Annotated in this window: 55 protein-coding genes and 1 pseudogene (1 of these 56 running past the window's edge); 34 read left to right on the forward strand and 22 right to left on the reverse strand. The window is 35.2% G+C overall.

Annotated features, from left to right (window positions below; genetic code table 11):
* Window positions 1–183: 183 nt before the first annotated feature.
* From FC97_RS08810 to FC97_RS08825, 4 genes are all read left to right on the forward strand, one after another.
* Window positions 184–693 (forward strand): DoxX family protein, encoded by a 510-nt coding sequence (locus FC97_RS08810; protein WP_054643529.1) that lies wholly within the window; start codon window positions 184–186, stop codon window positions 691–693.
* Window positions 694–795: 102 nt separating this feature from the next.
* Complete coding sequence (locus FC97_RS08815; RefSeq protein WP_054643528.1) at window positions 796–1,338, forward strand: GNAT family N-acetyltransferase; 543 nt, start codon at window positions 796–798, stop codon at window positions 1,336–1,338.
* A gap of 64 nt (window positions 1,339–1,402) precedes the next feature.
* The gene (locus tag FC97_RS08820; RefSeq protein WP_054643527.1) at window positions 1,403–2,248 is read left to right on the forward strand and encodes an aldo/keto reductase; all 846 of its coding nucleotides are present in this window, start codon (window positions 1,403–1,405) and stop codon (window positions 2,246–2,248) included.
* Window positions 2,249–2,404: 156 nt separating this feature from the next.
* A complete protein-coding gene (locus FC97_RS08825) occupies window positions 2,405–3,466 on the forward strand; it encodes a baeRF8 domain-containing protein (RefSeq protein WP_054643526.1) in 1,062 nt (353 codons plus the stop codon).
* A gap of 46 nt (window positions 3,467–3,512) precedes the next feature.
* Here the strand turns inward: FC97_RS08825 and FC97_RS08830 are convergent, their stop codons facing one another.
* Complete coding sequence (locus FC97_RS08830; RefSeq protein ID WP_056968106.1) at window positions 3,513–4,082, reverse strand: sugar O-acetyltransferase; 570 nt, start codon at window positions 4,080–4,082, stop codon at window positions 3,513–3,515.
* 192 nt (window positions 4,083–4,274) lie between these two features.
* Between FC97_RS08830 and FC97_RS08835 the strand changes: the two genes are divergently transcribed.
* From FC97_RS08835 to FC97_RS08845, 3 genes are all read left to right on the forward strand, one after another.
* Entirely contained in the window at window positions 4,275–4,892 is a 618-nt protein-coding gene (locus FC97_RS08835) for an NAD(P)H-binding protein (protein WP_054643525.1), read from the forward strand.
* 267 nt (window positions 4,893–5,159) lie between these two features.
* On the forward strand, window positions 5,160–5,606 hold the full coding sequence (locus FC97_RS08840; protein ID WP_054643524.1) for a flavodoxin: 447 nt from the start codon (window positions 5,160–5,162) through the stop codon (window positions 5,604–5,606).
* Between the two features lie 20 nt (window positions 5,607–5,626).
* Entirely contained in the window at window positions 5,627–6,223 is a 597-nt protein-coding gene (locus FC97_RS08845; protein WP_054643523.1) for an NAD(P)H-binding protein, read from the forward strand.
* Between the two features lie 125 nt (window positions 6,224–6,348).
* On the opposite strand, the gene FC97_RS08850 is transcribed toward FC97_RS08845, so the two are convergent.
* From FC97_RS08850 to FC97_RS08870, 5 genes are all read right to left on the reverse strand, one after another.
* On the reverse strand, window positions 6,349–8,163 hold the full coding sequence (locus FC97_RS08850; protein WP_054643522.1) for an oligopeptide ABC transporter substrate-binding protein: 1,815 nt from the start codon (window positions 8,161–8,163) through the stop codon (window positions 6,349–6,351).
* 139 nt (window positions 8,164–8,302) lie between these two features.
* The gene (locus tag FC97_RS08855; RefSeq protein WP_054643521.1) at window positions 8,303–9,253 is read right to left on the reverse strand and encodes an ABC transporter permease; all 951 of its coding nucleotides are present in this window, start codon (window positions 9,251–9,253) and stop codon (window positions 8,303–8,305) included.
* Between the two features lie 15 nt (window positions 9,254–9,268).
* Window positions 9,269–10,228: an ABC transporter permease gene (locus FC97_RS08860; protein ID WP_054643520.1), complete on the reverse strand. Its 960-nt coding sequence runs from the start codon at window positions 10,226–10,228 to the stop codon at window positions 9,269–9,271.
* Entirely contained in the window at window positions 10,228–11,202 is a 975-nt protein-coding gene (locus tag FC97_RS08865; protein ID WP_054643519.1) for an ABC transporter ATP-binding protein, read from the reverse strand. The genes FC97_RS08860 and FC97_RS08865 overlap by 1 nt, the downstream gene beginning before the upstream one ends.
* Window positions 11,199–12,215, reverse strand: a complete 1,017-nt coding sequence (locus tag FC97_RS08870) for an ABC transporter ATP-binding protein (protein ID WP_054643518.1) — start codon at window positions 12,213–12,215, stop codon at window positions 11,199–11,201. Before FC97_RS08870 ends, FC97_RS08865 begins: the two co-directional genes overlap by 4 nt.
* 562 nt (window positions 12,216–12,777) lie before the next feature.
* On the opposite strand from FC97_RS08870, the gene FC97_RS08875 reads away from it, so the two are divergent.
* Window positions 12,778–13,302: a hypothetical protein gene (locus FC97_RS08875; protein ID WP_054643517.1), complete on the forward strand. Its 525-nt coding sequence runs from the start codon at window positions 12,778–12,780 to the stop codon at window positions 13,300–13,302.
* Between the two features lie 90 nt (window positions 13,303–13,392).
* On the opposite strand, the gene FC97_RS08880 is transcribed toward FC97_RS08875, so the two are convergent.
* Complete coding sequence (locus tag FC97_RS08880; protein WP_054643516.1) at window positions 13,393–13,629, reverse strand: helix-turn-helix domain-containing protein; 237 nt, start codon at window positions 13,627–13,629, stop codon at window positions 13,393–13,395.
* A gap of 697 nt (window positions 13,630–14,326) precedes the next feature.
* On the opposite strand from FC97_RS08880, the gene FC97_RS08890 reads away from it, so the two are divergent.
* From FC97_RS08890 to bglX, 11 genes are all read left to right on the forward strand, one after another.
* Window positions 14,327–14,896, forward strand: coding sequence for a hypothetical protein (locus FC97_RS08890; protein ID WP_054643514.1), 570 nt, complete (start codon window positions 14,327–14,329; stop codon window positions 14,894–14,896).
* Window positions 14,897–14,932: 36 nt separating this feature from the next.
* Window positions 14,933–16,663: a glycosyl hydrolase family 65 domain-containing protein gene (locus FC97_RS08895; protein ID WP_143442711.1), complete on the forward strand. Its 1,731-nt coding sequence runs from the start codon at window positions 14,933–14,935 to the stop codon at window positions 16,661–16,663.
* A 131-nt stretch (window positions 16,664–16,794) separates the two neighbouring features.
* On the forward strand, window positions 16,795–17,613 hold the full coding sequence (locus tag FC97_RS08900) for an SDR family NAD(P)-dependent oxidoreductase (RefSeq protein WP_056968108.1): 819 nt from the start codon (window positions 16,795–16,797) through the stop codon (window positions 17,611–17,613).
* Between the two features lies 1 nt (window position 17,614).
* Window positions 17,615–18,358 (forward strand): MurR/RpiR family transcriptional regulator, encoded by a 744-nt coding sequence (locus FC97_RS08905; protein ID WP_054643512.1) that lies wholly within the window; start codon window positions 17,615–17,617, stop codon window positions 18,356–18,358.
* 140 nt (window positions 18,359–18,498) lie between these two features.
* Window positions 18,499–19,884 (forward strand): PTS sugar transporter subunit IIC, encoded by a 1,386-nt coding sequence (locus FC97_RS08910; protein WP_054643532.1) that lies wholly within the window; start codon window positions 18,499–18,501, stop codon window positions 19,882–19,884.
* A 47-nt stretch (window positions 19,885–19,931) separates the two neighbouring features.
* Complete coding sequence (locus FC97_RS08915) at window positions 19,932–21,368, forward strand: 6-phospho-beta-glucosidase (RefSeq protein WP_054643511.1); 1,437 nt, start codon at window positions 19,932–19,934, stop codon at window positions 21,366–21,368.
* Between the two features lies 1 nt (window position 21,369).
* Window positions 21,370–22,269, forward strand: a complete 900-nt coding sequence (locus FC97_RS08920) for an ROK family protein (protein WP_054643510.1) — start codon at window positions 21,370–21,372, stop codon at window positions 22,267–22,269.
* Between the two features lie 206 nt (window positions 22,270–22,475).
* Entirely contained in the window at window positions 22,476–23,810 is a 1,335-nt protein-coding gene (locus FC97_RS08925; RefSeq protein ID WP_054643509.1) for a PTS sugar transporter subunit IIC, read from the forward strand.
* Between the two features lie 140 nt (window positions 23,811–23,950).
* Window positions 23,951–24,802 (forward strand): helix-turn-helix domain-containing protein, encoded by an 852-nt coding sequence (locus FC97_RS08930; protein ID WP_054643508.1) that lies wholly within the window; start codon window positions 23,951–23,953, stop codon window positions 24,800–24,802.
* A 101-nt stretch (window positions 24,803–24,903) separates the two neighbouring features.
* On the forward strand, window positions 24,904–26,169 hold the full coding sequence (locus tag FC97_RS08935; protein ID WP_054643507.1) for a PTS sugar transporter subunit IIC: 1,266 nt from the start codon (window positions 24,904–24,906) through the stop codon (window positions 26,167–26,169).
* A 21-nt stretch (window positions 26,170–26,190) separates the two neighbouring features.
* Window positions 26,191–28,416 carry a beta-glucosidase BglX gene (gene bglX, locus FC97_RS08940; RefSeq protein WP_054643506.1) on the forward strand — a complete coding sequence of 742 codons (2,226 nt, stop codon included), beginning with the start codon at window positions 26,191–26,193 and terminating at the stop codon, window positions 28,414–28,416.
* A gap of 44 nt (window positions 28,417–28,460) precedes the next feature.
* Here the strand turns inward: bglX and FC97_RS08945 are convergent, their stop codons facing one another.
* Window positions 28,461–29,639, reverse strand: coding sequence for a helix-turn-helix domain-containing protein (locus FC97_RS08945; RefSeq protein ID WP_186811606.1), 1,179 nt, complete (start codon window positions 29,637–29,639; stop codon window positions 28,461–28,463).
* Window positions 29,640–29,812: 173 nt separating this feature from the next.
* Between FC97_RS08945 and FC97_RS08950 the strand changes: the two genes are divergently transcribed.
* Both FC97_RS08950 and uidA read left to right on the forward strand, forming a co-directional pair.
* Window positions 29,813–31,246 carry a PTS transporter subunit EIIC gene (locus FC97_RS08950; RefSeq protein ID WP_082397584.1) on the forward strand — a complete coding sequence of 478 codons (1,434 nt, stop codon included), beginning with the start codon at window positions 29,813–29,815 and terminating at the stop codon, window positions 31,244–31,246.
* A gap of 21 nt (window positions 31,247–31,267) precedes the next feature.
* Window positions 31,268–33,061 carry a beta-glucuronidase gene (gene uidA, locus FC97_RS08955; RefSeq protein ID WP_054643504.1) on the forward strand — a complete coding sequence of 598 codons (1,794 nt, stop codon included), beginning with the start codon at window positions 31,268–31,270 and terminating at the stop codon, window positions 33,059–33,061.
* Between the two features lie 103 nt (window positions 33,062–33,164).
* Here uidA and FC97_RS08960 read toward each other — a convergent pair whose 3' ends face one another.
* Together FC97_RS08960 and FC97_RS08965 are read right to left on the reverse strand one after the other, a co-directional pair.
* The gene (locus FC97_RS08960) at window positions 33,165–34,484 is read right to left on the reverse strand and encodes a PTS sugar transporter subunit IIC (RefSeq protein ID WP_056968112.1); all 1,320 of its coding nucleotides are present in this window, start codon (window positions 34,482–34,484) and stop codon (window positions 33,165–33,167) included.
* 15 nt (window positions 34,485–34,499) lie between these two features.
* Window positions 34,500–35,870, reverse strand: coding sequence for a glycoside hydrolase family 1 protein (locus FC97_RS08965; RefSeq protein WP_082397583.1), 1,371 nt, complete (start codon window positions 35,868–35,870; stop codon window positions 34,500–34,502).
* 144 nt (window positions 35,871–36,014) lie between these two features.
* Here FC97_RS08965 and FC97_RS08970 point away from each other — a divergent pair, with 144 nt between their 5' ends.
* The 7 genes from FC97_RS08970 (at window position 36,015) to FC97_RS09000 (ending at window position 42,668) form a co-directional block, all read left to right on the forward strand.
* The gene (locus tag FC97_RS08970; RefSeq protein WP_054643503.1) at window positions 36,015–36,740 is read left to right on the forward strand and encodes a GntR family transcriptional regulator; all 726 of its coding nucleotides are present in this window, start codon (window positions 36,015–36,017) and stop codon (window positions 36,738–36,740) included.
* Between the two features lie 274 nt (window positions 36,741–37,014).
* A complete protein-coding gene (locus tag FC97_RS08975) occupies window positions 37,015–38,214 on the forward strand; it encodes an acyltransferase (RefSeq protein WP_054643502.1) in 1,200 nt (399 codons plus the stop codon).
* The gene (locus FC97_RS08980; RefSeq protein ID WP_054643501.1) at window positions 38,171–39,688 is read left to right on the forward strand and encodes an AMP-binding protein; all 1,518 of its coding nucleotides are present in this window, start codon (window positions 38,171–38,173) and stop codon (window positions 39,686–39,688) included. Before FC97_RS08975 ends, FC97_RS08980 begins: the two co-directional genes overlap by 44 nt.
* Window positions 39,685–40,662 carry an aliphatic sulfonate ABC transporter substrate-binding protein gene (locus FC97_RS08985; RefSeq protein ID WP_054643500.1) on the forward strand — a complete coding sequence of 326 codons (978 nt, stop codon included), beginning with the start codon at window positions 39,685–39,687 and terminating at the stop codon, window positions 40,660–40,662. The genes FC97_RS08980 and FC97_RS08985 overlap by 4 nt, the downstream gene beginning before the upstream one ends.
* A 187-nt stretch (window positions 40,663–40,849) precedes the next feature.
* Window positions 40,850–41,383 carry a helix-turn-helix domain-containing protein gene (locus FC97_RS08990; protein ID WP_054643499.1) on the forward strand — a complete coding sequence of 178 codons (534 nt, stop codon included), beginning with the start codon at window positions 40,850–40,852 and terminating at the stop codon, window positions 41,381–41,383.
* Between the two features lie 153 nt (window positions 41,384–41,536).
* Window positions 41,537–42,085 (forward strand): helix-turn-helix domain-containing protein, encoded by a 549-nt coding sequence (locus tag FC97_RS08995; RefSeq protein WP_054643498.1) that lies wholly within the window; start codon window positions 41,537–41,539, stop codon window positions 42,083–42,085.
* 49 nt (window positions 42,086–42,134) lie between these two features.
* The gene (locus FC97_RS09000) at window positions 42,135–42,668 is read left to right on the forward strand and encodes a helix-turn-helix domain-containing protein (protein ID WP_054643497.1); all 534 of its coding nucleotides are present in this window, start codon (window positions 42,135–42,137) and stop codon (window positions 42,666–42,668) included.
* Between the two features lie 47 nt (window positions 42,669–42,715).
* Here the strand turns inward: FC97_RS09000 and FC97_RS09005 are convergent, their stop codons facing one another.
* The 6 genes and pseudogenes from FC97_RS09005 to FC97_RS09030 form a co-directional block, all read right to left on the reverse strand.
* A complete protein-coding gene (locus tag FC97_RS09005; RefSeq protein WP_054643496.1) occupies window positions 42,716–43,126 on the reverse strand; it encodes a protein-export chaperone SecB in 411 nt (136 codons plus the stop codon).
* A gap of 103 nt (window positions 43,127–43,229) precedes the next feature.
* Window positions 43,230–43,862, reverse strand: a pseudogene (locus FC97_RS09010) (ABC transporter ATP-binding protein); the annotation flags it as partial.
* Between the two features lie 93 nt (window positions 43,863–43,955).
* Entirely contained in the window at window positions 43,956–44,765 is an 810-nt protein-coding gene (locus tag FC97_RS09015) for an ABC transporter permease subunit (RefSeq protein WP_054643494.1), read from the reverse strand.
* A 3-nt stretch (window positions 44,766–44,768) separates the two neighbouring features.
* Window positions 44,769–46,271 carry an AMP-binding protein gene (locus FC97_RS09020; RefSeq protein ID WP_054643493.1) on the reverse strand — a complete coding sequence of 501 codons (1,503 nt, stop codon included), beginning with the start codon at window positions 46,269–46,271 and terminating at the stop codon, window positions 44,769–44,771.
* A 213-nt stretch (window positions 46,272–46,484) separates the two neighbouring features.
* On the reverse strand, window positions 46,485–47,864 hold the full coding sequence (locus FC97_RS09025; protein ID WP_054643492.1) for a sensor histidine kinase: 1,380 nt from the start codon (window positions 47,862–47,864) through the stop codon (window positions 46,485–46,487).
* Window positions 47,861–48,553 carry a response regulator transcription factor gene (locus FC97_RS09030; protein WP_056968114.1) on the reverse strand — a complete coding sequence of 231 codons (693 nt, stop codon included), beginning with the start codon at window positions 48,551–48,553 and terminating at the stop codon, window positions 47,861–47,863. Before FC97_RS09030 ends, FC97_RS09025 begins: the two co-directional genes overlap by 4 nt.
* Window positions 48,554–48,772: 219 nt before the next feature.
* Here FC97_RS09030 and FC97_RS09035 point away from each other — a divergent pair, with 219 nt between their 5' ends.
* The gene (locus tag FC97_RS09035; protein WP_371125774.1) at window positions 48,773–50,191 is read left to right on the forward strand and encodes an MFS transporter; all 1,419 of its coding nucleotides are present in this window, start codon (window positions 48,773–48,775) and stop codon (window positions 50,189–50,191) included.
* A 60-nt stretch (window positions 50,192–50,251) separates the two neighbouring features.
* Window positions 50,252–50,683, forward strand: a complete 432-nt coding sequence (locus FC97_RS09040) for a Fur family transcriptional regulator (RefSeq protein WP_025084547.1) — start codon at window positions 50,252–50,254, stop codon at window positions 50,681–50,683.
* 136 nt (window positions 50,684–50,819) lie between these two features.
* Here the strand turns inward: FC97_RS09040 and FC97_RS09045 are convergent, their stop codons facing one another.
* The 5 genes from FC97_RS09045 to FC97_RS09065 form a co-directional block, all read right to left on the reverse strand.
* Window positions 50,820–51,617, reverse strand: a complete 798-nt coding sequence (locus FC97_RS09045) for a metal ABC transporter permease (RefSeq protein WP_054643491.1) — start codon at window positions 51,615–51,617, stop codon at window positions 50,820–50,822.
* Between the two features lie 4 nt (window positions 51,618–51,621).
* Window positions 51,622–52,287 carry a metal ABC transporter ATP-binding protein gene (locus FC97_RS09050; protein WP_054643490.1) on the reverse strand — a complete coding sequence of 222 codons (666 nt, stop codon included), beginning with the start codon at window positions 52,285–52,287 and terminating at the stop codon, window positions 51,622–51,624.
* A 2-nt stretch (window positions 52,288–52,289) separates the two neighbouring features.
* Window positions 52,290–53,195, reverse strand: coding sequence for a metal ABC transporter solute-binding protein (locus FC97_RS09055; protein WP_056968118.1), 906 nt, complete (start codon window positions 53,193–53,195; stop codon window positions 52,290–52,292).
* Between the two features lie 196 nt (window positions 53,196–53,391).
* A complete protein-coding gene (arsC, locus tag FC97_RS09060; protein WP_054643489.1) occupies window positions 53,392–53,814 on the reverse strand; it encodes an arsenate reductase (thioredoxin) in 423 nt (140 codons plus the stop codon).
* On the reverse strand, window positions 53,807–54,271 hold the full coding sequence (locus tag FC97_RS09065; RefSeq protein ID WP_056953150.1) for a Fur family transcriptional regulator: 465 nt from the start codon (window positions 54,269–54,271) through the stop codon (window positions 53,807–53,809). Before FC97_RS09065 ends, arsC begins: the two co-directional genes overlap by 8 nt.
* Before the next feature lie 200 nt (window positions 54,272–54,471).
* On the opposite strand from FC97_RS09065, the gene FC97_RS09070 reads away from it, so the two are divergent.
* Entirely contained in the window at window positions 54,472–55,161 is a 690-nt protein-coding gene (locus FC97_RS09070) for a VIT1/CCC1 transporter family protein (RefSeq protein ID WP_054643487.1), read from the forward strand.
* Window positions 55,162–55,176: 15 nt separating this feature from the next.
* Window positions 55,177–55,878, forward strand: coding sequence for a VIT1/CCC1 transporter family protein (locus FC97_RS09075; protein ID WP_054643486.1), 702 nt, complete (start codon window positions 55,177–55,179; stop codon window positions 55,876–55,878).
* Window positions 55,879–56,087: 209 nt separating this feature from the next.
* On the opposite strand, the gene FC97_RS09080 is transcribed toward FC97_RS09075, so the two are convergent.
* Window positions 56,088–56,357, reverse strand: coding sequence for a metal-sensing transcriptional repressor (locus tag FC97_RS09080; protein ID WP_025084539.1), 270 nt, complete (start codon window positions 56,355–56,357; stop codon window positions 56,088–56,090).
* Window positions 56,358–56,519: 162 nt separating this feature from the next.
* Here FC97_RS09080 and FC97_RS09085 point away from each other — a divergent pair, with 162 nt between their 5' ends.
* Window positions 56,520–56,846 (forward strand): thioredoxin family protein, encoded by a 327-nt coding sequence (locus tag FC97_RS09085; protein ID WP_054643485.1) that lies wholly within the window; start codon window positions 56,520–56,522, stop codon window positions 56,844–56,846.
* Between the two features lie 496 nt (window positions 56,847–57,342).
* Window positions 57,343–57,671 carry the 5' portion of a magnesium transporter gene (locus tag FC97_RS09090; RefSeq protein WP_054643484.1) on the forward strand. Its footprint extends 229 nt past the window's final position, so 329 of the gene's 558 nt are visible here — the first part of the coding sequence; it begins with the start codon at window positions 57,343–57,345; its stop codon lies beyond the right edge, outside the window.

Consider the following 57,671-nt stretch of genomic DNA (forward strand, 5'->3'; position numbering starts at 1 on the left):
CCGCGAGGATAGGTAGCTGCCACGCTAATGGTAAAGGAATCAACTTAGGTTGATTCTTTTTTTTGTGCCCTCTTTTTGTTAATAATTAGTCTACAAGTATAGTCTAAAAAATCCTCATTACGCCAAATTAGACTTATAATATAGAGGTAAGGAATTATTAGTAAAAAGGGGGAAAACATTACTATGGTAAAGTTTTTACGTACTAATAAAATTGCTTCAATTATTTTAGCTATTATTAGAGTGTACCTAGGTGTTCTATGGACAATGGCTGGATGGGAAAAAATCACTGGTGGTGCTGCTGGGGCTGTTAAAGGTTTGCTCGGCAATGCCGTTAAGAATCCTGTTAAAGGACCTACAGGTAAAGTTCTTTACCCTTGGTTCAATAACATGTTAAGTGCTATATTACCTCATTATAAAGGTATGAGCATGATGGTTTCTTGGGGTGAATTCCTCGTTGGTTTAGGTTTGATTTTTGGTTGTTTAACAACTGCAGCCGTATTCTTTGGACTAATGATGAACTTTTCATACATGTTAGCTGGAGCTATTTCAGTTAACCCCGAATATATTTTTCTAGAATACTTCATTATTATTGCTGGTTTTAATGCTGGTAAGATTGGATTAGATTACTGGGTCATTCCTTGGATCAGAACCCACATTTTTAAACAAAAGAAACAATCCAGTATTTGGGATTGAAATAAAACTTGTTGATTACATATATGTAAATCAGCAAGTTTTTTTGTGCCAAAAAGTACTATAATATTAAACTATTAAATCTATTAAAAAGAGGCAGATTGAATGACAAGAATCAGACGCGTTACAGAGGATGATGCCCCAGCGTTATTAAATATTTATGCACCCTATATTACCGATACAACAATAACCTTTGAAGATGTTATTCCATCTGTTGAAAACTTTAAACAACGTATTCGTGATATTTCTGAAAATTTCCCTTATTTGGTCGCTGTGGATGATGATAATAAGATATTAGGATATGCTTATGCTCATCTATACGGGCCTAGAGCTGCCTACGCATGGACTGTGGAAGCTAGTATTTATATCGATAAGAACTATAAAGGTCACGGTTTAGGTACAAGACTTTATCAAAAGCTTGAGGATATTTTGAAAAAACAGGGTGTCGTTAATCTGATGGCTTGTATTACTGAAGAAAACGCTAATAGTATCAAATTCCATGAAAAGAGAGGGTACAAGGAAGTTGGAACTTTTCATAAGGTCGGTTTTAAATTCAATCGCTGGTTAGATGTAACTTGGTTACAAAAGGATTTGAACGATTGTCCCCAAGAAATGTCACCAATTATTCCTTGGAAAAAGTTGGACTAAATATTTGACCTAGAGTTGACTTTAAGGAGTATCATGAGCTTGTTCAAATGGAAGGAGCATTTTTATGACGAAATTAACAGATACATTTAAGATTTATAACGGTGTGGAAATTCCTAAAGTCGCTTTTGGTACATGGCAAATTCCTGCTGAGGATGCTCGACAAGCTGTTCATGATGCTATTGACACTGGCTATAGACATATCGATACAGCTTTGGTTTATCGAAATGAAAAAGAAGTTGGACAAGGTATTAAGGATTCAGGCGTTAAGCGTGAGGATTTGTTCGTAACTTCTAAATTACCGGCCGAAACTAAAAATTATGATGATGCTTTAAATGACTTTGAAACTACAATGAAGAACCTTGATTTAGATTACTTGGATCTTTATTTGATTCATGCTCCATGGCCATGGGGGCAAATTGGCGCTAACTACGACAAGGAGAATCAAGATGTATGGCGTGCAATGGAGAAAATTTATGCTTCAGGTCGTGTTAAAGCAATTGGTGTATCTAACTTTAATGTACACGATTTGGAAAATGTCTTACAAACAGCTAAGGTTAAGCCTATGGTTGATCAAATCCAATATTATGTTGGTTTCACGGAACCTAAGATCACAAAATTTGCTCAAGCACATGATATTTTGGTTGAAGCATATTCACCATTAGCAACTGGTGGCTTGATTCACAATCAAGATGTTCTCAAGATTGCTGAAAAATACAATGTCAGCGTTCCACAATTAGCTATTCAATTTGTTATCCAAAATGGAGTATTGCCTTTACCAAAGGCAGTTCACAAGGCTCATATTGAAGACAATGCTAAGTTAAGCTTTGAAATCAGTGCTGAAGATATGGAAACTTTGAATAACATGTCTGATACAGCACCATCACATTTCCATAATCCTACTCAAGGATAAAGAGCAATAAAAGCAGGTAATCGTAGTATGATTACCTGCTTTTATTTATTTCAAACAATAGCAATGATTTAATAAATAGACAAAAATTCCTACATCATGATAATATAAAAATATACTTATATTATCGATAAGATTCTAAATAGTAGGAGATGGACTATGAAAATAAATAATGATAACTTAATGAGACTTTTAGCTTCAGATGTGGAACCAAAGATCAGTATTATCTTACCAATTCATCCAGAAACTCCTCAAATTGAAGAAAACATTCTTAATTATAAAAACTTATTGAAAGACGTTAAAAAAGATTTGGAATTGAATTATCCAAGACGTCAGTGGGACCAAGCAGTTGAACAGTTGGAAAATTTATTACTCGATCGCCAATTGTTTAGCACTTCTAAGAAGGCACTGATTATTTTTGCTAATAATGAAGCTATGGAAATTTCACGTATGGAACATCAAGTTTTACCTAAGGCACATGTTGGTACAACGTTCTTAGTTCAGGATTTACTTTTACCGGAAGAGAGTGGTGCTGATCCAGAGTATTTGATTAACCTCAGTCGTGATCGGATCAATGTATTTAATATGGATAATCTTAAAGAAGTTGAACTTGAGGGAGTTCACGGTAATTTTGTGGATTACTATCCAGATTTTGATGCTAATGCTAATCTGAATTCTGGCTCATATGGTGGGAAGAATGCCATTTATCACGGTCATCGGACAAAATCAGAAGAGCAACAGAAAGATCAATTGATCTATTACCAATATTTAGATCGTAAATTGGGATCAATGTATCAACGTGAGGGTACGACTTTTCTTTTGACGGGCTTACCAGAAGTGTTAGATGTTTACTTAAATAATTATGGGAATAGCAAATATATCGATGGTGTGATCCACAGTTCAATGCTTAACTTATCACACAGAGAAATGTTGGAAAAAGTTAATGAATACAAGAATTTTGAAACTGTCGCATTGATAGAAAAAATCAAACATGATTTGCATCGAGCAGACAATCAAGAGCGTCTGATCAGTGATTTAGATACAATTAATTTTGCTTTAATGAATCGAGATATTAAATCACTGATTTCATTCAATGACGGTACTTCTTATTCTGTAGAGCACAATAAAATGTTAGTTCAATCTATTTTGAATAAAACCAATTCGCAGGTGGTTTATTCACAAGATGCAGCAGTACCAAGTATGAGTGCTATTGTGTACTAAAAAAAGGAATCTCAAGTTATCCTTGAGGTTCCTTTTTAATGACTAATTAATCTGTAGGCTCATTTTTTCTTAAGATACGAGCAGGATTTCCGACAACAATAACGTTATCAGGGAAGGATTTTGTAACAACTGATCCTGCACCAACGATGACATTGTTTCCTAGAGTTACTCCTGGAAGAATACTTGCGCTGCCTCCGACCCAAACATCGTTTCCGATTGTAATTGGGGCAGTTCTTTCGGCTTCAGTACGACGAACAGCTGGGTCCATGGGATGTTTTGGTGTATATAAACCGACTTTGGGACCAAATTTAACATCATTACCGATAGTGATTTTACCTTCATCACAAAGCATGACATCGTGATTGGCGTAGAAGTGATCACCGATAGTGATATTAACACCATAACTAAAGTAGATTGTTGGTTCAACGAAAAATCTATTACCAACTGATTTCATTAAACTTTTAATTTTAGTATTTCTTTGATCGTTGTCAGCAATCAAATTATATTCCATTAATTTTGTTCGTACATCGTTACGCAAGTTAACCAAAGGTTTTGATTCTAAGTAAAGTTCTCCATTTATCATCTGCTGATACGCAGGGTCTTGTTCAATTTCCATTCTCAAATCTCTCCTCTTTTAAATAAAAGTGTACATTAAGCATAGCATAATTTTTGAAAACACTGAAATATGAATGAAAGTGGATTGATTAATGTAAGAAAATGAAAAGGAACAGTGAAGAATTTAGCTAGATTTCTTTAAAAGAGTTAGGATAGAGCTGGAACAAAATTTGGAAGTCGGGGGTAATTTGGTATGACAAATGTATTGGTAGTTGGTGCAACTGGGATAATTGGTCAAAAGGTTACAAAACAACTTTTGGATAAAACGGATGATTATTTAACATTGTTGGCTCGTAACACTAATATCTTATCAATTGATGAAAAACGTGAACGTGAGGTTCATGGGGATGTCTTGGACGATAAGGTTTTGAACGAAGCTTTAGATGGCAATGATATTGTTCTAATGGCAACGGATAGCAATCTGGGCTTGTCGGTTCAAAGAATTATTGATGGGATGAAGATGAAAAAAATTAAGCGTCTGATCTTCATTACATCAATGGGTCTTTACAATGAGATGCCTGTTACTGATGGTGCTTCAGGTAATTTAGCACAGGATGCTCTTTTACAGCCATATCGCACAGCTGTTAGCTTGATTGAGGATTCTGAATTGAATTATACGATTCTTCGAGCAACTCGTTTAGACGCTGGTAAAGATATTAATTATGATCTAGTTGATAAGGGTGAGGCACCAACTAGTGAGGATGTTTCTTATGATAGTGTTGTTGATTACGCGGTTAGATTAGTTAACAATGGTAAATTGGAATCTCATAAGAATGTAGAGATTAGCCGTAGAGCTGTTGCTGCTAAGTAACGACTGTTTGAATTTAAGTGGAGCTGGATTTTTTCTGGCTTCACTTTTTTTGCTTTAAATAACTATTGTTCTATGTTTAATAGTGGAAACGAGCTCCACAAGGGCAACCCATTCCGGTTTGCTACAGTACTGAAATTGCCCGCCAAGTACGCGTGCAATTTCAGTACTTAGGCAAATCCTCGTGGGCTAAACGCCCTTGTTCCGCTCTCTGATCTCTTGACCTCAACCTGACTTTAGGGTATAGGATACTAAATAAGAGGTGTAATTATGGCAAAATTAATCATTTATTTTTCACTCTCAGGTAACACTAAGAGGGCGGCTCAAAAGATTCAAGCGTTGACTGGCGCTGACATTGTCAATGTAGAGCCTAAAACTCCTTATCCGGAGGGTTATAGTAATTATGTACCGGTGGCTCAAAATGAATTTGAACAACAGATTCACCCAGAGATAAAAACGACGCTTCCGGACTTGAATAAATACGATACAATCTATTTAGGATATCCGACTTGGAGTGGTCGTGTGCCAATGATTTTTTACAGTCTTTTTGATAAATATGATTTCTCAAATAAGACAATAGTTCCTTTTACGACAACTGGTGGTTCAAGTGTTAATGAATCGATGCCTTATATTAAGAAATTAGCCGCTACGAGTAAGGTAACAGACGGTTTTAGATACAATAATAACGATACCCAATTGAAAGAGTTCATTGAATAATTTGATTAGGAGGTAGTCCTATGAATATTTTGATTTTAGGAGCTAATGGTAAAATTGCTCGTTTAGTTGAAGAGCAGTTGTTAAGTGATAAAGCTTTCTCAGATGTTAAATTAACGTTGTTCTTACGCAATGAAATTCGAGTTGATGATTTAATAGTCAATCGATCAATTGCTATTGAAGGGGATGTCAGGGACAACTCAGTTGTGGAAGCTGCGGTGGAGGATCAAGATATTGTTTTTGACTTAACGGGAGCTACGAAATCAATTGTTCCTACACAAAATATTATTAGGGCTATGCAGGCTAATGGTGTTATGAGAGTGGTTTCTATCTGTGGATTAGGAACTCATAGTAAGACAACTAGTCAAATTGGAACGCAGGTTGCACATCTGTATGAGCAATCAGGGTTGGATTACACGATTTTAAGATTGGCTTGGTTGAATAATGTTAATGAGGTACGTTATCAGGTTACACAGCCTAATAAGTCGGTTCAGGGTAATAGTATTTCACGTAAGAGTGTAGCTGAACTTATTTTAAAAATAATCGACGATCCAGCATACTTATCGAAACAAAATGTAGGTGTTAGTGGCGGAATTAAACGTGATGCACCAATTTTTTAGGCAAATCAAAAAGCTTCTCAAAACTATTTCTAGTCTTGAGAAGCTTTTTTTGTCGGGATTCTTCGATTAATTAACTGATTATGTGTGTAATGTGGGAGAAGAGTTAATTAATAGAGTTGCATTGACTACTTCAATTTGGAAGAAGTCAATGTTAGATTACTGTAGAATTCATCGTTAGCAGGACTAATATCGAATCCTTTAACACGTTTGTTAACTGGTTGCCATGCATAGTTGAATTGGTCACCAACGACACCGGCTTGATCGTTCATGTATTCTTGCCATTCTTTGAATGTCTTAGTACGTGTTTCATCATTCCAAGCAGATGAATCATTCATCTTATTGATTAACTCAGTGTTCTTCTTTGTAGCAAAGTGACCCATATTGAATGGAGCAGTTTCACCATAAAGTTGTGTTTGTGTAGGTTCTGATGATAGTGACCATGCACCTAACCAAAGATCAATTGAGTTTTGATTTGGCTTTTGTAGAGTATCGTAGAAGCTATTAACTTCCATTGGTTTACCATTAGCATATTTAACATTTAGGCCAATCTTATGCCATTGTTGTAGATAATTTTGGTAAGTAGCTTCAGTAGTAGCACTACTTGACATAGCACCGAAGTGAATAACTAACTTCTTACCATTTGGATCTGAACGCCATTTGCTACCGTTACGCTTCTTGTAACCAGCGTCATCAAGTAACTTATTGGCTTTCTTGATGTCTAGTGGGTAACCCTTAGCACTCTTATCGTAGTATTTACTAAATACAGGTGGAATTAGAGTATTAGCACGCCATTTAATACCATTACCAAATTTCTTAGAAACTTGATCGACATTGACAGCATACATCATAGCTTGACGTAGGCTCTTATTAGACATTTTCTTACTTGAATCTTCAACGTTCTTACCAGTCTTAGTATCAAAATGACCTAAGTTAAAGGCAAAGTAACTGTATCCTAAAGCAGGTTGACCAACTTTGGCGTAACCCTTTAAATTCTTTAAGTTCTTGTAATCAGTACCACCAAGTGATCCAGCTACTTCTGGAACAACAGAATCGTACTTCTTTGATTGAAGAGCTTTATCAATGTTATTTAGAGAAACAACGTTGATAGTGATGTGTCCAATTTGAGCTTTCTTACCGTAGTAGTACTTGTTTGGTGACCAACTTGTTGATTCACCTTCGACAACTTTATCCAACTTGTAAGGACCAACAAAGATAGGATTCTTACGGATTTGTTCTGAAGAGGCAAGTTTAGCGATAGGAACATCTTTGATATATTCATAAGGCTCGATGGAACCCCAGATGTATGAATTACCAGAGAATTTCATACTTGGAGTCATTTGTTTAAAGTGAATAACAACTTTTTTACCTTTTTCGCCGTTTGGCATTTCAATACCAGAGATAGTGCTTGCAGTTCCTTTATGGTATGCAGCCATACCTTCGATATTTTCAAAGTCAGATGAATATTGACTTGAAGTTGATTCCTTATTACCAAGAACTTCATAAGCGTACTCAACATCTTTAGCAATTACAGGTGAACCATTGGACCATTTAGCATTGCTACGAATAGTGATTGTAGCTGTTTTAGCTTTACGATCAAGTTTTTGGTTAGCAAGGCCACCATCAACGATTTTATAGTTCTTATCAACGTTGAATAGGGAATTTTCACCACCGGGAGCAAAAGCTTCAGCATCAGTAGCATTTGGAGCTAAAACTGGATCGGTAATACCCTGGAATGGTGAGTTACTTGGCATAGCCAATTTCAAAGTACCATTTTTAGTAGCGTTTTTATCAGTCGCAGCTGAGTTCTTATAGGCAGTTGAGAATTTAACAGCGCTATTCGAACTTGATGAACTGCTGTTGTTAGAACAACCAGCAAGTGTTACAGCAGCTAAAAGTGTAACTGCTGCAGAAAGAATAACTTTATTCTTAGTTTTAACCATATGTATTTCCCCCTTGGAAATAAAATAACCCTATATCGTTTTCCGATTTATTATGGTGAATTTATGAGTGAAGCTAATGAATGTGCGCTTAATATTTGGTAGGCACCATCCCCTTAAATTTGGTGAAGGTCTAAAGAAATTAATTTTCAGTTCCTTGACGTTGAGAAGCGTCGGCTGAACGACGAATAACTTGACCAATATAACTAATTGATAAACAAAGAACGATAATCAACAATGCAGCTGGTAACCATGTCCACCAGTATTGAGTGATATTATTAGGATCATTAGCGTTGGCAATTAAAGTACCAAGTGATGGAGTTTGAATTGGAAGACCAAATCCTAAGTAGGAAAGACCTGTTTCAACACCAATATTTTCAGCAAATGATAAAGTTGTATCAACGATAATCAATGATGAAATGTTAGGCATGATTTCTCGGAAAATAATTTTGAAACTGTTAGTACCAGAAGTCTTAGAAGCAGCAACGTAATCTTTTTCAGATTCTGAAAGAGTACGTGATCGAATCAAACGCGATGTACCTTCCCAGTAAAAAATTGAAAAAATCAACGTTAAGGTAACAGCATTATAATTTTTAATAATAGTTACCAAAACAATAATCATCATTGTCATTGGTAGCATCATCATGAAGTCATACACACGTTGCATACCCCAATCAATATAGCCATTGAAGTATCCAGAAATTAGTCCCCAACAAATACCAAATGTTGAAGAAATAATAGTTAAACCAATAGCAATTCCAATTGAGTTTCTAGCTCCAACGATTAGTTGTTGGGCAATAGGACGACCACCGGAATCAGCACCTAAAACAAAACCACTCGTTCCAGGACTAGCATTATAATTCATAATATTGGTTTGCATAATTTGTGAAGTGTTAATGAATAATGAAGCAATCATTACAAATAAAATGAAAGCAATAACAATGAATAAAGCAACCATAGCAGGTTTGTCAGCCCTAAATTCATTCCAAATGATTTTAGCCGAAGATGGTGTGGCTTCGTCATCGGCTTCTTTAGTTAGACGTTTAAGGTCTGCCGCTGAAATGTTTGAATGTTTATTTAAATTTTCTTCCATAATCTAACGGCCCCCTTATTCAATTCTGATTCTAGGATCAACAATGCTTAGGATGATATCTGAAAGCAAAGTTCCTAATAGATTTAAAATTCCGTAGATTAAAACTAAAGCAGTGATTACAGTGTAATCACGGTAACTGATTGAATTGATGAACAGTAATCCCATACCTGGGTAAGAGAAGACAGTTTCAGTAAATAGGGAACCATTCAACAATCCAGTAATTGAATAACCGGCAAATGCGGCGATAGGTAATAATGAATTTCTAAAAATATGATGTTTGTAAATATCTTTTTCGGGAACACCTTTAGAACGAGCAGTTCTGACATAATCGGAACGTTTGGCATCGATAACTTCTGAACGAAGATATTGAACAACGTTAACTGTTCCAAATAATGCTCCTAAAATACCTGGTAATAAGATGTGATAGAATCTTGATCCAATAGAACCTATTCCAGGTGTAGCCGTAGAGGAGATTGAACCAGTTGTTGGGAACCAACCCAGTACGTAACCAAAGATCCAGATACCGATAACCAAGATAACAAAGAAGGGAATACAGTATGTAACGTATGTGTATACTCTGATGATGCTATCAGGAAGTTTACCTTCGTGCTTAGCAGCGTACATACCCATTGGTAAAGCAAAACAATAAGTAAGGATTGTTGTGAATAAAGCTAACCAAAGGGTATTTACAGCACGACTACCAATCAAACGAGTAACTGGTTCTTGATATTGATAACTATTTCCCAAATTACCGTGGAATAAATGTACAACCCAATTCCAATATTGTTGATACCAAGGATCATACAAACCATTTAATTTCATCAAATGATGAAGTTGAGCAGGATCGGCTTTGGGATTAATGGAGCCGGTGAAAGGATCACCAGGCATTGCTTTAGCTAATAAGAAAACTAAAAGAGAAAGAATAATAACTTCAGGAATCATAATCATGATACGACGGAGAATTGTTTTCCACATTATGCCTTCACCTCTCCTTCTTGTTTGATGATCTGTTCTGCGACTTCTTTTGGTAAAGCAACTGAATGAGTTGGACTAATTGGAACTAGTGGGAAAGCTTTACCATCCTTGTCGTAGTACTTGTCTTGTTGTTGACGATAGATTTCTTCAACGGCTAAACGATTGGCACGGTGTTCTTTTCTATCATTGACATTTGTTTCGGGGATGGCAGCTAGTAAACGCTTAGTGTAGATATGAACCGGATGATTATAAATATCATCACGAGTTCCAATTTCAACTAGACGACCACGGTTCATGATGGCGATGTTATTACACATATGTCTGACAACACCCAAGTCATGGGAGATGAATAGGTAAGAAATTCCAAATTCACGTTGAATTTTCTTCATGAAATTTAGAACTTGAGCTTGAACGGAAAGGTCCAAAGCGGAAACCGGTTCATCGGCGATGATCAATTTAGGATTGGTAGCAACAGCACGAGCGACTCCGATACGTTGTCTTTGACCACCAGAGAATTGATGAGGGTACTTGTATAAAGCATCAGGATCCAAACCAACGATATCTAGTAGTTGTAAAACTCTTAATTTCTCTTCATCTTTACTTAAATGCTCGAAATTTCTTAATGGTTCTGCGATAATATCTTCAATTCTTTTTCTAGGATTCAAACTAGAAAGGGAATCTTGAAAAATCATTTGGACGTCATGGTTATAATCGAGTTCTTTACGGTTGTTCTTCTTGGTAATATCTTTACCTTGATACATGATTGAACCGCTTGTGATTTTTTCTAAACCGACGACTGATTTACCAGTGGTTGATTTACCTGAACCAGATTCACCAACCAACCCGTAGGTTTCACCAGCTTCAATATTGAAACTGATACCATCGACAGCCTTTACAGAATCAGTAATTCGATTCCAAAATCCAGAACGGATAGGGTAGTGAACTTTTAAATTTTTAATTTCAACTAAACTCATGCTTTCACACTCCCAACCTGATCTGGAAATGAGAAGCTCTTGTAACAAGTACAACGAACTTCGTGTCCAGGTTCTATTTCATGCATTGTTGGATTTTTTTCGTGTTCTTCAGGCTTGACCCAAGGAATACGTGGAGCAAATCGATCACCAATTTGAGGCATTTTTTGTAATGAAGGGACATTACCTTGAATGACATATAAGTCATCGTTTTGATTATCACGTTGAGGCATTGATCTTAATAGAGAACGTGTATAAGGATGCTTTGGAGTATTGAAGATTTGTTCAACGCTACCTTCTTCAACAATTTGTCCGGCATACATAACTGCTACACGATCGGCAGTTTCAGCAACAACTCCTAAATCATGGGTGATCAGGATAATACCGGCATGATTTTCAGCTTGAATCTTTCTTAGAACATCCAAGATTTGAGCTTGAATTGTTACATCAAGAGCAGTTGTTGGTTCGTCAGCGATGATTAAATCGGGTTTGCAAGCAATGGCAATCGCGATAATAACACGTTGACGCATACCACCGGAAAGCTGATGAGGAAATTGATGAGCTGTTCTTTTAGGATCAACAATTCCTACTTCCTTTAAGAGCTCCAAAACTCTATTATGTTTTTGCTCAGCGGTTAATTTAGTGTGGTAGGTCATCACTTCACTAATTTGATCTTCAATCCTTTTTAGAGGATTTAAAGCAGATAGTGGATCTTGGAAGATCATTCCGATTTTGGCTCCTCGGAATTTGTTGTATCCAGCTTCATCAAGTTTTAAAAGGTCAGTGCCTTCAAAATCAATTTCACCTGAAATTTTTGTTTCGGATGGATCATGCAATCCCATAATGGTTGTGGCTAAAGTACTCTTTCCACATCCAGACTCACCAACAATGGCGAGAATCTCATCATGGTGAACTGTGAGATTAATATGAGAAATGGCATCGTAGTATTTTCCATTAATCTTAAAAGCAGTGTTAACATCTTTAATATTTAGAAAATCTGATGTAGTTTCCAAGATATCCCCTCCTGATTCTAATAATCTTCTTATTTAAACTCTAAGATGCAAAGATACATTCGTACCAGTGCTCCGTTGAACTTTTTTAATAATTGAGTTCGATTATAGTTAATCATTTTCTAATTTACAACCCCTAAAATTAAAATAATATTAAAAAACTTTATTAATTATTCATAATTGGGCTATAAACATTGTTTTATCTTTATGAACAGACTATACAATTAAATTAGAAAGATTAGAAAAAAGTTAACTTATAAATGACGATACGTATATTTTCAGGTTACTGGTCTAATTATTGGTACCAAAGAGATTCCTAGAATATAGGAGAAGATAGAGTAGACTAATTAATTGACGTTATAACGCCAGTGGTTTGAACCAATTATCTTAGAAATAAAAAGGAGTTCCAGAAAAATTAATTTCTGAAACTCCTTTAAAGAATTTTTTTATTATTTTCATGAAAAATTAGTTAGCAAAATAAGTTGAAACGCTGTCATTGACGTGTCAGAATATGAAAATACGTTATTAAAAAAACTGAATTCTGAATGAAAATGGTGGTAATATATCCGTGAAGAAAGGTGATCTTATGCGTCAACAAATGCGTCATCAAAAGAAAACTAAGAAACCATTGGTTTTAACAATCATCATTTCATTACTAGTTTTAATAGTTTTATGCGTTGTCTTCTTTTTTCCATTGAATAATATGTTACGCAGTGCGACAGGTAATGATACCCCTAGCGATAAGGCCGTGAAATCGGAATTAGTTAAAAAGGTTAAGGCACGTAAAACTGGTGATCCTAAGAAAGATGAGAAGATTGACCGAGCAGCTTCCGTTTTAGGTAAGAAGAAAATGTCTGAAATCATGTCGGCTGCGGACAGTCAGGATAAAACAGCGACTCTTATTGAAGATTCATCTGCATTAACAAAGGAACAATCACAAAAAGCTGCTCAAGAAATTTTTTCTAATGATGAGTACTCGGGTTTGAGAACTGCTATTAATAATGGAAATTGGTATCAGGCCTATCAACAATATCAGAAACTTTCTAATAATGGAGAATTGAATCAATTGCAGCAAGATATAAATCAAAAATGAAGATAACAAAAAAGTGCAAATCAAAATTTGCACTTTTTTTAATGATTTGAAATAGACTATTTAGTGATGGCATATTTCAAATGAATATTTTTAGGAATTCTCTGGAAATGTGGAATTATCCGTATTATCGTTATCTGCATCATAGAAGAATGCTTGAAGAGGGATGTTGTATTTATTATGAATTAGTAATATCTCTTTTTGAGTGAACCCTAAGTCATCATTCTTTCTACGAATGGTAGATGTTGATTTGTCGAGAAGTTTGGCAATATCATTTTGTTTGATGTTCTTTAATGTAAAATATGCTTTTAAATATTGATTGCTATACATAATAAATTCCCTTTTTTTAAGTTTTCCTTAATCAAGGACAAGAACATGGTAAACTAGAAATTCTTTTTTTTCAATAACTTTTTTTGAAAAAACCATATTTTAAGTTAAAATATCATATATGAAAGGTATAGGTTGTATTTGACACATGATAACGATTGGAAAGTATTTGCGTAAAAAAAGACTTTTGAAGAATTTGACACTCCAGCAGGTGGTTGACACTACAAAAACAGAATATGGCTGCACTACATCGACCTCGGTTCTGAGTGCAATTGAAACAGATAAAAATAAGATCATTGATGGTGAACTCTTATTTGTATTATCGGATTTTTATGAGATCGATTTACAAGAATTACAAACATTGATTCTAAAAAATCTGCAAATTAAATAAGTAAAAAAATTATCTTCAAAATTTAATTGTATTAGCAGATACTTCTATATAAATAAATCTATGCTGTTTAATAATTATATTAAATATGGTCAAAAATAAAATAAATAAGCATTTTGTATTCACTCACTTGTAAAGATACTCAAAAAACAAGTGGGATTTTTTATTAGCCAAAAGTTTGAACGATAAATCACAAGTGAAATAGTTCACATCTACAAAAAAATAGGTACAATGAGGGCAGAGGATTCGATTTATGTGAACGACATTACTGATATTGAGGGCAAAATATCTTTAATGAACGGATGATGACTTATGGAATATTGTGTAACCACCAAAAATAATGACAGTTGGTATATTGGTACCAACGATTTCGACCTCTTCAAGGCGGATAAGACCGAAGCAATAATGTTTCAAGGCAACGGTTATCTAGGCATAAGAGCAACTGCTGAAGAAAGAAACTTGAACGAAAGACGTGATATGTTCGTAGCTGGAACGTTTGATGCGTTCAATGATGAAGTCACAGAACTTCCTAATTTACCTGATCTATTAAATATGGAGATCATAATCAATCAACGAGCATTTTCATTAAGTACGGGATTGATAGAGAACTATCATAAGCATCTTAATTTAAGGAATGGTGAATTAATTCGGTCATTTGATTGGCTAATTGATGGTAATAGAATCAGTTTTAAGTTTTCACGTTTTGTTTCAATGAATGATGTTCATTTATTTGTCTCTAAATTGGAAATCACTTCTGATCAGAGTGACCTAAACATTAAACTCAATTCAGGGATTGATGGTCAATATTCCAATAGTGGAACTCAACACTTAGTTGAAGGTGACAAACGCCTGTTTGATGGTAAAATTCTGCAATTGCAGTAAAAGACGCAACAAACGAATATTGGTTTTACTTTTAATGTGACACAGAAAGCTTATGTCGATGAGGTGTTGTTAAAGGTTAAACCCAGTATTAGAATGGATCGCCGCCAGATTTTTGACGAATATAATGTTGATATGACTAAAGGTGAGAGATTCACTTTTGTTAAATATGCTAATGTCTATACGACTATTGATAGCGATGTGGGCAGTGACACTATTTCAGATATATCCATAGATGCAATTAAGCGCTCCAGTCTACTTAATTATGATGAGTTATTGAATAAATCAGCTAATGCTTGGAATATCAATGTTTGGCAACGTAGTTTGATCAGTATTGATTCGGACGATGTCAAACCACAAGTAGCGATTAATTTTGCTCGTTATCAATTGGCGGCTAATACTCCTAAAGATTCAAGAATGAATATTGGAGCTAAAGGTTTGACTGGTGAGGGGTACAAAGGCCATACATTCTGGGATACAGAAATCTATATGTTGCCATACTTTACTTTTACGATGCCGGAGATGGCACGTAATCTTTTGAAATATCGTTATTTAGGACTAGATGGTGCTAGGAAGAAAGCTAAGGCCAATGGCTACTGGGGAGCTCAATTTCCTTGGGAGTCAGCCTGGTCGACTGATGGTGAAATGACACCACCTTGGGGTTCAGTTGATATTGTAACTGGAAAACCGATGCGAATTCTTTCTGGTTCTTTGGAACAACACATTACTAGTGATGTGGTTATTGCTGTAATGCAATATTTGTCGATTACTAAAGATGAGAGATTTGCTGAAGAAATGGGTTATGAAATTATTCTAGACGCTGCCAAATTTTGGGCTAGCCGGCTAGAATGGGACCCTGCACGTAAGAAGTTTGTTATCGATAATGTGATTGGACCGGATGAATACAAGGAACATATTGATAACAGTGCATTTACCAATTACACTGCTTTCTGGTGTATTCAAAAGGCAATTGCAGTGATTGACCTGTTGAGAAACTCTAATCCAGAAATATATAACGGATTGAATTTGAAATTAAAACTTGATGAGGCTTATCAGGATTGGATATCTAAGGTTAATTTAATTTTTCTACCTAAGCCTAATGAATTTGATGTTATTCCAGAAGACGACACATATTTACAAAAGAAAATAATTGAAACAGCTCAGTATCAATCCGATGGAGGTCATGCGAAGATCTTCAAAGATTATAATTTACAACAGATCAATGATTTACAAGTTACTAAGCAGGCTGATGTCTTATTGTTAGTCTTCTTATTTGAAGATTTATTTAGCGACGATATTAAACTTGCCAATTGGAATTACTATGAACCCAAGACTACACACGATTCATCACTATCTTTCTCAACTCATAGTATTTTGGCCAGTGATTTAAATTTGGCTGATACGGCTTATGATTATTTTGAGAGAGCATGTGAGGTCGATTTAGGGACTGGCGTCGGTAAATCAGCTCAAGGGTTACATATGGCCTCAATTGGTGGTATTTGGAATATGATTGTTGAAGGATTCGGTGGTATCAGAGTTCTTGATGGTCAATTGAGAATCGAACCACATCTCCCAAGTAAATGGAATAGTTTGCATTTTGAAATTAATTGGCATGGCAGTCTGTTGAAGATTGATGTGTACAAGGATACCTTCCAAGTATCTGTTTTAGGAGACGCCATTACTTTTATTAACCACAATGAGATTTATCACGTTGCTGCTAATTCAAAAATAGAAATCCCTATATCGATTGAAGTGAACGTAGAGGATTAAAGAAAAGTATTACCAATTTCGTTGAGGAGTTGGTAATACTTTTTTGTTGATAAACTAATTAATTTTATATTTTTGAATAATTAAACCGCTTTCTATAATAGAATTGACGTAATAGTATAGGAGGGTAAATTATGAAAAAGGTAGCAATAATCACGGGTATTTCTTCAGGGATGGGAAAAGCGGCGGCTTTATATTTTAAAGAACAAGGATTTGAAGTTTATGGTGGTGCACGTCGAATTGAGAGATTGGCTGATCTAAAGGAGCAAGGTATTCATACACAGAGCCTAGATGTGACGGATGCAATTTCAGTACGTGCGCTAGTGGATCGTGCCATTAGTGAACAAGGCCAGATTGACGTCTTAGTAAATAATGCTGGTTATGGTGAGTTTGGTCCGATTGAAGAGGTACCGATTGAGAATGCCAAAAAGCAATTTGATGTCAATGTTTTTGGAGCTGCGCAAATAACAAAATATGTTTTGCCACAGATGAGACAGCAAGGTTCAGGCCGTATCGTCAATATTTCTTCAGTTGGTTCTAATATTTATAGTCCTCTTGGTGGTTGGTATTACACAACTAAAGCTAGTTTGAATATGTGGAGCGATGTCTTGGATCAAGAGGTTAAACAATTTGGAATTCGTTCAGTTATCGTGCAGCCAGGGTTGACTAAGTCTGAATGGAGTACGATTGCTTTTGAAAATGCCAAAAAGAATTTAGCTGAGAATTCACCATATGAGAACATGCTTGATAAAACAGAGGAACTTTTCTCGAAGATTACTTTCAGTGAGGCAACAGCTGAAGATTTGGCGAAAGTATTCTACAGAGCAGCGACTGATATTAGGCCAAAACGTCGTTATTATCATTCAGTTGTTGACCATGGGATGGTCCTCGTAGCTAGAACGATGCCTAATACTTATCGAGCAGTTTTATCCAAAATGATGAAGGGGATTTAATATGGCATTTTTTGGATTCAAAGATATTGATAAATTATCAGAAGTTGATATGGCGATTTATCGCTACATTGTTGATCATGATGAGCAAGTACCTTTAATGAGAGTTCGTGATTTATCTCAGGGGGCGCATGTTTCAAATTCTTCAGTCATGCGCTTTATTCATAAGATTGGTTATAGTAGTTTTCCTGAGTTCAAGGTTTCATTTAAAAGTGAAAATCAGGACTTAATGCGTTCCAAAAGTGATGTTTTGAATATTATTGATCGAAATGCTTTTCCCAATGATATTGAAAAGACAATTAAGTTGGTAGCTCATTTGATGTTAGATGCTGATAATATTGTTTTCTTTGGAATGGGAGGATCTGGCGCAATTGCTGAATATGCTTCAAGACAGGCGGCATCACTAGGATTCAATTCATATGCGGTTAAAGATCCTTTTTATCCTTTGATCCAACAATTACACAATACTTCTAATAATGTCATCGTTACGCTGTCAGTTTCAGGGCGGACTAGTGAAATTTTGGAGACTTTAAATAACTTTGTTAATAGTCCAGATACTATTTTAGTTAGTGTGACGGGAAATATTGAAAGTCCTATTGCTAGAATTGGCCGCTATGCACTTAGTTACAATATTCCAGAAACTAGAATTCATAAATACTACGATTTAACAAGTCAGGTACCATGTGTTTATATTGTTGATGGTTTATTAATGGAATTACATAATCAGGACATTAGTCGGAAAATATGATAAGGAACATGTTGTACCACGGATGGAATATTATTCAAAGCTTAGGTACAGCAATTCAAAACGCTTACAAAGTATTCACAATTTGTAAGCGTTTTTCTATACTGGTATTTGTAATCAAATAAAGGGGGATTCATATTATGATGAACAGTTTTAATGCGTTCATGGAAAAACACATTGTTCCGTTTGCTACTAAGTTAAACGAACAACGTCACATCGCTGCTATCCGTGATGCTTTCATGTACACATTTCCAATCACAATGGCTGCTTCAATTGTTATTTTGATTAATAATCTTGTCTTTTCAAAACAAGGTTTTATTGCACAGATTTTATTTTTACCGAAATTTTTCCCACATTTGGAAGATGCTCAAAGGCTTCTAAATTCTGTAACTAACGGAACAATGAATATTCTTTCGATTTTCATTGCTTATCTGGTTGCTAGAAATTTGGCTAAGTATTTTAAAGCTGATGATATGTTAGTTGGATTGACAGGAATTGCTGTCTTTATGATTATGTATACACCTTCAATTATGAAGGGTGGAGTTACATATCTACCAACAACATATCTTGGTGCCCAAGGTTTGTTTGTTGCTATGCTCTGTGGTGGTTTAGTTGGTGAGTTCTTACCTAAACTTACTAGAATTAAGAAACTACAAATTAAGATGCCTGATATGGTTCCGCCAGCTGTTGCTCGTTCGTTTAATGGTTTAATACCAATTGTTTTTGTTATTATGGCTGCTTCAATTTTAAATTTCCTTATTCAATTGGTTGCACCACAAGGTATCAATGATGTGATTTATAAGTCCATTCAAACACCACTTACTCATATTGGTGTAAATATCTACGGTGTTATTATTATTGCCATTGTTCAAAATTTGCTATGGCTTGTAGGTATTCATGGTCCAAATACTTTAAATGCTCTAAGATCAATTATCTTTACTGAGGCTGATATGAGCAATCAAACATATATCAACCTTCATGGTGTTGTAGGTGTTCCACATCGTGTTACATGGGGAATATTAAACGATGTTTTTGCTAACATGGGTGGTTCTGGTATGACTTTAGGTCTTATCATTGCAATTTTCTTAGTATCAAGAAGAAAAGATTACCGTGCTATTGCTAAATTGGCATTTGTTCCAGGACTATTCAATATCAATGAACCTTTGATGTTTGGTCTACCAATTGTTTTGAACCCAATTATGGCTATTCCATTTGTATTAACACCTGTTGTTAATATCTTGGTTGGTTACTTTGTAACAGTTGTCTTTAACTGGATACCATCGCCGGCGATTAGTATGTCTTGGACCACTCCAGGACCATTGATGCCGTTTATAGGAACTGGTGGTAATTTATTAGGACTAGTAATTGGATTTGTATGTTTAGCAATTTCCGTAGCCATGTACTTCCCATTCGTATTGGCAGCTAATAAGATGGCTGTTCCTGACGATACTGAAGAAGATAAGGATACAACTGAAAAGATTGAAAAAGGTGCCAAGGATGAAGATATCAACGGTACTGTAGAAGCTTAATTATAAATATATAACGATGATGTAACGTATTTGAGGAGGACAAATTTATGACTTTAGAAGGAAAATCATTTCCAGACGGATTTTTATGGGGTGGCGCTGTAGCCGCTCATCAATTAGAAGGCGGATTTGATCAAGGTGGCAAAGGTATCAGTACAGCTGATGTAATGACTATCGGAGCCAACGGTGTGCCAAGAAAAATTACTGATGGAATTGATCCTAATGAATTTTATCCTAATCACAATGCAATTGATTTTTATCATCGTTATCCCGAAGATATTAAGTTGTTTGCTGAGATGGGCTTCAAGTGTTTTAGAACATCAATTGCCTGGACAAGAATTTTCCCCAATGGTGACGATGAACAACCTAATGAGGCTGGATTAAAGTTTTATGACGATATGTTTGATGAACTACACAAATACAATATTGAACCTGTAATTACGTTGTCTCATTTTGAAATGCCATATCATTTGGTTAAAAAATATGGTGGGTGGCGCAGTCGTAAGGTAATCGACTTCTTTGTTAAATTTGCCACAGTTGTCTTCAAACGTTATAAGAATAAAGTTAAATATTGGATGACTTTCAATGAGATCAATAATCAAACTGATTATGAATCAACTCACGCTTTGTTCACTGATTCAGGAATTGTTCCTAAACCAGATGAAAATAATGAAAAATTGATGTATCAAGCCGCTCATTACGAGCTAGTTGCTAGTGCTAAAGCTGTCAAAATTGGTCACGAGATCAATCCTGATTTTCAAATTGGTTGCATGATTGCGATGACTCCAATCTATCCACTTACATCTAAACCAGAAGATATCCTATTTGCTCAACGTGCGATGCAAACAAGATTCTGGTTCGCTGATGTTCATGTAAATGGGTTCTATCCACAATGGTTGTTGAATCATTTCCAAGAACGTAATTTTGATTTGGATATGACTGACGATGATTTGCAAGTGTTAAGCCAAGGTAAAGTTGATTATATAGGATTCAGTTATTATATGTCCTTTGCAGTTAAGGATACTGGCAAGCTTGAATACAATGAAAGTCATGACCGTGTTAAGAATCCTTATGTTAAAGCTAGTGAATGGGGCTGGCAAGTTGATCCTGTTGGCTTGAGATATGCTCTAAACTGGTTTAATGATCGTTATCACTTACCATTGTTTATCGTTGAGAACGGACTTGGCGCTATCGATAAAAAGACTAGTGACAACAAGGTTCACGATGATTATCGAATCGATTATATGACTGACCATATTCACGCAATGAAGCAAGCTGTTTTGAAAGATGGTGTTAACTTGATTGGTTACACGCCTTGGGGATGTATTGATTTGGTAGCTGCAAGTACCGGTCAGATGTCTAAACGCTATGGTATGATCTATGTTGATGAAAACGATGACGGAACAGGTAGCTTGAATCGTTACAAGAAAGACTCGTTCTACTGGTTCCAAAATGTCATTAAAACCAATGGTGCGGAGATAAATTAAAATGAAAAATTATGTAGGTTTAGATATTGGGGGAACTTCAGTCAAATATGGTTTAGTTGACGAAAATGGAGTTGTATCTAATAAAGGACATTTTAAGACTAACGTCGATGATCAAGCTGGATTATTGAATGACTTGGTAACAGCCGTTAAAGAAATTCAATCAGTTGATAAGGATGTTTTAGGTATCGGAGTCAGTATGCCTGGCGTGGTCCAAGCGGATGGTTTTCTAACAACTTCTGGAGCTGTGAAATGTTTTACAGGTATCAATTTGGCTCAATTATTAGAGGAAAAGACGGGGCTACCTGCCAAAATCGAAAATGATGCCAACGCTGCAGCGATTGCTGAAAAATGGATTGGTTCAGCTCAAGGAATTCATGACTATATTGGTTTAGTTCTGGGAACTGGTGTTGGTGGTGCGTTGATTATTAATGATCAAATTTATCGTGGAGCCCATGCCCGTTCTGGTGAATTTGGTTGGATGATTGTTGAAGATGATGATATTGATGTTGAGATGGGCAGTCTAAATTTCCGTGGTGCGACTGTCATTGGCTTGATCAGACGATATAATCAGTTCAGTGATCAACCAGTTGAAGACGCTCGCCTAATTTTCAAACGTGCTGACGATGGAGAAGTTTTAGCTCAGAATGTTTTGAAGAGTTACTACCATAGTTTGGCGAAGGGAATTATTAATTTGGAAGTTTCCTTTGATCCAGCAGTAGTAATTATTGGTGGTGGAATTAGCGCCAATACTGAATTCATCGATAATCTGAATAAGACGATTGAGGAAGTTAAGGCTACACATAATAGTATTAAGGATATAGATTTACCACTTGTCAAAGCAGCAAAATTAAAGAATGATGCTGGGATGATTGGTGCAGTTTATCAATTGATTCACGCATAGAAACAGAATGGCTTGCCCCCGTTAGGTTTTTATAAAACGTGAAATAAAATCAGCGACTCTGTATTTTGAAGTCGCTGATTTTTTGTTCAATTCGTATATTTCCCCCTTGTCATAATAACTATCAATAATAAATAAAGATGATAGGATTTGTAGCGAACCAAAAGAATTTTAAATATTAAATATTTTTATCTGACGGGGGTGAGAATATGAATAATTGGTTCAATAAAAGGATTATGCCAGGGATGATGAAATTTGTTAATACCCGTGTCATAACCGCAATCAAAAATGGTATGTTGGTTTCTTTACCATTCATCATGGTAGGATCTGTTTTCCTGCTATTGAGTTCATTCCCAGTTCCAGCCATTGCTAATTGGATGAACAAAGTGGGATTAACGCCATATTGGACACAGGCTTATAATGCTTCATTTGGTGTTATGGCAATCTTTGCTGTTGTTGGTATTGCATATAATTGGGCAAAAGATGCGGGCTTTGAACCACTCCCAGCTGGAATGACAGCTCTAGTCAGTTTTCTATTGATTATGCGTCCAACTACAGCAGTTATGGATGGTACTAAAACAGTTGTAGCTGCAAAACAAGCACCAATAATGCTTGGTGGATTCATTGATAGAACTTGGCTAGGTGGTCAAGGGATGATTGCTGCAATCTTAGTTGGATTGTTGACAGGATGGATCTACTCTTGGTTTTTAAAACATCATATAACAATTAAGTTACCTGATGCCGTACCGCCTGCAGTTGCTGAATCATTCATTGCTTTGATTCCAGCTTTTGTAATCGTGACTGGGTTCTTGCTAGTTTATATTTTCTTTGATTTAGTAGTACACGAAACTGTAACACAATGGATCTATACAACGATTCAAACACCATTACAAGGAATGACTGATACAGCCGGAGGTGTCTTCTTAGTTGGTATTTTGGTACCATTTCTGTGGTTCTTTGGTGTTCATGGTTCCATCATTGTTGGCGGAATTATGGGACCATTACTACAAGCTAATGCACTTCAAAATGCTCAAATTTTTAAAGCTCACGGTGTTGTAACCCAAGCCTTAGGTGGACATATCTTTACACAATCATTGATGGATCAATTTGGTACCGTTACGGGTGCCGGAATGACGTTTGGTTTAGCTGTCTATCTTTTGTTCTTCGCTAAGTCAGTACAATTGAGAAGTATTGGTAAATTGGCATTTATTCCAGCAATATTCAATATCAATGAACCAATTCTCTTTGGTTTACCAGTTGTTTTGAATCCAATCATGTTGTTGCCATTTATGTTCATGCCAACATTCTCCATGCTTTCAACATACTTTTTAATAAAAATCGGTATCTTACCATATCTGAATGGTGTACAGGTACCATGGACAACACCACCAGTGATTTCTGGTTTCTTGATTGGCGGTTGGAAAGTCATGATTTGGCAAGCTATTATCATTATTGCATCATTTTTTGTTTACTATCCATTTGTACATAAACAGGATGCAATTCTTTATAAACAAGAACAAGCTGAAGCTGGTGCTAAAGCTTAACTTATTAGATTAATGAAGACTCGTGAACGTTAGTAAGCTCATGAGTTTTTTTATTTACTGCAATTTATTAGAGTATGTATACATTACTTTTATTAATCGTTATATTGATTAAGTGAAAAATTAAAGGAAAGGATAAAATAATGTCCATAAATCATGAAATTATAACTAATAAAAATAATTTACCCGTTAATATATTCTCTTTTTCTGCTCAAAATTTGGATAGATATATTCCAAAACATTGGCATCAAAATACGGAGTTATTATTTTGTATTGATGGTAGTTTAAGAGTATGGGAGGGGAGTTCGGAGTATTTATTGAAAAGCAATGACGTCATAGTGATTAACCCTAATCAAATACATGCTACGCAAAGTCCAGAAAAAAATTTGATTTTAGTCATTCAATTTCCATTGGATTTTATGAAGATGATTTCTACGGGTGAATATAATCGATTATGGCTTTTTGACGTTAATACACTTAAAAACCCTTTAAAGAACAAATCGATATTTGAATATTTAAATAATCTCGTAGAAGAAGTTAATTATGAGTCATCAAATAATATAAAAAATAACTTGAAAAAAATGGCTAATATTTATAATTTATTAGCACAATTGGTTGCCACTTCAATAATTGAGGTAGACGATGCGACCATTAAAAAGAACGATAAAAATTTGAATCACTTATCTAAAGTTGTTACATACATAAATGAGAATTATAAAAGGGAAATCAACTTAGATGATGTATCGGCAGAATTTAATTATTCTAAAGAATATTTCTCACGTTACTTCAAAAAGTATTTAGGAATTAATTTTACAGATTATGTTAATGCAATTAGATTGGATGATGCTTTTAAGAGACTAATAAATTCAGATCAAAATTTATTAGAGATTTCCTTAGATGTTGGATTTGTTAATTATAGAAATTTTTATAATCTATTTAAAAAAATGTATCAAGTGTCCCCTAGAGAATATCGAAACCTATATCAAAAAAAGTAGATATATTACATGTTTTTGGTAAATATAGAGCAAGATTCAACATATGAAAGCGCTTAATATAAGGAATGTAATAAAGAAATATTATTTAGGGGGACAAAATAATGAAAGATAAAATACAAGCGTTTTTCAATAGGATAACTCCGGCGCTTGATAAGTTTAGTACTAATAAATATTTGCAGACCATAATGGGTGCAATGATGGCAACCCTTGGTCCAGTAATTTTAGGTTCTATAGCGGTATTATTATCTATTTTCACTGGTAAATTAAAGATTGCTCCTTTAGCAAATATTTTGACAGCAATCAATACGTTCACAATTGGGTCTTTGGCTTTATATATTGCCTTTTTAATGGCTAAATTTTTAGTACCACATTTCTTGAAAAATGATGATGGCTCAATGGCCGGAATTATTTCAATAATGTCATTTTTGATTTTGACTCCATTAGGTCAAATAACCCATAAAGGTGGCGATATTGCTGCCATTCCAACAACATGGTTATCAGCACAAGGTGTGTTCTCAGCAATGATTGTTGGTTTAATTGTAGGAAGATTTTACGTTTATATTAAACAACACGGATGGACAATTAAAATGCCATCTAGTGTTCCACCAATGGTTTCAGATGCGTTTAGTGCCCTAATTCCCGCAGTTGTAATAGGTGCTGTCTTTGGTGTCATAAGTTATCTATTTGCTTTAACAAGTTGGGGCAGCGTTCATCAAATGATCTTCTCACTTATTCAACAACCATTACGTAACGTAGGTGGCTCTATCTGGGCGATGATTTTGGTCAGTTTATTGATGCAAATTCTATGGTTCTTTGGAATTCATGGTACAAATGTTATCTTGCCATTAGTTACACCTATTTGGCTTTCAATGGATATGGAGAATTTGAGTGCGGTCGCTAAAGGACAGACACCTCCAAATATTATTGGTTTAGCATTTTTCAATGTTATTACTTGGAGTGGTTTGGCATTTGGTTTGGTTCTATTGATGATGTTTGCCTCTAAGAGTAAACAATACAAAGAATTAGGACGTCTTTCGATAGTTCCAGCACTATTCGGTATTACAGAACCAGTTATCTTCGGAACACCATTAGTATTGAATTTTGATTTAGCAGTGCCATTCATTACGAATAATACAATCGCTTTAGTTATTTCATATCTGCTAACAAAAGTAGGAATTGTTTCTAGATTTATTGGTGCACAAGCTGTCTTTGGATTACCATTAGGCTTCCATGCTGCAGTTGAAGGACATGTTTCAATTATTATCTTACAGGTTCTTTTACAATTAGTTCTTTCACCATTGCTATGGTATCCATGGTTCAAACATCTAGATAATAAAGCATATAAATTGGAACAGGAAAGTAAATAATTAGTAAAGGATTTGTGATTCATGGAAGAAAGAAAATTACGAGAATTACTAAATAGTTTAAGCTTAGATGAAAAGATTGGACAATTAATTCAATTATCAGGTGAATTTTTCAGTGCTAAAGATGTTTCGCTTGGTCCACAGAAGAAGTTAGGTATCACAAAAGAAATGGTTGATTTATGTGGGTCGGTTATGAACGTCGTTGGTGCCAAGGAAACACATAGAATTCAAGATGCTAATTTGAAAAATAAGAAGCATCCAATTCCTTTGATATTTATGTCAGATATTATTTATGGATTAAAGACTGTTTATCCAATTCCATTAGGATTAGGCGCTACATGGGATCCGGATTTGATTCAAAAGGCATATCGCAATACGGCTGAGGAAGCTTATGCGAGTGGCAATCAGGTAACATTTGCTCCAATGATAGATTTGGCACGTGATGCAAGATGGGGAAGAGTTCTAGAGTCTACTGGAGAAGATCCATACTTGAATTCTAGATTTGCAGAATCTATGGTAAAGGGATTTCAAGAGGATTTACCTAAGTATGGGATAGCCTCTTGTATAAAGCACTTTGCAGCATATGGTGCCGTTGAATCAGGTAGAGAATATAATGCCACAGATATGTCTGAAAATAGATTGAGACAATATTATTTGCCATCATATAAGGCTGCTGTCGACGCGGGTGCCAAGATGGTCATGTCATCATTTAATACTCTAAATGGCGTCCCAGTAACAGGAAATAAATGGATTTTAAAAGATATACTCCGCAAAGAATGGAATTTTGATGGAATTATTATCAGTGATTATGCAGCTATTTCCGAATTAGTAGCACATGGTTTTGCGCAAGATAATAAGCAAGCTTCAAAATTAGCAATGAATGCAACTGTTGATATTGATATGAAGTCTCCCTGTTATGCTAACGAATTAAAGCCATTAGTTACTGAAGGAGAATTAGATGAAAAGAAAATTGACGATGCTGTTTGGAGAGTATTAAAGCTCAAGAATGAATTAGGGTTATTTGAGGATCCATATCGTGGCTCATCTGAAGAACTTGAAAAGAAATCTGTTTTAACTCCAGAGAAGAGACAATTGGCTCGAAAAGTTTCTACTGAGGCAATGGTGCTACTTAAAAACAAGAATAACGTCTTGCCATTAAATCCTGAGGATAATAAAAAGATTGCGCTCATTGGTCCATACGAAAATGAACATGAATTACTTGGACTATGGGCGGTACATGGTGATAGAAAAGAAACAGTGACAATTGAGGATGGATTCAAAACATACTTAAATTCAGACAAATTGTTGACTGCTAAAGGAACTGATATTTTACGTGATAAGTCAATGTTTAAAGGTATTGGTTTGAGTGAAGAACAAATTGAAAAAATAGTTTCATCAGATTCAGTTGAAAAAGAAAATAACGATAAAGCAATAGAAGTCGCTAAAGAGGCTGACATTATTGTATTTGCTGGTGGAGAACATACTATTGAAAGTGGTGAAGCTGGTAGCAGGGGGAATTTGACATTACCCGATAATCAATTGCATTTGCTGAATAAATTATTTGAATTGAATAAACCAATCATTTTAGTAAATATTAGTGGTCGTCCTATGATTTTAACCGATATTGAACCTAAGTTAGAGGCAATTATTCAAGCATGGTTCCCAGGAACAGAGGGTGGTAATGCCATTTCCGATATTATTTTTGGTAAGGCCAACCCTTCAGGAAGATTATCGATGAGTTTCCCTTATGCAGTGGGACAATTGCCAGTTTATTATAGTCAATTCAGTACAGGTAGATCAGTAAGAACATCTACTCACAGTAGTAGATTTATGTCTAAATATCTGGATATTCCTAATGATCCATTGTATCCATTTGGTTATGGACTTTCTTATAGCAAAGTTTGTTACGATAACTTAAAATTATCATCCAAAGAAATGAATGGTGAGTCAGATAAAATTGTGGCTACGATAGATTTACAAAATAAAAGTAATGTTGATACTACCGAAATAGTTCAGCTCTATTTACAAGATAAATTTGCTTCGGTAGTTCAACCAATTAAGGAATTGAAGAGTTTCAAGAGAGTTAGTTTAAAGGCAAATGAACAAAAAAATGTTTCATTTGATATAACCTCAGATATGCTTAGATTCTATGGAACTGATAACAAGTTGACAGTTGAGCCTGGAGAATTCAACGTGTTTGTTGGACCGAATAGTGATACTGATCAATATGATTCATTTGAATTGAAATAGAAACTAAAAAAGATTCCCACTATTTGAGGGAATCTTTTTTAGTTTTAATCAGGAAATTTATACATTTGACGGTATTCAGAGGGTGTCATGTTAACAATTTTTTTAAAAACGCGTGTGAAATAATTAGCGTCAATAAATCCGCAGGATTCACCAATTACATTGATAGGATCTGCGGTTTCTGATAGTAATCTTTTAGATAAATTTAATCTCTTATTTAAAACATAATTCTTAGGAGTAGTATGAACATCCGCCTTAAATGATCGAATTAAATAGTTAGTCGAAATATTTAATTCAGCTGCTAAGTATTTTATCTGAAAGCTGTCTGTAAAATGTTTATCTAGAAAATATAGAATACTGATTGTTAAAACACTGTAATTATTCTTTCTTTGCCTTTGTATTACATCACAATATGTTCGAATTAGGTGTTCGTGTTCTTCGTATATTTGTTTAAGTGAAGAGGAAGCACGAACTTTTTTTGCGCTTTCTTTTGATATTTGATCGTTTAATACTGGAGGTATTCCAGCGTTAGAAGCCGCAATTCTGATGGTAGTTCGATTAACCGCGGCACTAATTTGAGCCATTGTTAAAACATTCCCGGTTTGTTTAAGTGGCCTTACTGAATCATGTAAAAGGTGCCATTGATCTATTGCAGTTTTAAAATCGCCATTTTGAATGGACCGCATGAATTTTTGTTCGTGAGTGTAACGTTGAATAATTGATTCGTTATAAAACCTATTATTTTCATTAAGGGATATGGAAGATTGATTAGCAGGTGTCAAATTTATTTTTTTCAGGTTAATAGTAATACTTTTATCTATGGAAAAAGACAGTACACTTTGCAACTTTTGAATTAATTTATCGACATTTAAAACTGTAAATTTATTGCGTAGTAACATCAAAGATTCATTTTTGCGTGTATTTATGCCAACTCTACGTAAAATTATTGAGCAATCCAGCTTAGTGAGAAGATCGTCTATATATGGCCCAATAATTACAAATTTATTATTCTCGAGTTTAATAAGTAAAACTTTTAATTGAAGTGTACTGTTAATCTGAATAGCACAATTTGTTGATATTGATTTCATATAAGATTCGATTCTTTCAAGATTTCCAAAAGAATTGAAATCGTCTAGAGTATTACTCTTAATTACTTTTAACATATTTTTGTGAAAATCATTGAAGGATTCACTATAAAAGATAGTAATGTCCAGTAATTCACTCATTAAATTTAAGGCGTCATTTAATAACATTTTAGTCCTTTTTTATAGTATATGTATTTAATGCTATATAGCATTACTTTGTTCTATTTAATATGGCATAGCCATGATAGCATATAAATGTAATCGATTACAAAGATGTTCTGATATCTTATGTTTAGAAATGGAGCACATCGAATATGAAGAAAGACTACAATGATTTAGCTAAAAAAATTATTCAAGGCGTCGGTGGAGAAGATAATGTAAATTCTTTAACACATTGTATTACTCGGTTACGCTTTGACTTAAAAGATGATGAATTAGCTCAAACTGAAGAGTTAAAGAATCTTGAAGGGGTGCTCACGGTTGTAAAGTCTGGCGGGCAATATCAAGTTGTCATAGGTAATGCGGTCGGAGATGTATACGATGCAGTTTTAGAGAACAGCAATATACATGGTTTAGTCGAATCCACAGTTTCAAGTGAAAGAAATGATGATGTATCTACTGAAGAAAAGAGTAAAAAGAATATAGGTGACAAACTGATAGATATAATTTCGGGAGTCTTCATGCCATTTCTTGGTGCATTTACTGGTGCAGGTCTTTTAAAAGGTTTCCTAGTTATGTTTACGACTTTGGGATGGTTGAGTACTAAAAGTACGACATATACTTTGTTATATGCGGGAGCTGACGGAATATTTTATTTCTTACCCATTTTCCTAGCATATTGTGCAGGTAAAAAATTTGGTGCGAAACCTTTTATGAGTATGGCAATAGCAAGTGCAATGGTATATCCAACAGTTGTAGCATTATTCTCTAATCATGTTGCTAATGTTACTTTTCTAGGTATACCAGTACAAATGATTAGTTATACGAGTTCAGTATTACCAATTTTGGTTACTGTATACTTACAAGCTAATTTTGAAAGATTGCTTGAAAAGTTTGTACCTAAAATATTGTTGGGATTAGTAACGTCATTATTTGATTTAGTTATCATTCTGCCATTAGCATTCATTGTAATTGGTCCTGTAACAAACCTTATTGCTAACGGATTAGCTTTTGTAATTAAGCAAGGATTAACGACAGTCCCATTATTAGCTGGATTTGTGTTTGCAGCAGCATGGCCAATTATGATTGTATTCGGTGTTCATTGGGGATTTATTGCATTGGAAATGAGTAATTTGTCTGTTTTAGGATACCAATATATCCTTCCACTAACGGTTGGTTGTAATTTTGGTATAGCGGGTGCCTGTTTAGCAATCTTCTTAAAGTCTAAAAATATCAAGTTAAGAGAAATCGCCGGACCAGCATTTGTTTCAGCAATTGTTGGTGGTGTTACTGAACCAGCAATTTATGGTGTTTTATTGAAGCATAAAAAATCATTCGGAATAGTTTGTTTACTTAATGGTATTGGAGGAGCACTATGTGCCGTATTCCATGTGACACGTAATGTGCAAATGCCGGTTAATATTTTAACGACACCTGCAATATGGTCGGTATATGGTCAAATGGCCGTTTTGGCAATTGCAATTTCCTTTGTTGGTTCATTTGTTTTCACATATATAGAATATAAAGATCATCAAACTAATAAGAATTTGGAAAAAGGTAAGGCGTTAAAGGTGGCCGCCGTAAATTAATAGAGTTGAGGGTATTGATAAATGACTAATTCAGTTTTGTATCCATGTGATAATCGATTTCGTAGTAGCAAATTATTAAATGGAATATGGAAATTCAAGTTTGATCCAAATAGTGTAGGTGAGAGTGAGAATTGGCAATTAGGACTAACGGATACAATTGATATGCCGGTTCCAGGAAGCTTTTCAGATCTCTTTACAACGAGTAAAGAACGCGATTATGTAGGAGATTTTTGGTATGAGCGTGACTTCTATATGCCAAAAGGGTGGGACGGACAAAATCTTTTAATTCGTTTTGGAAGTTTAACTCATCGCGCTGTTGTTTATTGCAATGGTATAAAAATCACTTCTCATGAAGGTGGATTTTTACCAGTAGTAGCCGATATTAGTGGTGCCATTAAACCAAATGAAAAGAATAGGTTGGTTGTTAAGCTTAATAATGAACTTAGTGAAGAGACTTTGCCTGTTGGAACTACTAGAACACTAAAAAGTGGTAGGAAAATATCTTTACCATACTTTGATTTCTATAATTATTCTGGAATTCAACGTAATGTGTGGTTATTATCAATACCAGTTAATTCTATTCAGAATTATTCAACTAATATAAAATTGTACGAAGATTACGCAAATATTGACTATAAAGTAGAATCTGATATAGGTGATATTAATGTTGAATTATTTGATGAGAGAGGTCATAAGGTTTCATCAACAAAGGGGAATAATGGCGTTCTAAAAGTTCATAATCCAAATTTATGGAAGGTCAGAAATGCATATTTATATACTATAAGAATTTCTCTTGTTAAGGATAATGAAGTAGTTGATCAGTATGAAAATAAATTGGGTATTAGAACAGTACAAGTTAAGGATAGCCAAATACTAATTAATGGAGAACCTGTTTATTTGAAGGGCTTCGGTAAACATGAGGATTTCGACATTCTAGGGAAGTCTTTTAATTGGAGTATCGTTAAGCGCGATTTTGAATGTATGAAATGGACGAATGCAAATTGTTTTAGAACTAGTCATTATCCTTATGCAGAAGAGTGGTATCAAATGGCAGACGAAGAAGGATTCCTGATTATAGATGAGGTTCCTGCCGTTGGTATGATGAGATCATTTCAAAACTTTGTAGATGCTGGGAAAGGAAAATATACACGTTTCTTTGAAACGAGTACTATTCCACAACTTAAGGAAAACCATATTGAACAAGTAAGAGAAATGATAAATCGTGATAAAAATCATCCATCAGTTTTTGCTTGGAGTATGTTTAATGAATCTGAAACGACGAGTGATGCAGCATTTAGTTATTTTAAGGATATTTTTGAAGTAGCTAGAAATACTGATCCTCAAAGTAGACCATGTACGGGTGCCTTGGAAAAGAATAGTCAACCTGACACATGTAAAGTTTATCCATTGTGTGATTTCATTTGTTTGAATAGATATTATGGTTGGTATATCGATGGTGGAGAAGCAGTTGAAGATGCCGAAGATAAATTCATTGATGAAATGGAAAAATGGAAAGATAAGAGTTTAAATAAGCCATTTATTTTTACAGAATTTGGGACAGATAATTTGGTAAGTGAACACAAATTACCAAGTATAATGTGGAGTCAGGAGTATCAAAATGAATATTTGAAGATGTACTTTGAAATTTTTGACAAGTATTCTTTTGTTCAAGGTGAACTTGTTTGGAATTTTGCTGATTTTCAAACGAGTCAAGGCATTCGTAGAGTTGATGGTAATCGAAAAGGAATATTCACAAGGGAGCGTCAACCCAAGGATGCAGCATTCTTGTTAAAGAAGCGCTGGGAGAATAAATAAGGAAATGGAAAGTATTTTACCCAGACAATAAATTTAGAAAATGTTTAATTGTCTATTACGCAAAAAATCGTATCAGTAGATGGATTCTACTGATACGATTTTTTTAATCTAATGCTTGTTCAGCTTGTTTTGCTTGGACACGTTCACTTATCTTCATAAATGGTAAGTAGAAGAACACGCCAATTATGATAGTAACTATTTGAACTAAGACGGCTCGCCAATCACCAGCGGTTGCTAGATAGGCTGATAATAGTGGTGGAGTAGTCCAAGGAACCATTACGACAACTCGATTCATAAATCCAATTGCAGTACAGAAGTAGGCAATTAAAATGCCGATAACTGGAGTTAATACAAATGGAATCATCATAGGGATGTTGAAGACGATTGGATATCCAAAGATAACTGGTTCATTAATGTTGAATAGTCCAGGAGCAATGGCTAATTTGCCTAATTCTCTACCTGATTTTTGTTTGGAGAATAGGAAAATAGCAATCAATAAACAAATTGTTGATCCGGTTCCACCCATCATTCCGAAGGTATCACGGAAAGTATTAGTTAAGATGTATGGTGCTTGATGTCCAGCAGCAAAAGCAGCTGTGTTTTTGTTCATATTAATTAATAGGACGGGATCAAGTAAGGTACCATTGATAACTGTTTGGTGAATACCAAGTGTGAATAGAAAATTACCAATTGAGTAGATAAATAACATTCCAAATAGACTGGTATTAACTTTTCTAAGAGGTTCTTGAATAACATTAGTAATCAATGTAACAAGATCTGTGTTTCCAAAAACGGCTAGAAGTGCAGCAATTAAAGCAAATAAACTGGCCGTTAAAATAGCGGGAATTAAAGAGTTAAATGATGCAGATACGGCAGGTGGGATGTTATCACCTAAATTGATTTGTAAATGTTTAATATTTGATAGTTTAATAAATACTTCGGTAGCCAATAAACCAACGATAATACCACTGAACATACCGGTTGTTCCTAAATTACTGAATGAAAGCATGCCAGATACGTCGACAGCCTTTTTGGCACCAGTAGGAATTACACTTAATGAAATTGGCATTGTCATGATTAAACTGGCTAATGAAATAATTGCAGCTGCGATAGGGTTACTATAGCTTTTGTTACGTGCCAAACAGAATCCAATTGCGGGAGCCAACATTAGACCGGCAATATTTAAAGTACCGTTAGAAATTAAATTTCCCCAAACTTGTAAATTGGTTAAAGTGGTGCCACTTGCTAATTTAGGAAAGACTACGTTGTTAATCAAAACCCCAACACCAGCTAGGATGAATAGGGGCATGATAACGGCGAAAGCATCACGTAATGATCTTAAGTGAACTTCAGATCCAATACGTGCGGATACAGCTGCAAATTTATCAAAGAACTTTTGACCTTTGCTTTTACTAGCATCCATTTTGATCACTCCATTCTATAGAATATTTCCATTTGATTTGATAACTTCTTTAAACCAATTGAAACTCTTTTTAGGAACTCGTTTCATGTCTCTAAGGTCATGATTGCCACGATTTACGTAAACCATTCCATAACGTTTTTCCATATTACCTTGTGAGCTAGGAATATCAATTAAGCCCCAACCGAGATAACCCATAACATTCACGCCATCAATACTTACAGCATCTTTCATAGCTTGAATATGATCTCTGTGATATTTAATACGATAATCATCGTTGATAGGATTTTGACCGTCCCATTTTTCACTAACGCCAATTCCGTTTTCAATTGGGAAGAGTGGAAGGTGGGTTTCATTAGAAATAGTAGTTAAGACTGTTCTGAAGCCTAATGGATCAATTTGCCAATCCCATTCGTTAGTCAAAAGGTAAGGATTAGGTTTATGACCTTCGATACTGTAGAAATTAGGGCAGGTATTTATTGGAATCAAAGTACTGTCGATAGTTGAAGTTGAATAATAGCTGAAACTAATAAAATCACTCTTAGTATGAGAAATAATTTCCATTTCTTTAGGATCTAAAATATCGTCAAGTTGATTTAATTTCATATAGTGAACAACTTCGTCGGAATACTTTCCTTCAGTAAATAGACGAATTAAGTTGTTATCTGCAAACTCTAGGAATTTACGCGTAGCGGCAACATCTGTAGGTAATGCTGTTGCAGGATAAACTTCTTGATAAGCTAGCATGCCACCAATTTGTGTATTTGGATAATTTTCATGAACTTCATTAGCAATGGCAGCGTGGCAAAGGAATACATGTTGTTGAATTTGATATAGATCTCTAATTGAATTGTCGCCTTTGTAACCACTAATTTTGAAAGCTTCGGGAACACTATAAAGATTTTGTTCGTTGAAAGTGATCCAGTATTTAACTTTGTTACCAAAACGTTTAAGCATTTCTTTTCCATAACGGATAAAAGCGTCGACTACGTGTTGACTAACAAAACCATTATATTTTTCAGCCAAGTGTAGTGGCATGTCAAAATGGTACAAGCAGATCATTGGTTGAATATCGTTAGCCAATAATTCGTCAATTAAATCGTTGTAAAATTTGATACCTTCCTCGTTAAAATCACCATCACCTTCAGGGTTAACACGACTCCATGAAATTTGGAATCTATAACAGTTCATACCCATATCTTTCATCAATTTGATGTCTTCTGGATAACGGTGATATTCATCGATAGCTACTTTCCAATCTGAAGCATCATCAGTGGCTTTTCGAATATCGTAAACTGATTTACCTTTACCACCTTCGTTATAGGCACCCTCTGTTTGCATACTAGAAGTCGAGTTGCCCCATAAAAAGTCTTTTCTTAATTCATTCATAAAAATTATCCTCCTTTTACAACACGAATTGTACACGCTTACAGTTGACTTGTAAACCCAAATTATTAAATTGAGTTATCACGTTTTCAAACCAGATAAACACGGGTATTATATAGTTAAAGATAATATTGAGGTTAGAAAACTATGTCGAAATATGAGGAAATAGCTAACGATATCATAGAAAAAATTAGATCTGGTATTTATAAATCAGGCAATCCACTTCCTGATCAAAAGACGATGGCAACGGAATATTCAACGAGCCGAATGACACTACAAAAATCATTGGCAATATTAAAAGCTAAGGGTTACGTTTATAGTCAACAAGGTTCAGCAACCTATGTGAAGAATAATGCTGACAGTATCGCTAATATGGATATTGGTGTGGATCAGTACGTTGGTACTTCTAGTCTTTTAGGAAAAGATCACAAAGTGGTTAGTAAAATAATTGAATTTAATTTGAGATATCCCAGTGAAGATGAACAAAAGGATTTGAAGATTTCAGCTACTGATGCGATTTATGATATAAAAAGATTGCGAATAGTAGATGGAGAACCATATGCATTGGAGTTCACCAAGATGCCAGTAAATGTCATTCCAGGAGTTAACGATGATGTTCTACATAAGTCAATTTATGGTTATATTCAAAAGGATTTGAAATTAACAATTGGTGCGGCGGATAGAACAATCATGGCAAAGAAACCGAATAACGAAGATATTAAGTATTTAAAGATAGATAAGACGGATCCAATTTTGAACGTAAGCCAAATAGTTTATTTAGATGATGGAACTCCGTTTGAAAAGTCTTCGACAGATAGATCTTATGACACTGGTGGTTACAGAGTCCTTCTTTCACATAAGAGTGATTTTTAATAAAAATAAAAGAGTGTTCAGATCACCAATGCAAATATTGGTTGATATGAACACTCTTTTATTATTTTGGGTAATTAAATGTACAAACAATAGAACAACTCATCAGTCCAGACCAATCGAGCTTGTTGTGGAGGACGGCATCTTAAGCAAATCTCTTATCTAAGAATTTCTTATTTTAACCTTAATGAATCATCAAGACCATACCACCGTTGCGATGCTATAACTTAACTATGCTTTTTAACAGCAAGTAAATAATCGCAATAGAGGTGAACTCTTGGCAACGAAGAAGAAAAAGAAATACCTATATGAAGTCGATCTAATGCGAGTTCTCTTTATCGGCGGAGTTCTACTTAATCATACGACGACAGCATTTAAGAATAATGTTGGTAATGGTTCAGGTAGTCAATTATTTATTGAAGCAACTCACTTGATGCTTCACTTTACCAGAATGGGTTTTATGTTTATGACCGGACTTGTTTTGGTTCTAAACTATTACAATCGTGATAATCATTGGCTAAATTTTTGGAAGAAGCGCTATATCAGTGTTGGTATACCTTACATTGGTTGGAATGCAATCCTAATGTGGTTTGCCACCGTTACGGCTGGTGTAGCGATAAGTTGGCCGGATTATTATAAAAATTTAATTGATGCCATCATTCATGGTAACAAATATTACATGTACTACATTTTAGTGACTTTTCAGTTATATCTAATTTTTCCATTGATAGTTTATATGTTTAAAAAATTGCCAAAGCATCACACTGCTATTCTAGCAACCAGTGCAATCATACAACTATTGTTAGTAATAGGAATTAAGTATTGGTTACCTGGTGTTGATCGTGACAGTTGGTGGTATTTATTTAGAGCCTATGGAATGAATGTTTTAGTTTACCAATTCTACTTCATAGCTGGAGCTTTCGTGGCAATTCACTATGATCAAGTAGATAAATTTATTGAAAAAAATCATCGCGTGATTGGTTGGTCAACTTTAGTTATGGCTATTGGAACTGTGTTCCTATTCTTTGGTAATCAGAACATTCTAAAACTAAGTATGAGTGCAACGGAGTCAATTCATCAACCATTTATTTTTATTTACGATACATTCATGATTGCCTTTGTCTTCTGGATTGGGCGGCAATATGCTCATGCTCGAAATAATGGATTACCAAAAATAATTGATCGTATGGTAAGTAATATGGCAAAAGTATCCTTTGGGATTTATTTAGTACAAACAATTCCAATTACATTGTTATATGGCATTCTCAGCATGATTAAAGTTCCATCAATTGTCATGTTGCTGTTACTACCATTAGGATATGCATTTGTATTAGGTGGAGCCTTTCTTATTTCATGGTTCTGCTACAAAGTTCCCCCATTTGGAGTATTAATTGGACGTCCACAATGGCATTTAACAAAAGGAGTTAAAAAATATGTCAGAAATAACGAATCTATTAAACAAACAGTTAAAGAATAATAAAAATGAACGAATCATTAAGGATGAGACTACAGATAAGTGGTTCACAGGATTTGAATTTGCAGAAGATGTTAATGATTTAAAAAAGGAGCTGATAGATTTACACATTGGTTTAGGCGATGTTGTTTTGGTATGTTTACCAAATACAGCGGCTTATCCGGTCTTGACTCAGGCTCTTTGGGAAGTGGGAGCAATCATGCATCCTATTTCAGCTACAACACCCGAAAGAGAATTACAACAAGAATTAAGTGATCACGATTATGTAGCTTCAATTGTAGGTGAAGATTTAGTTAATGCCGTTTTGGATGAAAGAATGGCTATTGTAACGGCGTTACATTTACAAACCTACTCAATTTTGCACATCATCCGTGATCGACAATTGATGGGGCAGGAACCGGCACTTCCAAAGGAAGATGATTTGGCCTTAATTCTCAATACTTCTGGTACTACCGGTAAACCTAAGCGAGTTGGGTTAACACATCGTATTTTGAAGAATGCAGCCGAACATGATATTGAAAGCCATAAAATGAACGCTCAAGATACTACGATGATAGTAATGCCAATGTTTCACATTAACGCTCAAGCTATTTCAATTCTTTCAACTAGACTTTCTGGTGGCAAGATAGTTGTAACCGAGAAATTCAGTGCTTCAAAGTTTTGGAATCAAATACGTAATAACGGTGTTACATGGGTTTCTGTTGTACCAACAATTGTGAATATCTTGTTGATAAATAAGAATTCATTAGCATCATATGCCAATGATATAAAATTACGTTTTGTGAGATGTTCATCATTTGCTTTACCACTTGATAAATTAACTGAATTTCAAACTAAATTTCATACGAGAATTTTAGAAGGATATGGTATGACCGAGACTGCAAGTCAATGTACGATTAATCCTTTTGATGCTCCTAAAGTTGGTTCGGCTGGTAAGGCATTTAAAACAGACGTTGCCATTATGATTGATGGCAATGTGGTAACTGAGAGCAATCAGTTGGGTGAAATTGTAGTTAAAGGTGATCACGTTATTAGTGATTATTTAGATTCACATCCAGATTCATTTAAAGATGGTTGGTTCTTGACTGGTGATTTAGGTTATCTAGACAATGACGGTTATCTTTTTGTTAAAGGTCGTAAGAAAGATATTATCAATCATGGCGGCGAAAAAGTTGCGCCTGCACAGGTTGAAAATATTCTGAGCCAATTAAATTTTGTCAGAGAGGTTTCAGTTATTGGAACTCCTGATACTCTATACGGTGAAGCTGTTACAGCAGTTGTCATTACTCGTGGAGACCAAGATGAAGAATTGGAACGTCGTAAGATTATGGCACACGCCAAGGCTAGTTTGGCTAACTACGAACAACCAACCCGGATCTTTTTTGTAAAAGATTATCCTCGTAATGCCACTGGCAAAGTAATTCGTTTGAAGTTACGTGAACAGGTGATGTCAGCGTTAGTAGGTAAGCGTGCATGAGCAAAAGAAAACGGACTCTAAAAAAATTTTTAATCAGTGTCGTTCTTATTTTCTGGGCTGTAGTTGCTTTGTATGGTTTTAAACAGACTGATACAAGTAGTTCCAGTTCAGGCTTACAAACGGTGACCGTCGGTTATCAAAAGGGCGATCCTTTCGATATTGCCAAACAACGTGGTGAGTTTGTTAAGAAGATGAAGGCCAAAGGTTACAAAGTAGTCTTCAAAGAATTCCAAGATGGTAATTCCCTAATGCAAGCTTTGAAAGCGGGTAGTGTCGATTATGCCAGGACTGGTGATACGCCACCAGTATCCGCTTTATCAACGGGAACAAAACTAACTTATGTAGCAGCCGGATCTTCTAAAGCCAAAGGATCAGGAATCCTGGTAAAGAGATCTTCAAGTATTTCTTCAGTAAAAGATCTGAAAGGTAAGAAAGTTGCTTATACTAAAGGAACGAGTTCACAGTACATGTTATTGGCGGCTTTAAAGAAGGCTGGAATGAGTGCTAGTGACGTTACTTGGGTCAATATGGATCAATCAAGTGCCAGTGTAGCCTTTTCTAAAGGCAAAGTAGATGCTTGGGCAACTTGGGATCCTTACACTTCACAAGCTGAAACTAATCAAAACGCTAAAGTTATAGTTGATGGTTCTGGAATTACTAATAATCGTGATTATGTCTTATCAACGCAAAGTTATGCTAAAGAAAATAAAGAAGTATCTAAGTACTTAATTAAATATCTTGAAGAAGATATGCAATGGGCTAATAATAATCATAACGAGCTCATAACGATGATGAGTAAGTCCTTGAAAGTTTCTAAAGCGGTAGTTAAGAGAATGGTGGAACGTCGTACTTATGGCATTTACACTATGAACGCAACTTACGCTAAGGAAGAACAAAAAATTGCAGATACTTTCTATGATGCAGGATTGATCGATAACAAGGTAACTATTAGTGATTCAGGTGATTATAAGTAAAATAATATTGAATTAAGGAAGTCGACTAAATAGTCGGCTTTTTTGTTATGATGTTAAAGACAATTTAATCGTACTTATAACTATAGCATAACGATAAAAATGAGCTTTACTGTAATTGCAACCGAGGGTTTCTGTTCAATGAGATTCACTTAAGATAAACTTTTAAATATTAAATGAGGTGGACTTAATGAAAATAGGCAAACAATTGCAAGATCAACGTAAGCAACATAATATGTCACAAGAGGATTTAGCAGCTAAATTAAATATTTCTCGTCAGGCGATTTCTAAATGGGAAAATGGAACTTCTTTACCTAGCTTTACTAATGTGATTGCTATAAGTGATTTGTTTGATATTTCTTTGGACAAGCTTATTAAAGAGGATCCGGCATTAATCAATAAATTTGAGCATGAAAAGATAGGATTAACCAAAGTAGAAACAATTGTCATGGTTGGATTTGTGCTGGCGTTTATAGTCTTAGGAGTTTGTTATTTTTATGGAGTTACTTCACATCAGATGATGGACTGGATTTCATTGTTTGAGTTAGTTGCTGGTATTGGCTTTTTAACTAATATTAAATGGAAATTATTCAATAAATCACTCAACAAAAGAGCAGTTATTTTTGGCATATTACTATTAGCTTTATTCTTGATACCTCAGATTATGCATGCTATTCCTGAAATTATTAAGGGAATAGATCAAGGAATTTCTTACGGTAATTAATAACGTATTCATAACGGTATATTTTTAAAGAGGAGTCGACTTTAGGTCGATTCCTTTTGTATATTTAGGTGACAAGGTAAAAGCAACCTCTAGGTTCTCGTCTGAATAGATAATTACATCTAGAATTGTAACTAAATAAAGGGGGACACCAAAATGAAGATTGGTGATCAGTTACAAAAACAACGGAAATTACATCATATGTCACAGAATGAATTGGCAGAAAAACTCCATTTAACCAGGCAATCGATATCGAAGTGGGAAAATGGAACGACATTGCCTAGTTTTGCTAACGTAATTGCCATTAGTGAATTGTTTGGTGTCTCTTTGGATGAGTTAATCAAAGGAGATGCTGCTCTAATGGATAAACTTAAGGATGATGGAAGGATTAGGCTGACTAAGGTGGAAACAATAGTCATTATTGGATTCGTATTCATAGCTATTACTCTGGCAATTATTTATGGGACGGGAATATCCATGGATGATGTGAATGATTGGATGTCAGGATTCTCTTTAATATTTTTTATTCTCTTTGCCAATAGCATTAATCGAAAGAAGTTTAATGAAAGTCTTAATAAGAAGGCTGTGATTTTTGGAATATTATTATTAGTTACAATTTTGGTGCCGTTTATTATGGGAACCGTTAGTGGAGTTTTAGGAGAAGCTGTCAAAAGACAAGGTTATTACGATAATCTGTACAAATAGTAAGGGTGATATTTAAACGCTCGTCTAATTGAGTAAGGGGGCACCAAAAATGAAAATCGGTGATCAGTTACAAAAACAGCGGAAATCGCATCATATGTCACAGAATGAGTTGGCAGAGAAACTTTATTTAACCAGACAATCGATTTCGAAGTGGGAAAATGGAACAACATTGCCTAGTTTTGCTAACGTAATTGCCATTAGTGAATTGTTTGGTGTTTCTTTGGATGAGTTAATCAAGGGAGATGTTGCTCTAATGGATAAATTTAAAGATGATGGAAAGATTAGGCTGACTAAGCTAGAAACAATAGTCATTACAGGATTCGTATTCGTAGCTATTACTCTGGCAATTATTTATGGGACAGGAATGTCTATGGGTGACGTGAGTGATTGGATGTCAGGGTTCTCTTTAATATTTTTTATTCTCTTTGCCAATAGCATTAATCGAAAGAAGTTTAATGAAAGTCTTAATAAGAAGGCTGTGATTTTTGGGATTCTATTATTAATCACGATTGTAGTGCCATTTATTATGGGAATCTTTAGTGGTTTCTTACAGGAATCGATTAGATTACAGAAAAATGTTTAAATAAATAGCCTCAATAGCTCAAAATCGAGCTATTGGGGCTATTATCGTTAATCTTCAGAATTAAAGTCAATCATGGGAAGTGTCATAGCTGGGAAACCACTTGCTGCAGTCATCATTGAGACTAGTGGTCTTAAATAGGATAGTAAAATTGTTGCGGCATCTGTTTGTAAAATTTGTAAGGCGTCAACATTGGATATTTCATCATTGACCTTGAAATATGAAGATATTTTACTGGATATTTGATATGGCACTTGGTCTCGATCTAGATTAACAAAGAGACTTAAGTAAACTGGAACAGCCGAACTCCAGTCTATTTCTAATTCCGGAGGCATTTCGATCACTGTTTTAATATCTAATTGTTCGAGGCCGTCGACGATGTCGAACTGTTCGTTAACTTTGAGATCGAATTCCGAGACAGTGGGATCATCAAATTCTAAATATCGATCAATTTTATTCATGACTTTCCTCCATTCATTTTTCGTAAGTTTAGCACGTTGCCGAAAAAATCGATATTTATCTGCCATTTCAATAAAAAAATCGACCTTTGAAGGGTCGATTTTTTTAGGCGGTTTGTTTTTGAATTTCTTTTTCACCTAGTATTTCGTTGAGGACTCGATCGGCTACAATACCGATTTGACCAGCATTACGATTCTTAGGACAATCTTCTTCATAGTAATTGGTTGATTCTTTCATAACGACGATACGGTCGGCCATACGAGCTGCTTCATCGACATCATGAGTTACAAGGATTGTTGTAAGATGTTGTTTTTGACAAACATCAAGGATTAAATCTTGCATTTTTCTTCTAGTTAAGGCATCTAATGCCCCAAGTGGTTCGTCTAATAATAAGACTTTAGGATTAGTCATTAAAGCTCTAGCTAAGGCAATTCGTTGTTTTTGACCACCAGATAATTGATTGGGAAAGTGATTAGCATAGTCGCCCAATTCAACAAGATCTAATAATTCTTTGGCATGTGCTTTAGTATTTTTATCTTTAGAACCAAATGATAAATTGTCTAAAACATTCATCCAGGGAAGTAAACGATCTTCTTGGAACATCATTCTCATAACGGAGCGGGAATTATCTTTACCAACAGTAATTTCACCACTAGTAGGTTTTTCTAAACCGGCAATCAGTCTTAGAAGGGTACTTTTACCACCACCACTCATACCGACCAGAGCGATGAATTCGCCTTGATTAATATTGAGATTCACATTTTCCAAAGCAGTTAGATTTTGATACATTTTATTAACATTTTTAATTTCAATCATTGAATTTTTATTCATTTAAACGTTGCTCCTTCCAGTTGTTTGCCATTCAAGTAGTAAACTTTCAAAACTTTTGGCAACTAAATCAGAAATTTTACCTAAAATAGCATAAACGACAATACATAAAATAACAGTTTCCATGTCCATGAAATCTTCCGCGTTATTAGCCATATAACCAATACCAGAACTAGCTGAGATAGTTTCAGCAACAATCAAGGTAGTCCACATCACACCTAAGGCATAACGGATACCAACGAGAATTTGTGGTAAGGCAGCTGGAAAAATAATTTTGAAGAACATTTGGCTTTTAGAAAGTTCATAAGATTTTCCCATTTCGATCAAATCGGGATCGACGGAACTGATACCGTGGAATGTATTGATATAGACTGGGAACATTGTTCCGATAGCTACTAGGGATATCTTGGCTGATTCATTGATACCAAGCCATAAAATAATTAATGGGATAAGTGCCAAATGAGGAATATTACGAAACATCTGAATAGAGGAGTCGAATAGTAAGCGACAAGTCTTTGACATTCCATTGATAAATCCGAGGATAAAACCAACTCCACCACCAATCAAGAGACCGACAGTTGCACGATATAGACTGATACTAAGATTTTTAGGTAGTTCACCACTTTGAGTTAACTTGATTCCATCTTGAAGCACTGCTAGAGGTGATGGTAAAACGGAACTCGACAGCCAACCAAGGGTAGAACTGACTTGCCAAAATAGAATCAGAATAATCGGCAAGAGAAATGGTAATAGTTTAGTTACAGGAAGATCAAACTTCCTTTTTTTGCGTGCTATGGTCAGAGAATCTTGCATTGACTAAGCCTCCTTTAATTGTTGAGTCACTTCTTGAGCTAGAAGTGTACGTTGAATTTTTCCAGTAGCATTCTTTGGTAATTGACTACTAAAGATGTACTTTGTTGGACGTTCAACAGGTAATAACTGCTCATTTGCTAATTCATTCAACAATGCGAGTTGGTGTCGATGATCTTGACTGATTTCGTTTGGGACAATAACAGCAGTGACGGTCTCGCCATAAATTTTGTCAGGAACACCAATTACGGCCATTTCACGGACAAATTTCAAAACGTTAAGACAATCTTCAACAGCAAGTGGATTAACATTTTCACCGCCACGAATAATCATCTCTTTACTACGACCGGAAATTTGCAAATAACCATCTTCATTTAAGGAACCCAAATCACCAGTTAAAAGCCAGCCATCATGAAAAGCTTCCGGCTGTGGGTCAAGATAATGTGTAATGATACTTTCACCCTTAATAGCAATTTCTCCGACTTGACCGATAGGTACTTCCTGATAGTTATCATCGAAAATTTTTAATTTGGTGCCGACAGGTAAGCCGACACTATTTTGAAGAGGTTTCTTCAATGGATTTTGTGCTATCTGACTAGCAGCCTCGGTCATACCGTAACTTTCAATTAATGGAACATTGAATCGGCGATTGAATTCTTCATGGGTGCTAGGTAAAAGTGGTGCTGAAGCAGTTCTGAGAAATCTCAAATTGTTATCAGTGGGTTGTTCATTACGCTGTAACAAAATAGCGATAATTGCCGGTGTGAGTGAGACCCAAGTTACTTTCTCACTACTGACTTCCTTCCAGAAGAGATGGGCGCTGAATTTCGGACGGAAGAGTAATTGTCCATGAGATAAACGAGTAGCTAGGTTAGAGATTACTAAGGCATTGATATGGAACATTGGCATCAAGATAAAAGTACTATCGTGACTAGTGAGTAACTCGCTGTCAATAACATGGAAAGCACCAGCTAAGAGTTGATGATGTGTCAAACCGACCCGTTTAGGTCTTCCGGTTGTGCCAGAAGTATGCATGATAACTGCCAATTGATCGTCATCAGGGGCTTCATTGAGATGAGCAATATGTTTGTTACGGATAAAAATTTGAACCTCGGGTTCATGTAAAGTAGTTAAACGAGGTTGATTAGTAAAAGTATCTTTTAAGATAGGAAGTTCTTTAACATTTTCATTTAAAATAATTGCGGAATAATGATATTGATCTTCCAGTTCACTGATTTGAATTTCAGTAGAAACTGGGTTGATAGGTTGCACAATAGCGCCAATATCCCAGAGACTTTGAATAACGATAGAGTAAGAAACGGAATTAGATAAGGCAACTAAGACGATATCGTTATGACCAATACCCTTGTTTTGCCAATAGTTTTTCCAAACGTTTTCTTCTAAGTTAAGTTGACTACCTGTGTACCAGTGTTGACCGGCATCTTGCATCAAAGGGCGAGAAGAGCCAGCAATCAATTGTTGTTTTAATCTTTCTGTAAGTTCTGACATAAGTAATACCAAGTCCTTTCACTTGTTTAATTGTTCGATTGAATAAACATAGTTTACAAGGAAGATGATGAAGTAACTACTTAGGTTCGATAAGGTTTTTATAAGAAAATCTTAGAAAGAGGAGAGAGTTCCACAGACCTGGTAATTTCAGGACTGTAGCAAAGCAGTTATTGTAAAATTTAAGCAATAAAAAAATCCAATCCCAAGAAAGGATTAGATTTTATCGAAAGTAATTTTAAAAATACTGCCACGAGGTTGATTATTCAAAACCTCAATAGCACCGTTATTCAACTTAACTAATTGAGCGACGATAGATAACCCCAAGCCACTACCTTTGATTTCGGAAGAATGAGAGGTATCAACACGGTAGAATCTTTGGAAAATAAGCTTTTTCTGATCATCAGGAATACCCAATCCTAAGTCAGCAACTGATAATTCAATTTTATTATCAATATTTTTTAAACTTAAGTTAATAGGAGTATTGTCTTCAGAATATTTATTAGCATTGTCTAAGAGGGCTACAATAATCTGCTTCAAAGTATCAGAATTTCCCAAGATATGTAAATCAGAATCAATGTTTAAAATCATTTTATGAGGAATCGAAGGTTCGTAGTGTTGCCCAATTTGTTCTGTGATCTCAGATAAGTTTTCATCCTGTAAAATAACTTTAGCTCGATCAGCTCGAGATAGATGTAAGAGATTCTCAATTAAATTTTGCATCCGTAAAGATTCTTCGTCGATAAAATCAAGTGATTCAGGAATGACTTCGGGATGCTTGTCACCGTGACGTTTGATTAAATTAATATTTCCTCGAACTGCCGCAATTGGAGTACGCAGTTCATGTGAAGCGTTGGAAACAAAATCTTTTTCACGCTGTAATCGCTGATTTTGGGCAGTCAGTAGTTCATTAAAAGCATTACCTAACTCGTGAATTTCTCGTGGACTTTGTGGTACTTTTAAAGTTGGTTGGTCGACTTCAGAGTCCTTAATAGTGTTTCTAGTTTCATTGACTAATTGAATCGTGGGGGCACTAAGTTTAGCAGCCAATTGTTGAGCCCACCAAGTTCCAAAACCTAACGTAATGAAGACAACAATACTGATGATTATTATTAAAAGAATCAAACTATTGATTAGTCGATTCAAACTAACCCAAATTTGATAAATTGTATTAGTATCCTTTTGCGAAAAAAATAAGAAGAATCCAAAACTATTAACGTAAACAACGTTTTTACTAAAAATACTGAATTTCTTTTGGGCAATAAATTTTTTGGAAGCTGAGGAGGTCATAATAACTTGTCCTTCACGACCTGATGTTGCGGTAATAGATGATTTATTAGTTTTGACTCTAATAACAGTATTTTGTTTGGAATGGCGATTATTTTGGTTATTCCAATGGATAAAACTGGGAATATCGTCAATATTAGCCCGATTTAAACTCATCATTTGCCCTTGAGCTTCATGCACTGTCATTAAGGACTGCTGCACACCGACAATGATTAAAATTAAAGCACTGATTGATAAAGTGATAATAATGACTAATTTTTTGATACCGTTGTTAATTAATTCTTGATAAGTGAGTTGCTTGTCATTCATTCTGTCACATCCTCAAGTGAGTAACCGACGCCTCTGATAGTTTGAATGAGAGGTTTATTTTTTTTACCGTCAATTTTACTACGTAAGTAACCAACGTAAACATCAACAACATTTTGTTGACCCAAGAAATCCTCACCCCAGACGTTATCAAGTAGTTCATCACGAGTGAAAACTTTGCCAACATGTTGTAGGAAGAATAGCAAAAGATCGTATTCACGTCTAGTTAGTTGAATAATCTCGTCATTTCGAGTCACTTGATGTGACTTAGTATTCAAAATTAAATCAGCAATCTGATAAGTTTGGTCAGGTTCCGATAGATGTTCATCCCGTCTTTGAATGACACGGACCCTTGCCAATAATTCTTCGATTTCAAAAGGCTTAGTGATGTAATCGTCAGCCCCATTATCTAAACCAGCAACTTTATCACCAATGTAATCACGAGCTGTCATAACAATAACAGGGACTTGATCATGTTTTCTAATCCGGCGTAAGACTTCCATACCGTCAAGTTTAGGCAACATCCAATCTAAGAGAATCAGCAACAGATCATTTTGATGCTTTTCATATAAGTCCATAGCTTCGGCACCGTCGTTAGCAATAACTGTTTTGAAATCCTCAAATTGTAATTCCTTACTAACGTAACTCGAAAGACTACGTTCATCTTCAACAATTAAAATCGTGTTTTTCATTAACAAATCTCCCAAATAATTATTTAGTTTATTATAAACACCTTTTATTAAAGAAAGCTAAAAATTCCATTGTGTACGATATTTGTTTGGAAAAGTCCTAGTTACCAGTCCTTAACTTTGTTAGATGGAAATCATTCAATCAAGATAATTGTATCTGATTTAAAAGGAATTATCATTTTGACAGGGTTATATGTAAAAACTTTGTTGAATGGGGATGTTATGATGCATTCACAAAAAATAATTAGTCAGTTACCGGTAATTTTAGTTTTAGGCTTTTTTTCATTGTTGACGTCTATTTCTGGATCAAGTACCAATTTAGCTTTGCCCAAAATATCTGAAGATTTAAAAATCAGTAATGGTCAATCGACTTGGATCATTCAGATTGGTTTGATTGTTGCCACAATAACGTTTGTACTGTTTGGTCATTTAGGAGACATGATTTCGAAAAATTTTGTCTTTTCTAATGGTGGTAAAGTTTTTATTGTGGGTTCGCTATTAACAGGAATATCGATTAATTTTCCAATGATTATGTTTGGTAGAGTCATTCAGGCTATTGGGGTAGCGATGATCATGGCAAACTCACTAGGAATTGTTAGCCAATATTTTCCTGATGAAACTCGTGGTGAAGCACTTTCTATTATTTCGATGTTTATTTCTGTCGGTGCTATTTCTGGACCAGCAATAGGTGGAATTATTTTGTCAGTTTCGTCATGGCGTTGGATTTATCTATTTAATGTGCCCCTAGGAATTATCATCATCTTTTTCAGTCGTAAGTTACTACCAACACCAAAAGTTCCCTTAGAACAAATGACAACGATACTTAAACGTTTTAACTGGCTAGGACAATTTATATTTTCTATTGGATTAACACTATTTTTTCTAAGTGGTGTTTATTTTCAAAATGGCCTGAATTCCTTAGTAACGGGAATCATCTTCTTAGTAGTAGGAAGTGTCATCGCTTTGTTAGCCTTCTACCAGGATCAGAAATTTCACGAATCTTTGATTGCACCAGAATTGGTTAAGAATTGGGATTATTTATTATCAATTTTCATTTTGTTTTTAGCCATGCTAGTCAACGCTATGTCTAATATTTTGTTACCATTCTATTTACAAAGTTATGGGCAAATATCGCCTTTTATCAGTGGATTATTGTTGATGGAACAGTCGTTAACCATGTTATTGATAACACCAATTGCTGGCTACATAACCGATCATTGGGACAGGGCAAACTTGTCGATTATCGGTTTAATGATTTTGCTGATATCACAAATCGGATATGCGATGTATCCACGTACTATGAATATGGTTTTGATAATCATACCAATTGTTATCAACGGAATAGGACTGGGACTGTTCTTACCACCAAATAATACTATTACGATGAGTTCGGTAGATGATAGTCTCTCAGGAGTGGCTGGGTCAATCAATTCATTTGCTAGAACATTGGGTGTCACTATTGGTATCAGTATGGCATCGATTCTTTTGTTCGTGCAGTTACCAAAAGTACAAAATATTACGCCAAAGTTGGGAATGTCATTCTTACATGCCTTCGATCGAGTCTTTTATGTAGCTGTGGCCATTTCGGCTTTTTCATTAATCATGGTTGTCTGGAGAAAATTGCGAGGTAAGAGAATATAGCATTTTTTTGAATCGGTTTATGTTACACTACCAATTGATCAGTTAAAAAGGATGACTTAAATGGAAAAAGCAATTGAGATTCTCAAAAAGAACAATTACAAGGTGACTAAACAGAGAACAGACTTAATTAGTTATCTCAAAAATTTTACAATTCATTACGTTGCTATCAATGATATTGCCAACTATATGCGCAATCTTTATCCTGGAATGAGCAATAATACAATTTATCGTAATCTAAAAGAGTTTGCGGATATTGGATTGGTTGAGTATCAGGAAAAAAATAAAACGTTGGTAAAGTATCAATGTGATTTTGAACATCGTCATCATCATCACTTTGTCTGCAAAAACTGTGGTCGAGTGACAGAGTTAAAAGCCTGCCCAATTGAGTTTTTTACCGATCAATTACCAGGCTATACAGTTGAAGGACATGCCATAGAAGTTTATGGATTGTGTGCTGACTGTACTAAGAAATTGGAGAAAAAGGAAGCATAGAGTTAATTTTCTAACTGCTCCGGACTAAATCCTAATCATCATAAAATCTAAATAATAAATAAGAACGGTCTCTATTAAGCGATTCAAGTACAAGATATGTCTTGAATGTTTAACGGAGACCGTTCTTTTTGTTTTTTTAGTGATTTAAGCGCCAGTTTTTATAACTTAGCCCTAGGAAGTAAGCAATTACTTCAAAGGTTGAAATAAAGAAGGTTACGGGCCAATTTGTTATAAAGGCTAAGTACAATCCTAACCAAACTCCAATCAACGATAGACCCACTGAAACGATGATCATCTTTGGAACGGAGTGAACGATATATTTAGCGGTAGCGGCTGGTAATGTTAATAGTACGAAAACTAGTAATGAACCAACGATTTGAGCACCGATGCTGACACTTAAAGCTAGGGTAACTAAGAACGTAATTGAGAGTAGTCTAGTCTTGAGTCCAGCTGCTTGGGCACCAATGTGGTCGAAGGAATCAAAGGATAGTGGTTTGTAAAAGATGATAAAAATCAAGATAACAAAGATAGCCAAGATCATTAGTTGATGAACTTCTTTAGCGCTGATACCGACGATACTTCCGAATAAAATATTTGTGGCATAACTACTTGATTCAGAGGATAACGATAAGAATAGGATTCCTAAACCTATGAATAACGAAGAAATAGCACTGATTGAAGCCTCACGTCGTGACGATTCGGTACTTAAACTACCGACAGCAATTGAACTGATTAGGGTGAAGAGAATCATTCCAACTAAGGGAGAAATTCCAATTAAGATACCAAATGAAGCTCCAGCAAATCCAATTTCTGATAGTGTGTGAGAAAGAAATGACATATTTCTTGAAACTACGAAAACGCCCACTAATCCGGCAGTTATTGCGATAAAGGTACTAGCAATAAAGGCCTCACGCATAAATTCATATCCAAACATAAAATTATCCCTCCATCTCGAACATATCTTTAGAAACTTTTTGTACATCGATAGGCTCAATGGTCTTATTTTTAAAGAGGAGAGCACGTTTGGTGTATTTTTTAGTTAAATCGTAATCGTGGGTGATGAAAATAACGGTTAGCTGATACTTGTGATTCAATTCTTGAACTAAATCCATCAGTTGGTTTTTGACTTCTACATCTAAACTGGCTGTTGATTCATCCAAAATTAAAGTTTTAGGGTCATTCAGTAATGCTTGAGCCAGATAGGCCTTTTGCTTTTCACCACCAGAGACTAAACCTAATGGTCGATCTTTGATCTCTGTTAGGCCAGTTCTTTGAAGAATCGTGTTGATCAAATCATTATTTTGACGACGTTTTTCAGGATTTAACGTTATCTTTAGATTCAAACGGATGAATTGTTCGATACTGAGTGGGTAATCGGAATCGATATTTCGGAACTGTGGAACGTAACCAATTGTTTGACCGGAAGTCTTGATGGTCCCACTAGACGATTTTTCTAAGCCAATAATTATTTTAACCAAAGTGGTTTTACCTGAACCATTTGGGCCAACAAGACTGATGAAGTCGCCGTCGTTGATTTGAAAATTAAGGTTCTCAAAGACTAATTGATTACCGAATCTTTTTGATAAATTTTCTACTTTGATCATAGTTATTTCTCACTTTGTAAAATTTTGTTGAGATCCTTATATTGTGATAACATCCATTGTTTATAAGTTTTTCCCTTAGGAAGAGTTTCTGTAACTTTTAGAACAGGGATGTTATTAGCTTGAGCTTTTTTGACGAAGTTATTGATAATTTTACTGTCAGTCTGTGTGTTAAGGACGAAGAAAGCAATTTTCTTATTTTTGATACCTTGATTCATCTGTTTAATGTTGGCTGGAGTAGGGTCCGTACCGTTTTCAATAGCCTTTTCGAAGGATTTGTTAGCGACTTTAAATCCAGTTGATTTCAATGAATAGTCGAAAACCGGTTCGCTGACATAAACACTTTTATTCTTGGAACTTTGTGACTTTTGACGTAATTTAGTTAATTCGTTTTGAACAGGTTGAAGAGAATTAATATATTTTTGAGCGTTATTTTCAAAATATGTTTTGTTGTCAGGATATTTTTTGGCTAATTCTTTAGCTAAATATTTAGCATACTTAGGCATAGTCTGTGGCTCGTACCAAATATGAGGATTGTCACCGACTTTTTTGTTCATGACGTTTTCACCAATCTTGATGTAAGTACTATTGTCATCCTGATTCAATTTGTTCATCCAAGAGTCATATCCTAAACCGTTAGCAACAGTGATATCTGCTTTGCTGACTTGCTTGGCTACATTAGTGGTTGGTTCATAATCGTGGGGATCAATAGCAGGATTATTAATAATAGAAGTAACGGTTCCCTTATCACCAACGACTGCTTTAGCAACTTCAGCGTAAAAATCAGTCGTAGTAACAATTTTGATTTTGGAATCATTAGATTTATTAGCTGTTTTATTTGAACAACCAGCTAGAACAAGTAAAAAGATGAAAAGGAAGAAACTTAATAGGCGATATTTTTTTAAATGCATTTTTAAACTCCTTAATGATAAATATTACTATTCAATCATAAATTAAGTATCTTTAAATGTAAATGATAATATTTATCATTTACCTCACTGACAAAAAATAAGTATAACCTCTTATAGCACAAAAAAAGATGTAATCCCAACAATGTGCATTAAAAAAGCCTGCCAATTCGTAATTGAACTGACAGACCTCTTTGATTTATTCAGAATATTTTTGGATATTTTTAGCTAATTTAATTATTCTACTTTTGATGTCATCACGAGCGTCACGAAAATCTTCCATGATCTCTGCTTCATCACCAGTACTTTCAGCAGGATCGTTGATAGGCCAATGTAACCAACGAGTTGACTGGGGAATAATACATTTATCACGTGCTTCACCACAAAGTGTTATAACAAGATCAGCTTGATTCATAAAGTCATTATCGATTAGTTTGGATGTTTGTTGTGAAATGTCAACGCCATCCTCAGCCATAACCTTAACAGCTAATGGGTTGAGTCCGCCGATACGGATACCTGCACTTCTAACGTCCCAAGTGGGTAAGTATTTCTTGGCATAACCTTCAGCCATTTGACTCCGACAGGAGTTTCCGGAACAAAGAAAATATAATTTTTTATTCATTATTTTTTATTCCTAATTTAATTTGACATTCAGGGCAAAGACCATAAACTTCCATGTGATTACCAGAAATCATATATCCAGAAATTTCAGCAGTCTTCTCTTCGAGCCCTTTTTCAGTGTCACTGAAACCTGGATACGTAACGTCTACTATGCGTCCACAATTAGTACAAATAGCGTGGTAATGGGGAGTTCCGAAGTAATCGTAATGAGTACTTCCATCACCATTCTGAAGTTCCACGACTAAATGATGGTCAACAAAAGTATTGAGGGTATTATAAATCGTAGATGCACCCATATTAGGTAGTTCCTTACCTAAGGCATCACGAATTATTTCAACAGTAGGATGATTATGATGGCTGACTAAGTAGGCCAAGATAATGTGACGTTGGGGAGTAACCCGAAGCTTGTGATCCTTTAGGATTTGTAACGTTTCTTCCATTACGGCATTACTAGCCATGAGCAATCTTCCTTTCTACTTGAGAATCATTACAGAGTAATTATATTACTAAAGTTCGCCGAATGACAATGATTTGAGTTTGATTACTGAAATCATTTTAATGACGTGAATGGTTTACTTTTCAGAAAATAAGCGGTACTATGTATTCGTTAATAGATGAGAACCATTCCAATGTAATGAAAAATTAAGGGGTGAGCACCATGCCTAAGACAAAGAAGAAACAAAGTTTAGCTGAAAAGATCAACGTAATGCGTGCCAGTGTAATGGGAGCTAATGATGGAATTATTTCCGTTGCTGGTATTGTTATCGGTGTTGCAAGTGCGCAAAGCAATAATCACGCTATTTTCCTATCTGGAATTGCCGGTATGTTAGCCGGAACTATTTCAATGGCAATGGGTGAGTGGGTTTCTGTAAGTACGCAACGTGATACTGAAAAACGTGCGATTGAAAAAGAATCTGCTCAATTAGATGGTCATTATGACGAAGAATTTGGCTATATTCGTGATAAATACCAAGCTACTGGTATTTCAAAAGAATTAGCTACTCAAGCTACAACGGAAATGTTGAGCGATGATCCCTTAGATGTAGCAGTTCGTGAAAGATATGGCTTCAATCCCAAGGAACAAACAAGTGCCATCGCAGCAGCATTGGCTTCAATGATTTCGTTCCCAACGGGATCAATTTTACCCTTAGTATCAATTACGATGTTTCCTCAAAGTATTAAATTATTTGCGACCGTGATTGCTGTTATTATCGCTTTAGTAATTACTGGATACGCTGCTGCAACTCTTGGTGGAGCTAAACGTAGCAAAGCTGTTATTAGAAATGTTGTTTCAGGATTGTTAACCATGTTTGTAACTTATGCGATTGGATCACTATTTGCACATTAGTAGGAGAGAAGAAAAATGAAAACTATGTCAGTTTCAAAACCAAAGAAACAAAAGAAAACAATGGCCGAACGTTCGAATACCCTTCGTGCTGGTGTATTAGGCTCCAATGATGGTATTTTGACCGTTGTCGGAGTACTATTTTCAGTCGCCGTTGCCACAACCAATACCTTTACAATTTTCATCGCGGGTTTGTCAGATCTTTTAGCATGTGCTTTTTCAATGGCTTCTGGGGAGTACGCCTCAGTTAGCTCTCAAAAGGATACTGAAAGAGCTGCAATTGAAAAAGAACGTGAATTGATCAAAACCAATTATCAAGATGAACTGGACGTAGTAGCTAATTACTATGTAGAACGTGGTGTTAAGGAGAATACTGCTAACAGCATTGCTAAAGAGTTAATGGAAAAGGATGCTTTAGGAACAGTAGTTAGAGTTAAGTATGATTTACAATTAGGACATTACATGAGTCCATGGGATGCAGCATTTTCATCACTAGTATCAGCTGCATCAGGTGGCATTTTCCCACTAGTAGCAATGACGTTGTTGCCCGCAGCAATAAAATGGCCAGGAACAATTTTGGCCGTGACATTATCAGTTGCTTTAACCGGATATTTGAGTGCCAAATTAGGAGACGGATTAGTTAAGACCGCTATTATTAGAAATGTTATTGTAGGAATAATTACCATGGCAATACACTATTCAGTCGGATTAATGCTATAAAACAGAGAGCGAAGCAAGCCTGGGAATTTCCGAGGATTTGCCTAAGTACTGAAATTTCCCGCGAACTATGCGGGCAATTCCAGTACTGTAGCAAACCGGAAGAAATTGGCTTGTGTAGCTCGTTTCCACTATATTGCCAAGTACATTGGTTATTCTAGAATAGAATAAAAAATAGGATGCACCCAATCAAACAAAGGGAAAGCATCCTATTATTTTGTCTTCAACATAAGATCTAAAGATTTTTGTAATTCAGCCAATTGTTTTTCGTCAGTACAATTAGAATTACGACGAATATTTTGTGCGATAACTAGTTTCATGGCCTTATCAACACTAGACTTAACGGCGGACAATTGCATAAGGACTTCATTACAAGCCTTACCTTCATCCATCATTCTAAGTACAGCATCAAGTTGACCACGAGAACGTTTAAGACGACTAATAATTTTTTTACTAGCAACTTCTTCGGGCGTTTGTGTCATAAGTAACCTCCCAAACTGATTTCATGTTCCAATTATACCTATGTGGGTACCGGGTAGCAAATAATTGCTTTATTTTTTCTTTAATTGTTGATAAAACAAAATAGTTGCTAAAAATTACCCTAGGGGGTATATTGTTTTACATAGATATGAGAAGGAGATTGAATGATGGCTAATATTACAGAATTATCAGATAAGACATTCAATGACGAGACAAGCAAAGGTCTAGTCATTACAGATTTTAATGCAGACTGGTGTCCTCCATGTAAAATGATGAACCCAATTCTTGAAAAGTTATCATCAACAGATGAGTTAGGCAATAAGATTAAGTTCACATCAATGAATGTAGATCATAATCCAGACACACCAAATAACTTTGGAATTCAAGGAATCCCTACATTTATCATCAAGAAAGATGGTAACGTAGTTGGACGTATGGTTGGATATCAACCAGAAGAGAAGTTCCGTTTAGAATTAGAGAAGTATATGTAGAGAGCGAGGCAAGGGCAGTCAGCCCACGAGGATTGTAGCAAACCACAATGGGTTGCCCCTACATAACCTCGTTTAAATCAGAGAGTAGAGCAAGCCTGGTTAGATTCTGAGCATTTGCAAGACTTTGTAAATTGACTGCGCAGCAGGCAGTTTGTGAAGTCAGGCAAAGCACAGGAATTTGGCTTGCATAGCTCGTTTCCACTATAAACCATGGTTATTAACAAACGGTAACCATTTTACTCCAAGATTAAAAAGTTTCTCCAAAGAAATTGTTAAACCAATAAATATAAAAACTACTTAAATATAAATATAAGAAAAACACTAAAAATTAGACGAATATAAGCAACAAAGTATGGGTAAATCAGTAGGCGGGTTTGCCCATTTTTTTGTCCTAAAAAGATACTCTTGGCACGTTAAAATAAATAAAAAGTTAATTGTAAATGGTTACAAATATTGGTGCTATAATAATCTCGAAAAATATATAGAGGCGATTATTATGATGCAGTTTGGAAAAAAAGTTAGTCTCAGACCATTATTGATTAGTTTGTTTATTGGCTTTATACCCGGAAATATTGCTTACGTGTTCTCTCAAAATGGTTGGGTAGGTTTCTTTGTTGGGCTTTGTTTCTTTAGTATTATATTTTTTGCTCACTATTATCCTGAATTACCTGAATTATTCAGTTATTGGCAATTCGATGGGGAAACTCTTAAATACAATAATATGACTAGTCCTAAAAAGAGATTAGCTATGATGTTTTTCCCAAGTTTTATCAAAATGGATACAATCAAAAAATCTCAAATAAAATCGGTTAAATTAATGGGAAA

The sequence above is a fragment of the Companilactobacillus kimchii DSM 13961 = JCM 10707 genome (assembly GCF_001435445.1).
Lineage (GTDB): Bacteria > Bacillota > Bacilli > Lactobacillales > Lactobacillaceae > Companilactobacillus > Companilactobacillus kimchii.

What these genes read in the sequence shown, in the direction of transcription:
- FC97_RS08810 (WP_054643529.1), top strand. Translation starts at nt 184, where the DNA reads ATGGTAAAGTTTTTACGTACTAATAAAATTGCTTCAATTATTTTAGCT.
- FC97_RS08815 (WP_054643528.1), top strand. Translation starts at nt 796, where the DNA reads ATGACAAGAATCAGACGCGTTACAGAGGATGATGCCCCAGCGTTATTA.
- FC97_RS08820 (WP_054643527.1), top strand. Translation starts at nt 1,403, where the DNA reads ATGACGAAATTAACAGATACATTTAAGATTTATAACGGTGTGGAAATT.
- FC97_RS08825 (WP_054643526.1), top strand. Translation starts at nt 2,405, where the DNA reads ATGAAAATAAATAATGATAACTTAATGAGACTTTTAGCTTCAGATGTG.
- FC97_RS08830 (WP_056968106.1), bottom strand. Translation starts at nt 4,082, where the DNA reads ATGGAAATTGAACAAGACCCTGCGTATCAGCAGATGATAAATGGAGAA.
- FC97_RS08835 (WP_054643525.1), top strand. Translation starts at nt 4,275, where the DNA reads ATGACAAATGTATTGGTAGTTGGTGCAACTGGGATAATTGGTCAAAAG.
- FC97_RS08840 (WP_054643524.1), top strand. Translation starts at nt 5,160, where the DNA reads ATGGCAAAATTAATCATTTATTTTTCACTCTCAGGTAACACTAAGAGG.
- FC97_RS08845 (WP_054643523.1), top strand. Translation starts at nt 5,627, where the DNA reads ATGAATATTTTGATTTTAGGAGCTAATGGTAAAATTGCTCGTTTAGTT.
- FC97_RS08850 (WP_054643522.1), bottom strand. Translation starts at nt 8,163, where the DNA reads ATGGTTAAAACTAAGAATAAAGTTATTCTTTCTGCAGCAGTTACACTT.
- FC97_RS08855 (WP_054643521.1), bottom strand. Translation starts at nt 9,253, where the DNA reads ATGGAAGAAAATTTAAATAAACATTCAAACATTTCAGCGGCAGACCTT.
- FC97_RS08860 (WP_054643520.1), bottom strand. Translation starts at nt 10,228, where the DNA reads ATGTGGAAAACAATTCTCCGTCGTATCATGATTATGATTCCTGAAGTT.
- FC97_RS08865 (WP_054643519.1), bottom strand. Translation starts at nt 11,202, where the DNA reads ATGAGTTTAGTTGAAATTAAAAATTTAAAAGTTCACTACCCTATCCGT.
- FC97_RS08880 (WP_054643516.1), bottom strand. Translation starts at nt 13,629, where the DNA reads ATGTATAGCAATCAATATTTAAAAGCATATTTTACATTAAAGAACATC.
- FC97_RS08890 (WP_054643514.1), top strand. Translation starts at nt 14,327, where the DNA reads ATGGAATATTGTGTAACCACCAAAAATAATGACAGTTGGTATATTGGT.
- FC97_RS08900 (WP_056968108.1), top strand. Translation starts at nt 16,795, where the DNA reads ATGAAAAAGGTAGCAATAATCACGGGTATTTCTTCAGGGATGGGAAAA.
- FC97_RS08905 (WP_054643512.1), top strand. Translation starts at nt 17,615, where the DNA reads ATGGCATTTTTTGGATTCAAAGATATTGATAAATTATCAGAAGTTGAT.
- FC97_RS08910 (WP_054643532.1), top strand. Translation starts at nt 18,499, where the DNA reads ATGAACAGTTTTAATGCGTTCATGGAAAAACACATTGTTCCGTTTGCT.
- FC97_RS08915 (WP_054643511.1), top strand. Translation starts at nt 19,932, where the DNA reads ATGACTTTAGAAGGAAAATCATTTCCAGACGGATTTTTATGGGGTGGC.
- FC97_RS08920 (WP_054643510.1), top strand. Translation starts at nt 21,370, where the DNA reads ATGAAAAATTATGTAGGTTTAGATATTGGGGGAACTTCAGTCAAATAT.
- FC97_RS08925 (WP_054643509.1), top strand. Translation starts at nt 22,476, where the DNA reads ATGAATAATTGGTTCAATAAAAGGATTATGCCAGGGATGATGAAATTT.
- FC97_RS08930 (WP_054643508.1), top strand. Translation starts at nt 23,951, where the DNA reads ATGTCCATAAATCATGAAATTATAACTAATAAAAATAATTTACCCGTT.
- FC97_RS08935 (WP_054643507.1), top strand. Translation starts at nt 24,904, where the DNA reads ATGAAAGATAAAATACAAGCGTTTTTCAATAGGATAACTCCGGCGCTT.
- bglX (WP_054643506.1), top strand. Translation starts at nt 26,191, where the DNA reads ATGGAAGAAAGAAAATTACGAGAATTACTAAATAGTTTAAGCTTAGAT.
- FC97_RS08945 (WP_186811606.1), bottom strand. Translation starts at nt 29,639, where the DNA reads ATGAGTGAATTACTGGACATTACTATCTTTTATAGTGAATCCTTCAAT.
- FC97_RS08950 (WP_082397584.1), top strand. Translation starts at nt 29,813, where the DNA reads ATGAAGAAAGACTACAATGATTTAGCTAAAAAAATTATTCAAGGCGTC.
- uidA (WP_054643504.1), top strand. Translation starts at nt 31,268, where the DNA reads ATGACTAATTCAGTTTTGTATCCATGTGATAATCGATTTCGTAGTAGC.
- FC97_RS08960 (WP_056968112.1), bottom strand. Translation starts at nt 34,484, where the DNA reads ATGGATGCTAGTAAAAGCAAAGGTCAAAAGTTCTTTGATAAATTTGCA.
- FC97_RS08965 (WP_082397583.1), bottom strand. Translation starts at nt 35,870, where the DNA reads ATGAATGAATTAAGAAAAGACTTTTTATGGGGCAACTCGACTTCTAGT.
- FC97_RS08970 (WP_054643503.1), top strand. Translation starts at nt 36,015, where the DNA reads ATGTCGAAATATGAGGAAATAGCTAACGATATCATAGAAAAAATTAGA.
- FC97_RS08980 (WP_054643501.1), top strand. Translation starts at nt 38,171, where the DNA reads ATGTCAGAAATAACGAATCTATTAAACAAACAGTTAAAGAATAATAAA.
- FC97_RS08985 (WP_054643500.1), top strand. Translation starts at nt 39,685, where the DNA reads ATGAGCAAAAGAAAACGGACTCTAAAAAAATTTTTAATCAGTGTCGTT.
- FC97_RS08990 (WP_054643499.1), top strand. Translation starts at nt 40,850, where the DNA reads ATGAAAATAGGCAAACAATTGCAAGATCAACGTAAGCAACATAATATG.
- FC97_RS08995 (WP_054643498.1), top strand. Translation starts at nt 41,537, where the DNA reads ATGAAGATTGGTGATCAGTTACAAAAACAACGGAAATTACATCATATG.
- FC97_RS09000 (WP_054643497.1), top strand. Translation starts at nt 42,135, where the DNA reads ATGAAAATCGGTGATCAGTTACAAAAACAGCGGAAATCGCATCATATG.
- FC97_RS09005 (WP_054643496.1), bottom strand. Translation starts at nt 43,126, where the DNA reads ATGAATAAAATTGATCGATATTTAGAATTTGATGATCCCACTGTCTCG.
- FC97_RS09015 (WP_054643494.1), bottom strand. Translation starts at nt 44,765, where the DNA reads ATGCAAGATTCTCTGACCATAGCACGCAAAAAAAGGAAGTTTGATCTT.
- FC97_RS09020 (WP_054643493.1), bottom strand. Translation starts at nt 46,271, where the DNA reads ATGTCAGAACTTACAGAAAGATTAAAACAACAATTGATTGCTGGCTCT.
- FC97_RS09025 (WP_054643492.1), bottom strand. Translation starts at nt 47,864, where the DNA reads ATGAATGACAAGCAACTCACTTATCAAGAATTAATTAACAACGGTATC.
- FC97_RS09030 (WP_056968114.1), bottom strand. Translation starts at nt 48,553, where the DNA reads ATGAAAAACACGATTTTAATTGTTGAAGATGAACGTAGTCTTTCGAGT.
- FC97_RS09035 (WP_371125774.1), top strand. Translation starts at nt 48,773, where the DNA reads ATGATGCATTCACAAAAAATAATTAGTCAGTTACCGGTAATTTTAGTT.
- FC97_RS09040 (WP_025084547.1), top strand. Translation starts at nt 50,252, where the DNA reads ATGGAAAAAGCAATTGAGATTCTCAAAAAGAACAATTACAAGGTGACT.
- FC97_RS09045 (WP_054643491.1), bottom strand. Translation starts at nt 51,617, where the DNA reads ATGTTTGGATATGAATTTATGCGTGAGGCCTTTATTGCTAGTACCTTT.
- FC97_RS09050 (WP_054643490.1), bottom strand. Translation starts at nt 52,287, where the DNA reads ATGATCAAAGTAGAAAATTTATCAAAAAGATTCGGTAATCAATTAGTC.
- FC97_RS09055 (WP_056968118.1), bottom strand. Translation starts at nt 53,195, where the DNA reads ATGCATTTAAAAAAATATCGCCTATTAAGTTTCTTCCTTTTCATCTTT.
- arsC (WP_054643489.1), bottom strand. Translation starts at nt 53,814, where the DNA reads ATGAATAAAAAATTATATTTTCTTTGTTCCGGAAACTCCTGTCGGAGT.
- FC97_RS09065 (WP_056953150.1), bottom strand. Translation starts at nt 54,271, where the DNA reads ATGGCTAGTAATGCCGTAATGGAAGAAACGTTACAAATCCTAAAGGAT.
- FC97_RS09070 (WP_054643487.1), top strand. Translation starts at nt 54,472, where the DNA reads ATGCCTAAGACAAAGAAGAAACAAAGTTTAGCTGAAAAGATCAACGTA.
- FC97_RS09075 (WP_054643486.1), top strand. Translation starts at nt 55,177, where the DNA reads ATGAAAACTATGTCAGTTTCAAAACCAAAGAAACAAAAGAAAACAATG.
- FC97_RS09080 (WP_025084539.1), bottom strand. Translation starts at nt 56,357, where the DNA reads ATGACACAAACGCCCGAAGAAGTTGCTAGTAAAAAAATTATTAGTCGT.
- FC97_RS09085 (WP_054643485.1), top strand. Translation starts at nt 56,520, where the DNA reads ATGATGGCTAATATTACAGAATTATCAGATAAGACATTCAATGACGAG.